Raw genomic sequence first — 57,671 nt, 5'->3', positions numbered from 1 at the left:
GTTGCTGGGTATTGATAAACAAGGCCAGTGGCACGTCAATGACGCGTCCAACTATCTGTTAAATGCTGAGAACCCGGCATTGATCGCCCTGAATCGATCCGGGACCAATGTCGCCGTCGTGCCAGGTCAAACAGAAAACCAGCTGATTGAATCCTCTTCCGCGCAATTTTTAGCGCCTGTTGATGTTATTTTCCCGATCGTTCATGGCACGTTAGGAGAAGATGGCTCCCTGCAGGGGATGCTGCGCATGGCGAACTTACCGTTTGTCGGTTCTGGCGTGCTGGGTTCTGCGGTCAGTATGGATAAAGATGTCACTAAGCGCCTGCTGCGTGATGCCGGGCTGAATATCGCACCGTTTATTACTCTTACCCGCGCGAACCGTAACAAAATCAGCTTTGCTGAAGTCGAGGCAAAACTGGGCGTTCCGCTGTTTATCAAGCCTGCCAACCAGGGTTCATCCGTGGGCGTCAGCAAAGTGAACACCGCAGAACAGTATGAAACGGCTGTCGCGTTAGCCTTCGAGTTTGACCACAAAGTTGTGGTGGAAACCGGCATTAAAGGCCGTGAGATTGAATGTGCGGTATTGGGCAATGATGAACCACAAGCCAGTACCTGCGGTGAAGTCGTTGTCAGCAGTGATTTCTACTCGTACGACACCAAATACATTGATGATAAAGGCGCGCAAGTGGTGGTGCCTGCGGCAATCTCCGCTGATATCAACGATAAGATTCGTGATATTGCGGTACGTGCTTATCAGACGCTGGAATGCAGTGGCATGGCGCGAGTTGACGTGTTCCTGACCGCCGATAATGAAGTTATTATCAATGAGATCAACACGCTGCCTGGTTTCACCAATATCAGTATGTATCCAAAACTCTGGCAAGCCACCGGCCTGGATTATCAAACGCTGATTACGCGCTTGATCGAACTGGCTCTTGAGCGAAACCTGCAAGATTGCGCTCTGAAGAGTTCGATTACTGGCTAAGCGCTACTCTTTCGCTGTCTCCGGAGCTTCGGGTTCCGGGCGACGGCGAATAATAAACCCGGCAATCCAGAAACAAATAACCCAGGTCACCAGCCCAACGGCGTAGTTCTGCCAGCCTTCCGTTTTAAACCCCAGCAAACCAATCACACCATTCAGAATAAAGATCAGGCCAATTGCTACGGCGTAATAGTGCCAGTCACGGCGCATTTTCAAGGTCAATGTTTTCGCAGGCATGGTGTAATCCGTCAGGACAAAAAAGAGGACTTATTGTGGCACAGGCCGTGGCGATAAACCGCACGTTAATGCGTCTCTCACGGGATATTGTTACGAAAATTTCACCTAAGTTACAAATATGTGATCACAAACATATATTCGCAATCCAGGAGCATTCCGCACGTGAAATTACCAACAATCTGATATTGACAAACAATATGACCTGCCAAACTCAACCCAATTGAACGACCAGGCCGAAGCCTGATTTGTTTTACTGTTGCATGGGAGGTCGTGATGGCTGATATGAGTTTGTCGAAACAGGTTGTTCCTGTAATAACCACGGTTTCAACAACGAAAGCAGAGGGATCTACCCAGAGTAATCTGGCTTACGCCGCATTCATTTTGCTCTGCTTTTGGGCCGGGATGCAGATTCTGAGTTTAATGGCTCGCGCCCCTGGCGTGCTTGAACACCTTGCCCAGGGTAATGATGCCACGCGCCCACGCATTGAAATGGGGTTCGCGGTGAGCACCGTGTTTGGTCTGGTGCCGTTTCTCGCCGGTTGCGTGCTACTGGGCGTGGTGAGTCTGGTGATGAAATTCTACCACCGCCATCATTTCTAAATCTCTTCCGCCAGTCTCATTAACGCAGCGGCATCAGCTTCAATAATAAAAACTGATGTCGCTTACGCGATTCTTTCTTACCTAACCCATTTATAGTTTCATGCACGCCGCACGCCGCTCATCGACACGTTTAGCAAACCATGCAGTCGTCAGATTACGGGTAATTTTCGGGCTTTCCAGCGTAATTCCCGGCAACATTTCTCGCGGCAATTTTTTGCCAGCTTTCTTCTCCGCTATCGCATAAACCTGCTGATATAAATCCGTTTTTTCAAAGTCGATACTGTCACCTTTTTGCAGCGCACGGTGAATTTGGCTTTCGCTCATATCAAGCTTGCCCGCCAGTTTCCTGACCGCCAGTTCAGTGCTACCTGCTTTATCGGTGTCATACAGAATCAAGTCGCCATCTAACGCCAGTTTTACACCGGTAGCTTTGCTCACCGCACTCTGGAATGCCGCATTGCGGCTGGCATACCATCCGGCGTTGAAATCAGCGAAACGGTATAACGGTTGAGTATAATTCGCCGGGTAGTTCAGCAAATGGTAGGTGCCAAACCATAATCCACCACGCCGGGTGAAGACTTCCTGGCGAACAGTGCCTTCCATCTTCCACGGGTAGCCGCTGGTGTGCTGCTCAGCAAAAGCAATGCTGACTTGCATCGGCCCGCCAGTGTGTACCGGATTCAGGTTGCCAAAGAGTTTTTGCCCCATCGGCACCATGTCGATGAAGTCATCAAAAATCGCGCTCAACTGCCCTTCTGTTTTCACCGTATCCAGGCGCTCGCTGTAACTTTTGCCATTTGGCGATTTGATTAATAAAGCGGTGTGAACTAAAAACACAGGGATATGCATTTTTTCAGCACGACGGTCGATTTCTTTCCAGGCAATTTTATTCAAATTGGGCACTGCCGGGTCGGCAACCAGATTGGACTCCTGCTGTGCCACGGCCAGTACCGAGCAGATATTTTCTTCGTCTGGCGCAATATTCTGGCTTTTAAAGGTAGTCGCCAAATCTTTCGCCCAGCTGTTGCGATCTTTTACGCTGGCAGGAATTTTCTGCTTCACTACAGTTTCAACATCAACGGGTTTTTTAGTTTCTGAAACCGAAGGCGTCGTTGTTTTGGTGGTACAGCCTGCCAGTACCATCATAGCCAGAAAGCTCAGACAAATAGCTGAACGTGGAGGCCTGGAAATAGTGAGCGTCATAACATCCCTTTCTTCTTAAAAATCAGACGCTACAACCCTGCCATTTTTTCACTCAGCGCGATAGCGGAATATCCCTGATTGGCATTTAAATACCAGGGCAAAGCCTCTTGCTCGCTGACATAAAGTGCGATCTTCTTGACATAAACTTGACACTTGGTTGCCTGGTCAGTAATTTCAAATGTAATTACTGACCAGGCAAATATCATGAATAACCATCCGGGTATTATCGACAACAAATTCCATCTTGGTTTGCTTATCCACCTTGCGAACCAGTTCAAAGACCAGCTCATCAGCCAGTACTTTTCGGGTATGGATATCACCGCAGCGCAATTTAAAGTGCTGATTAATATTTATAAGGGCGTAACCAGCCCGGTTGAGATCAGCAAAACACTGGTGATGGATGCAGGCGCCATGAGCCGCATGGTTGACCGCATGGTTAAACGTGAACTGATTATCCGCAGCCCTAATCCACAAGATAAACGCCAGGTGATTCTGGCTCTGACCGGCAAAGGTCAGGTGATTTGCGACCATTTTCAAAATGAAGCGCTGGCATCAATCATCAGCGATCTCACCGCCCGGCTCACTCCAGACGAATCCCGGCAACTGGTCAATTTGATCACCAAAATGCTGCCGGATGAAATTACTGCACCACATCGCTAACACTGTTGCTATAAAGGCTAAAAAATGGAAACCACTCCAGAAGTACACGTTCAGCGAAGCAGTAAACGCAAACGTAACTTTATTATTTTATTACTGATTCTTGTGCTGGCTGCCGCGGGTTGCCTCGCCTGGTATTTCTTATATGGCCGTTATTACGAGTCGACCGATGATGCCTATGTGAATGGCAACCAGGTTGCGCTCACGCCGCAAATCAGTGGCACAGTCACTCAGGTGACGGCAGATGAAGGGGATTTCGTCGAGAAGGGCCAGCCGTTGGTGCTGCTTGACCCAAGCGACACCAGGATTGCGCTCCAGCAGGCTGAAGCCAGCCTTGCCAACACCGTGCGCCAGGTTCGCGGTTTATACAGTACCGCTGATAATTACCGTGCACAGGTCGCCGCAAAACAGGTCGCCTTGCAAACGGCGCAAAATGACTATGCACGACGCCAGAAAATTTTCTCCACGGGCGCCATCGCGGCAGAAGATCTTTCGCATTACCGCGATGCCGTAGCCAGCGCACAAAGTGATTTGGCTGCCGCTCAACAAGCGTTGCGCACCAATATTGCCATGGTCGACGACACCGTTATTGATAGCCATCCGGAAATCAAAACTGCCGTAGCGACACTTCGCCAGCGTTATCTTGATAATTCACGCACCACTATTGTCGCGCCAGTGAGTGGTTATGTCGCTAAACGCGCCGTGCAGTTAGGGATGCGTGTGACTTCCGGCACGACATTGCTTGCCATCGTGCCGCTGAATGAAGTTTGGGTGGATGCCAACTTCAAAGAAAGCCAGATGAATACGATGCGTCTTGGGCAAAAAGTCACGCTGAATGCCGATCTCTACGGTGATGATGTTGAATACCACGGAACCATCGAGAGCCTGGGTATCGGTACCGGCAGTGCATTCTCTTTACTGCCGGCGCAGAACGCCAGCGGCAACTGGATCAAAATCGTTCAGCGTTTGCCTGTGCGTATCACTCTCGATCCCCATGACATGCAGAAACACCCGCTGCGCATTGGTTTGTCGATGAACGCACAAGTGGATATCCGCAATGTAGACGGACACTTACTGCCACAACAAACAGTTAGCACACCGCGCTTTACCACTGATGTCTACAAGGACTCGCTGGAAGCCGCTGATAAACTGGTGGCAAAAATCCTTCATGACAACAGCAATGCGGCAGCCGTGAACGCCCATTAAGAGAGACGTTATGCAAGATAAAGCCGCATTTACGCCTCCCAATATGTGGCTGGCGGTGCTCGCGCTATCGCTGGCGACCTTCATGCAGGTGCTGGACTCCACCATCGCCAACGTAGCGCTGCCGACTATCGCTGGTAACCTGGGCGTCAGTGCGGATCAGGGAACGTGGGTTATCACTTCGTTTGCGGTGTGTAATGCCATTGCCCTGCCGCTCACCGGCTGGTTTACCCGGCGTTTCGGGCAGTTAAAACTGTTTATCGGCTCGGTTGTGATGTTCACCCTGACCTCGTTCCTGTGCGGCTTTGCCCACAGCATGACAGAGCTGATTATCTTCCGCGCGTTGCAGGGTTTTTTCGCCGGGCCAATGTTCCCGATGTGTCAGACACTGCTGCTGGTTATCTTCCCTTCCAGCAAACGCAGTATGGCGCTGGCGCTGCTGTCGATGGTGACGGTAGTTGCGCCAATCGTGGGGCCGATTACCGGTGGCTGGATAACGGATAACTACTCGTGGCCGTGGATCTTCTATATCAACGTGCCGATCGGGATTTTTGCTTCGATAGTCGTCTGGACGCAATTACGTGCCCGCGAAGAAACCACCACCCACGCGCCAATTGACTATATCGGTATTGCGCTGCTGGTGATGGGCGTTGGGCTGCTGCAGGTGGTGCTGGATAAGGGCAACGATCTCGACTGGTTTGCCTCGTCGCACATTATTATTATGTCGACGATCTCGGTGATTTCGCTGGTGTCGTTTGTTATCTGGGAGCTGGGTGAACGCCATCCGATTGTTAACCTGCGTCTGTTCAAGGACCGCAACTTTGCCATCGGTACGATTTCGCTGACGCTGGGCTACGCAGCATTCTTCGCCATCAACATTATTTTGCCGCAGTGGCTGCAAACACAGATGGGCTACACGGCGATTTGGGCCGGGCTTGCCGCCGCACCAATGGGCGTGCTGCCGCTGATGATGACGCCGATTATCGGGCGCTACGCCAGCAAGTTCGACTTGCGTATTCTGGCTTCGCTGTCGTTCCTGACCATGGGTGCCTCGTGCCTTATCCGTGCGCAGTTCAACACCGATGTCGATTTCCGCACCATCGCTGAAGTGCAGCTGTTTATGGGGATTGGCGTAGCCTTCTTCTTTATGCCGATTACTACGATTGTGTTGTCGAACCTGAATGGCGCACAAGTGGCAGAAGGTTCCGGTCTGGCAACCTTCTTCCGCGTGCTGGGCGGCTCGTTTGCTTCATCGCTGACAACCTGGATTTGGTCACGCCGTGAGGTCTTCCACCATGCAAACCTGACCGAAAGCGTGTCGATTTATAACCCGTCTGCGGTGGATTATCTGGATAAGATGGGTGGTGCGACGCAGCAGCATCTGGCGTTTGTCGATAAAACTATTGAGCAGCAGGCTTACATGATGTCGACCATCGACTACTTCTGGATTTTAGGCTGGGGATTTATGGCGCTGATTTTAGTTATCTGGTTCGCACGGCCACCGTTTGTTCGCTCGGGTGCGCCGAGCGCGCCATCTGCGGGGCATTAAATCAAACGGGCGGAATATATCCGCCCGCTTTTCTTTTTAGACCGATTCACCTGCCGCTTCTACCGGAATATCCTGCAACGTACGCTCAAAGCTGCGCAGACGCTTATAGATAGACATCAGCTCAACAAGCGTGGTCCACGAGCTAATCAAATACTGGAATGAACCACGAACCTGGCCAAACACGTTGGTGATTTGCGTCATCAGGCCAAGCGTAATAGTCCCAGCCACAATCGATGGGAATAGCAGGAACAAGCCGAACACATTATCAACCTGCAAGTAGAGAATACGGGCAATGTTGAAGTACATGTAGTGGAAATAGAGTCGGAAATAGTTTCTGCGCACGCCATCAAACAACTCTTTTACTGTTGGTGGAGAAGCGCGACTTGGGTCATCCTCGCCATACACCAGCTCTTTACGATAAGCCGCTTCAACACGCTGATTTTTGAACTCAAGCCCTGGCAGTTTTATCCCTACCACAGCCAGCAACCCTGTTCCCAGAAGTGACCAGATAATGGCAGCAATCACCAGGCCGTAAGGAATATGCCCCACAATCGGCAAATCAGGAACGTGAGCTGACAGAGTGACTAACACAGGCAGGAAGGCAATTAACGTCATAATCGCGTTAATAAAGCTGACGCCCATATCTTCGAGAGTGGAGGCAAAGCGCATGGTATCTTCCTGCACACGCTGTGCGGCACCTTCGATATGGCGCAGCATCTGCCAGTTCTCCATGTAGTATTCGTTCATCGCGGTACGCCAGCGGAAGACATAGTGGCTGACGAAAAAGTTATTCATCACGCCAACAATCACCGCAATCAGTGCAATACCGAGAAATACGCCAACTTCGTGATAGAACTGCTCAATGGTCACTTTATGTGGAGAGCTGAGCGCAGTCTGGATTAAATCGTAGAATGGGGCATACCATGCATTCACCGCCACCCCCACTTCCACCAGGAACCAGGTAACGAAAATAATCAGCGAGGAGCCGAGGATAGACCAATACTGCCAGCGGTGCGGGCTGTAGATAAACCAGAATAGTGCAAACATACCCACGCAAAGAGCGTAATAGGCGTAAAACACCAGATAGCCCATCGACCAGAAACGAGCAGCACTGATTGGCACTTCGCCCCTCGCGCCGGTTATATGCTCAAGCCAATTGCCTCCGCCAGCCTGCCAGAAAACAACGGCGATCATCGCCCAAATAAAAGCCGACAGAAAAAAGGCTGTCGGACGAGGGAAAAACGATTTAAACATCTACAACACTCCTGAAAACAAACTCTTATTGTTATGACCATCCGGACGCATTATGGCTCGCTTAATGTTGTATCAAGAGATGTCAGGCTAAAGGGCTTTACCACTCGATGAGGATATCTGCGGTCGTTTTTACTCGCAGAGTGTTTCCCGGAATCGTAAAGTTGCGCCAGACATCGTTGTAATGCTCGATCAACACCTCGGCAAGAGCCGCCGGACGATTTGCTGTGGTATGTGCATCAAGGGCAACAGTCATGGCATATCCGCGACTGGCACCGTTTTTAATAGTAGCGTCCACGCAATAATCCGTGGCACAACCACACACCACAAATTCGTTTATCTTGTGGTGGTTAAGTACATCATCAAGTTCCGTGCGATAAAAAGCGTCACAAGCTGTTTTGGTCACATACAGCGCATCAGCGGGTTGGATTAACTCCGGCAACAGATCAAACGCCGCACTCCCCTGCTCAAGCCCTGGTTCGGTGTGCTGGATGAAAATGACTTTATCGGCAGCATTGATCAATTGGTTAATTCGAGCAGTGCAGGTTTCGCGGTTAACACGAGGGGCTTCAAATACCCCATTCTGCATATCAATAACCATCAGTACACGTTGGGCAGGCATGATTACGCTCTCGACAAATAAAGAAGAAAAGAGCGTAGCACATACCTGTTTTTGTATTAAACCGTATAGAGTTTAGGCTCCCCATCGGGCCTGGTTTTGAAGCGGCGATGCAACCAAAGGTATTGTTCTGGTGCACGCATAATTTCGTGTTCAATCTTCCGATTCATATACTCTGCTGCAGCTTGTTCATCATCGAGCGGGTAATCGTCCATTTCTGGCCCAATAACCAGCTGATAGCCTGAGCCATCAGATTTGCGGTACAGAACAATCGTCAGAAGTGCGGGCTTTGCCAGACGGGCAATGGTGTAAGTCCCGTTGGTGGTTGCAGCCTGCGGTACAGCGAAGAAGGGGGCAAATGAACTGCCTTTCGGGCCGTAATCCTGATCGGGGGCAAACCACACCGCTTCACCGGACTTAAGCGCCTTCACCATGCCTTTTAAGTTGCGTCTGTCGATCATGGCTTTATTGGAACGGGAGCGACCGCGCGTTTGCACAAACTCCATCGCTTTATTGTTATGCGGGCGATACATCGCCATCATTGGTCGGCAAAGGCCCATCACGCGGCCACCTAATTCCAGCGACATGAAATGCACGCCGATGGCCAGAACGCCTTTCCCTTTGTCGCAAGCTGCGGTGATGTGCTCAAGTCCGCTGACATCAAACCATTTGCGAACCCGCGCATCAGACCAGAACCAGGCCATGCCCGTTTCAATCAACCCCATCCCCAGCGAGGAGAAATTCTGCTTTACGAGTTTATCAATTTGCTCGTCGCTATAATGTGGGAAGCAAAGTTTGAGGTTCTGGCGGGCAATAGAAACCCGGCGTTTAAGGAAACGCATTGATGCCCGGCCAATTATGTCGCCCATTTTCAGTAATACGGGGTATGGCAGTTGCACCCAAAGCCACAAAATGGCCAGACCAAACCAGGTCAGCCAATAGCGGGGGTGAAGGAGATCTTTTCGGAAAAACGGTTTGCTAGACATTTTCTGCTTCTTTATGCGTAATGGGTGTGTATCGCATAAGGAGTTAAATCATTAGCGCTACAGCGAGGTGCCATCACTAAGACGCCATCGGGCGTTAATAGTTGCAGCACAGTAATCAATGTTCCCGTGATGATACTCATTTTCTGATCAAGCTATGTATAGGAGTTGTCAGTTTTTTTGCGTATTTCCTGCAATTGCATCAGCACCAGGCGTTATACCCACTTTTTAGCTGAAAAAAAAGACCATTCAAATCTGATTTCGTTTTTTGGCGGCCATCCATTTCCCTGTCACTCAGCCATTTTTAACGGATAAATTTTAATCACCTCACCTTTCGTAAACGGATATTTGTACCAATACTTAGTGGGATTTCCCTACATATATAAGGTAGCTTTCCCTATGAAAAAACTCACATTAACCCTACTTTCTGGCACTCTTTTATTCGCATCCGCAGGAGCATTTGCCGAAAATCCGGCGACCAGCACATCGACCATGCAGGCAGAAAAAGAACAACTCAATAATCCGGGCCATATCATTGATGATTGCCGCGCACCTGGTACTGAAGTCAACAAAGAGGGCTGCAAAGCCGGGCATGAAATGCGCAAAGAGCATAAAGGCAACGTAAAAATGCTGGAGAAAGGCGGCACAACTGACGATGTAATGCAAAAAGACGTGCAAAAAACTAACTAGAATCAGATGCACCACAGTGTCAAACAGTGGTGCATTACTGAGCGAAAAAGCCATTGAAATGCCGCGTTACGCTTTTTCTCATCACATTCCTCATTTTCCGCGTTTGCGCAGCGCCGTAGAGTAGTATAAATACGATCAATATCGCTTCACTTCGTTTAATGGGTTACCTGCGTTGAAAATTCGTCTCCCGCGCCTTGCCGCGCTTGTTATCGCTGCGCTGCCAATTTTGAGCTTTGCACAAACATCTCCCGATCCCGTTTTTGCTTCCGAGATAGCTGACCGTTATGCCAACCATATTTATTACGGCAGTGGTGCAACCGGTATGGCAATCGTGGTGATTGATGGCAATCAGCGTGTTTTCAGAAGTTTTGGTGAAACCAGGCCTGGGAACAACGTACGCCCGCAACTTGACTCAGTTATCCGCATTGCCTCCCTGACCAAACTGATGACCAGTGAAATGCTGGTAAAAATGTTGGACCAGGGAAAAGTTCAGATCAACGATCCCTTGAGCAAGTATGCCCCAGCCGGTGCACGAGTACCGACTTACAACGGCAAACCCATCACGCTTGTGAACCTGGCGACGCACACCAGTGCATTACCACGCGAACAACCCGGTGGTGCGGCTCATCGCACGGTATTTACCTGGCCGACACGTGACCAACGCTGGAATTGGCTCGCCACTGCGAGTTTGAAGAGCGCACCTGGCACTATCGCCTCTTATTCGAATTTGGCTTTTGACCTGTTAGCTGACGCGCTGGCGCGTGCTGCAGGCAAACCTTACCCCGACTTGTTCGAAGAACAAATCACCCGACCATTAGGTATGAAGGACACAACATTCACGCCTTCTCCGGATCAATGTAAACGGTTGATGGTGGCAGAAAAAGGAGCCAGCCCTTGCGATAACACACTTGCGGCGATTGGCAGCGGTGGCGTTTATTCCACTCCTGATGACATGATGCGCTGGATGCAGCAGTTCCTGAGCTCGGATTTCCATCGTCGCAATACGCAAGCCGACAGAATGCAAACACTTATCTACCAGCGTACTCAACTGACCAAAGTGATCGGCATGGATGTGCCTGGAAAGGCAGATGCTTTAGGGCTTGGCTGGGTATATATGGCGCCTAAAAATGGCCGACCGGGTATTGTGCAGAAAACAGGCGGCGGCGGTGGCTTTATCACTTATATGGCCATGGTTCCGCAAAGTAATGTTGGTGTGTTTGTCGTCATCACCCGCTCCCCATTAACTCGTTTTGTGAATATGAGTGATGGCGTAAATGATTTAGTCTCAGAGTTAAGTGGGTTTGCGCCTGATGCCAGTCCGGCATCTTAAATGAAAAATGCAGGTCGGTGCACCGGCCTGCTTTCTTTATTAATAGTTATTCGGCAAGCGATTCACCGTTTTCAGCTTACCTTTGTCCATCTCAATATAATTACCTTTACGTAATGCTGATAAAACTTCCGCAATAACTGAACGTGATATTTTAGTTCTTTTTTGGACAAAATTTATAACACCGGTACGCTCACGGAGTTCAGAACTCCAGGAATCCATAATGAGTAAGGTTGTACGAATTTGTGAGTAGGTTGTGGCGCCAATGAAACGAGCATCACGGTTTTCAAGGCTATGCATGAGGAAAGCTGTCCAATAACAGACAGATTGCCAGATTTTATTTTTTTCTATTATTTCCAAAGCAAGGCTGGCAGGGAGTGTAAACCCCTGGCAATCGGTTTGAGTAATGAGCCGGTATTTGAATTGAGAAGATTGAAATATACTTGCCAAACCAATTAATGTCGGTGCTGATACAAGTTCCATCAAAAGATCATCCATTTCTCTATATAGTACAAAACTCCCTTCTTTGAAGAAAAAAATAAGCTGCTCATTATTTTCATTGAACATGCTTATTTCACTATCTGCTGGCAGACTGAATTTCTTGCCAGCCTCCACCAACCTGCTACGAATAACTTCGAGCTGGGTTAATGGTTTTGCATACATAATAAATATTCCTTTACCTTAAGAGAAACCAGAAAATGCCTATCTCTATTTGAGATAGGCATTTATTACATTCAATGGATCCAGGTTAAATATTGATCATATTATCTGTTGAACCATATCGTGCATTATATAATTACCAGTTGTATTTAACACCAACGTTTGCTGACCAGTCTTGATCAACATCGCCACCACCGAGGTAGTTGGTATCCGCATAAGCTGCAAAGTTCTTGGTGAAACTAAACTGAGTACCCAATCCTACACGTACGGCAGAACCTTCCACGCCATTGTCAATATCATCACCATTCACATCGGCACTATTGCCGTTTGAATCGTCATAGACGTAAGCCAGTTTAAAGTAAGGCGTCAGAGCCTGGTCACCATAATCAAAGGTATATCCCGCATCCATACCAACTTCATAACGCATGCTGTCATAAGATTGGCTGCCCACTTTCATGTCATTGCTAAGTTGATAGTTGTCGCCATCCTGGAATAGACCGGAGATAGCAGCATAAGGTGTCAGATAACCTTCTTTGCTGAGCTGCATGTCGTAACCTAACTTCATGCCAAAGCCCCATGCATCAGAAGAAATATCGCCATTTACCGCTTCACCGTTACTCATGCTTGCAGTCAGATCATTGCTGTAATGGCTATAGCTCAACGTTGAATCCAGGAAGATATTGTTCTGGAAACGAGCTGAAGAGTAAATGCGGGCAGACTGGCTATCCTGATCTACGCTACCGCTGTTGTCACTAATATCACCTTTAGCAAAGCCTGCCGCAGCACCGATAGTCCAATTAGCGCTATTGCCTTCAATCTGTTTATCCAGACCCACCATGATGCCACTAACATCCTGGTCATAGTTCAGGACACCGTTATCACCGGAGAAACCGCCGCCGATGTAAGTGACCCATGCACCACCGGTATCTCCATTTGGATTATGACGACCATTCGCCAGGCGAGTCGCCAGAGCGTCTTGCTCCAGATTCCAGATATTGGTGTTAGCCGAAGGAATGCTTAATGCCATATTGGCGTAATCAGTCAATCGGTCTTGCTTCAGTACAACACTGTCACCTTGCTGCTGTGCTTCATAAGTGTATGCACCCAAATCGGCACGGTTTGCAGCGGTAAATGTTGCGGTGGTATTTGCGTTGTTATCATAAACACGAATCAGCTCGCTGTTTTTATAGTCTGCAACAGAGCCTTTACCCGTTGCGTCATCAATACGCACTTTGTAGTTGCCAGCAACATCACCATTAACGGCCAGATGACCGTCTGAGTTCAGAGCAACGACGCCGTAGTCATAATCTGCAAGGTTGGTGTCGTTGGTAATATAACGAGCATTGTTGAGATCTGAATTCAGTATGTAATCACGGCTTGCAACATTCAGAACACCGCCATCCGTCAGCACCATATTATCTGTGTCAACCTGACCCAAACCCAGAGCCAATTCTGCATGGTTATCAACAGTAATTGTGTTAGCGTACAAATCAGCAAGTTCTTCAGTTAATGCCACTTTACTGTAGCTATCAATGTAGAGGCTATCAGTCGCAACTTCACCTTCATCACCAATATTCATTGAGGAACTATTAGTCAGAGTGATGCTGTCAGCCAGTAAACTTGAGCTTTCAACGTTAACCTGAGATCCGTTGTTAACAGTCAACGCATCAATATTGGAAGCTTTACGAGTATCCCATTCAGAACCATTATCCAGCGCGACATTGAAAATACCGCTTTGATAAACAGCGTTACCAACAACATGACCACTTTCGTCATAAGCGCTGTTGGTATTATCGATACCGTATGTTGAATCAGGCCAGATACTATTTGCGGTGAAATCGTACAATTCAGAAGTCGCTTCAACATCAGATACCGCTGCACCAACCCATTTGCTGCCATTGGTCAACGTTAAATCCAGGCGGTCAGTATTATCCCAACCGTTAGAATCTAATGTTCCGTCGCCATTCACGTCATAGGCATTAACGTGAGTGATTGTGCCGTCAGCATTCGTGTAACTATAGCCACCAAAGTTTTCATCGAATGAGCTGGAGAACATCACGTCGCCCGTGATCGTTGAATGATCAAAAGTCGCCGTGGTCTGCATTGAGTTATCTGCAGATGGATTAGCAATAACAGCCAGTGCGATATCATCAGCGGTGTAACTATTATCGTAATCGCTCGCATTCCCGGTGTGACCGTAGAAACCATCCGTTCCTTCATCACTCCAGGATCCTGAAGTCAGTACAGAATCCTTGACGGTAATGGTGTTATTGAAGATTTCTGAGCTGTTTGAGCCATCAACAGATGTTACATCATTATAATCTTCCCACTCATAGCCTTGGGTAAGAGTAATACCCGCGACATGGGAGTTATTCTGAATAACAATATCAGACTCCTGGTCCAGGGTAATTGCAGTACCCCAGTTATATGTGTCTACATTTGCGGTGTTATAAGTGCCATCGGCATTTTGAGTGTAATAATTGTAGTGTTCATAATTATCATCGATTGTTGAATTATCAACAGTCAAAGCCAGTCGATCATAAACATAGCCATCACCAGAGCGATTCGTACAATCTGTAGTTACGCATTCTGATGTAATCATGCCATGAATGTTGCTATCTTTGATGGTCAAAGAATTGCTATTGGTATTTGTGCCATCTCCATTATCAAGATAGTAAGTAGAGATAACTCCGTTAACCTGGGCATTACTAATGACTGGATAGATGTCCCCGTTATAATAACTGTCCGTACTGTAATTATTCCACCCTGCATACCCCTGATACATCACACCATCAGTGCTGGTGTAATAAAATGTATCATACTGAGTACCTGATATATCAGTTGCAGATGCCTGAGAAGCGATTGCCATTGAGCAGGCAAGTGCCAGTTGAGATATTACGAGTTTGCTTTTCCAAGAATGCATTTGTCATCCCTCCTACGGGATTTAATCTTATGTTGGTCCGTCAATAATCAATGCAGTAAGCGGTGACCACTAATACATGCAATTGTATTAGCGCGAAGATTATTGTGTTCCGAAAGCAAATCGTTCAATTAATTTCTTTAATATGTTCGAAAACAGACTTATAACTAAAAAAACAATGCCGGGTAAAAAAGATACAAATCTAATAGAATGAAAATTCAATTTCTTAAAAGCTGGAGTAAATAAAGTGATTATTGAGAAAGAGATATTTAATTAAATATTATGATTTCACAAGGGAGAGACTGCGTAGCACAAGATGAATAAGAATGAGTCAGGAACTATGGGAAATAACAGGCAATACATACAATCCAATAATTTCTAGATTTTTATGTATTGCCCTTATTTCAATCAGGAACGGATCGTGTCGTCACCGAAGCCAATCCATTTATAAGTTGTCAGTGCTTCAAGCCCCATTGGACCTCGGGCGTGGAGTTTCTGCGTACTGACAGCCACTTCGGCCCCCAGACCAAACTGGCCACCGTCGGTGAAACGGGTTGAAGCGTTAACGTATACCGCTGAAGAGTCGACTTCGTTCACAAACCGGTTTGCGTGGCTTAAGGTACGCGTCAAAATTGCGTCTGAGTGCTGTGTGCCGTGCTCACGAATATGGTCAATTGCATCATCAATATCCGCGACAACTTTCACATTCAGATGCAGTGATAACCACTCATCGTCGTAATCCTCGGCTTTTACCGGCACAACTTGCGCAGGGCCTTTTTGCAGCAGTGGCAGGGAGCTGCCATCCGCATGCAATGTCACGCCAGACTCAGCCATTTGCTGGCTCAATACCGGCAGGAAAGACTCTGCAATTGCCTGGTGTACCAGGAGCGTTTCAACGGTGTTACAAGTGCTTGGACGCTGCGTTTTTGCGTTCACAATAATGTTGAGGGCTGGTGTAAATTCAGCACTTTCATCAACAAAAATATGGCAAACACCGATCCCACCCGTTATGACGGGAATGGTCGATTGTTCACGGCAAAGTTTATGCAGACCCGCGCCACCACGTGGGATCAGCATGTCTATATAGCGATCCATCCGCAGTAATTCATTAACCAGTGCGCGATCCGGGCTCTCAATCGCCTGAACTGCTGCCGCTGGCAAACCGCATTCGATTAGAGCCTGCTGAATAACTTTCACCGTCGCGGCGTTGGTGCGCCATGTTTCTTTCCCACCGCGCAGAATCGCTGCGTTGCCTGTTTTCAGGCACAGTGAGGCGACATCGACCGTGACGTTTGGCCGCGCTTCGTAGATCACACCAACCACGCCTAACGGGACGCGGCGGCGCTCAAGACGCAGGCCGCTGTCCAGCAAACCGCCATCAATCACCTGGCCAACAGGGTCAGCCAGATTACAGACCTGGCGAACATCATCGGCGATACTTTTCAGGCGCGAAGGGGTCAGTTGTAAGCGATCCAGCATGGCTTCGCTCAAACCATTGGCTTTTGCTTCAGCCAAATCTTGTTCATTGGCCGTCAAAATACCTTCGGCCTGCTGTTCCAGATAATCTGCGATTCGTTCCAGCGCACGATTTTTTTCGCGGCTTGAGAGCAAGGCCATCTGATAAGAGGCAGCTTTGGCTGCTTTGCCCATTTGTTCCAGCATTGCCCGCTCCTTAATTAACAATCATGTCATCACGATGAACAGCTACCGGGCCATATTCATAGCCGAGGATTTCATCGATCTGTTGAGAGTGATGGCCCGCAATACGGCGCAATGCATCGCTGTTATAACGGCATACGCCATGGGCAATGTCACGGCCTTCAAGACTGCGAATACGGATAACTTCGCCGCGTGAAAAATTACCTTTCACACTTTTAATGCCCTTTGGCAACAATGAACTGCCTCGCTCAAGAATCGCGGCAAGTGCACCATCATCAACAGTAATTTCACCCGCCGGAGGTGCACCAAAGATCCAACGTTTACGATTCTCTAATGGCGATTGTTGTGCGTGGAAAAGTGTCCCAACAGGCGTGCCGGCCATGACATCACCAATGACGCCTGGTTTGCTTCCCGCGGCAATAACGACATCAATACCCGCACGGCAGGCAACGTCAGCGGCTTGCAGTTTGGTACCCATACCGCCCGTTCCAAGGCCAGAAACGCTGTCTCCGGCGATGGCACGCAGTGCATCGTCGATACCGTGGACTTCTTTAATCAATTCTGCGGCCGGATTGTTACGCGGGTCCGCAGTAAACAGCCCTTGCTGGTCCGTCAGCAGGAGTAGTTTGTCAGCCCCCGCCAAAATAGCGGCCAGCGCAGAAAGGTTATCGTTATCACCCACTTTTATTTCAGCGGTGGCGACAGCATCGTTTTCATTGATTATAGGTACGATGTTGTTGTCCAGCAGCGCTCGCAAGGTGTCACGCGCATTCAGAAAACGTTCACGATCTTCCATATCAGCACGCGTCAGCAACATCTGCCCGACGTGAATACCGTAGATAGAAAACAGTTGTTCCCAAAGCTGGATAAGCCTGCTCTGCCCTACCGCCGCCAATAATTGTTTGGAAGCGATGGTTGCGGGGAGTTCGGGGTAACCTAAATGCTCACGCCCCGCAGCAATCGCTCCGGAGGTCACAATAACAATACGATGCCCGCAGGCATGAAGTTGTGCGCACTGGCGCACCAGCTCAACAATGTGAGCTCTGTTCAGGCGGCGCGAGCCACCGGTTAATACGCTAGTGCCTAGTTTTACCACCAGCGTCTGGCTGTCACTCATGATTCTCTGCCGTGTTAGCGAAATTGAAATTTAAAATGCCAAATGACGTTGTAACAGGTGTCACGCGGCTTGCCAACAGGCGGGCATGGAAAACAGAGATCTGAGTGTAAAACGATCGGTAAACGTAGCGGCTAAATTTGACATATTTATGACAATTAAACTTTTTTACTTTTATTTAAACTTTATCTTACTCTGTCATAAATCTTTCATCTCAAAACGATAAAACTCTCTGCGTTTTTTAACGGGATATTTCCCGATTAAATTTAGCGCGTACAACACTATTTGGGATGAGAAAATGAAAAAGTCCACACTGGCATTAATGGTATTGGGTTTCCTTGCGTCATCAACTTCTTCGCAGGCAGCGGAAATTTATAATAAAGATGGCAACAAACTCGACCTGTATGGAAAAGTAAAAGCTGAACATTATTTAAGTGACAATAATGCAGTTGATGGTGACCAATCTTATGTTCGCCTGGGTTTTAAAGGCCAGACACAAATTAATGATCAACTGACCGGTTTTGGTCAGTGGGAATATCAAGTCGCCGCTAACAAAGTGGAAGGCGATCCTAATACCGCTAAAACGCGTCTGGCATTTGCCGGGTTAAAAGCGGGCGACATCGGTTCCTTCGATTACGGCCGTAACTATGGCGTGCTGTACAACATCGCTTCTTATACCGATATGATGCCGGAATTTGGTGATGACTCTTACACCAAAACCGATAACTTCATGACGGGCCGCGCCAACGGCGTTGCCACTTACCGTAACAACACCTTCTTCGGTCTGGTTGATGGCCTGAAACTGTCCCTGCAATACCAGGGTAAAAACGAGAACGATGGCCGTACAACCAGCAAGCAGAACGGTGATGGCTTTGGTACTTCTTTGACTTATGACATTGGTGATACTGGCCTGACAGTCGGTGCAGGGTACGCGAATTCCAACCGTACTGTGGCGCAGAAAAACCTGGCAGTGGGTACCGGTGATAAAGCCGAAGCATGGACTACAGGCCTGAAATATGATGATAACAACGTTTATCTGGCAGCGATGTATGCCGAAACGCGTAATATGACGCCGATTTCCGGGACTGCTTCAATTAATGGCGTAAATACCAGCGTCAGCGGTTTTGCAAATAAAAACCAGGCATTCGAAGTTATCGCTCAATATCAGTTCGATTTTGGTCTTCGCCCATCACTCGGTTATGTCCAGTCAAAAGGTAAAAATATCGAGGGTGTAGGTAGTGCGGATCTGGTTAAATATATTGATGTCGCCGCTACGTACTACTTCAATAAAAACATGTCTACTTACGTTGATTACAAAATTAACCAACTGAGTGATGATAACGCCCTGAATCTGAACAATGATGATGTTATCGCATTAGGCCTTGTTTACCAGTTCTAATATTTAGATAAAAAAAACCCCACTTCTCAGTGGGGATTTTTATTTTTAGGCGGATAACTTAACCTGTTTTTCAGCAAAATCTTGTGCTGGTACTAAATCAAGACCCAGAGTGCTTAATAACTCTCGCAAACGCTCGTGGAAACCACGCAATGTGAGCTCAAGTCTTTCATCCACTTCTTTGTCCTTCGCCGCTGTCGCAGTCCATTTACCGTCTTTGTCGAACAGACCAAACTGCCAGGTATAGGTGAACTGCTTTTCCTGTGCTTCCAGTACCATCCACCATCCCCAGAACTCACGCTTTTCTGGTGCAGGCTTCACATTGACGCACACAGCCAGGCAATCGAAGAAAAAGCGGTTATCTTCACATTGCTCTTCCCGGATATAAGGGCCAAGCGAGGCAAATTTTTTAATCAATCTACTTTTCGGGTGTCCACTCGGTAACGTCATTGCGATCTCCTGTTGTGAAGCAACTGTTTTACCAAACCAATGAAATTTAGCAAATCATTAACGTAATCTCTGCTTGATCCATTCGGTAATTTCTTTCAACGCTTTGTCAAAGTTGCGATACACCGGGTTAAACGGGATCGCTAATAACTTACCATCCGCAGATGACGAAGCGATTAAACGAGAGTCGTCTTCCGGGCTGAACGGATCATTTGCCCAATAACCAGAAAGCATTGGTGTTGGACAATGGCGCCCTAATAGCCCCTGCGTTTTTAGCGAGTAGCGGTTTAGCTCCACGCGCAATGCGCTATCTGACGCATCGTTCATACCCAGGCGGCTTGCCAGTACATCAATATACATCTCCGGGACCTGCCCCTGGCGTGATGCATCACTCAATAAGCTATGAACAACCGGCCCAAGACAGGCTACAGCTTTCAAACGAGGTGCTTCGATATACCCCAACCGCACCGCAACATTGGCGCCAAAGCGAAAACCAAATGCCGCCACACGGGTGTGGTCTATCCAGGGAACATTCGGTAGTGCCTTCAAAACATGTTGGTGTAGCAGACTGGAATCCTGGGTCAGTTTCCATTTTGAAGAAAAACCCACTGAAGGCATGTCGATGGTTAACATTGCGATGCCCTGAGGCGCAAAGTACTTATCAAACAAGGTGTAGTAATCGCTTTGTAACGCATCCAGACCGCCGCAAATCAGCACCGTCGGAAAAGGGCCTTGCCCTTCTTTTGGAACGTGGAGAAAACCCGTTATCGCCCCGCCACCAGGAATCGTGAACTCCAGCTCTCGCAGGCCACCCGAAAGGCGCGGAGCCGCTTCTTCATAAGCGCGATTAGCCAGGACTTGAGCCTGTTCCGCGAGTTGGTCACCTTTCAGATGCGGGTAAGCGGCGATGCTATAAAGATTCGCCGCCTGTAACCAATATTTGCCACTCAGTACTTTGTCCGTTTCCTGATTAGCACGTTGCTGCCAAAGCATTGCCTGCTTTGACCATTCAAAAATCCAGTTACCGCTGCGGTAACCAATCACCGTATCAAACAAATCATCATTGGTTCGTTCAGCTGAGCACGCCGCAATTCTGGACTGCACTTCGAGTATTTCACGCGGATCGACACCACGCCATACCCAAAGCAGGCGGTTTATCATGCGATACCAATGAGGGACTGTTTTACCATCCAGTGCAGACTGGATAACGGGGGCAGTATGATGTTGAACACGACGAATTAAAGTCGATGTCTCGGGATGCTTAAATCGCGGTTTAAAAAGCGTCTCGCTAAGATTGGCCTGTACCATCGCCTTCTGCCTCCATACAAACGTCAGGAATGGGGCTATTGTACTCTGTCGGCAACCAAATAACACAAACGCCCGGCTATGCCGGGCGTAAATCAGTGCAAATTCTCAGGCTATTAATTAATAACTAAATCATTCGAGTCACAACAAGGCGACAAGTGAGCAAATCCCCAGGAGCTTACTTGAGTAAGTGACTGGGGTAAGCGAGCGTAGCCAACACAGGTGTGACTCGAAGGATGACGGCTATTAACGACCAGCTAAAGGTGGAATAAAGGCCACGCCCATATCCCACGGCTGTTCAATCCAGGTATCTTGCGGGATATCGATAACGTAATCATCAACCAAAGGCTGGCCAGCAGGCTTGGCGAAGATAGTGACGAAATGTGCTTTTGGGTACATTTCACGGATAGCAACAGCGGTGCCGCCGGTGTCTACCAGGTCATCGATAACGATAAAGCCTTCACCATCACCTTCAGCGCGCTTAAGCACGGTCAGCTCACGCTGGTTGTCGTGGTCATAGCTGGAGATGCATACGGTATCAACATGACGAATCCCCAGTTCACGTGCCAGCAGTGCGCCAGGAACCAAGCCACCGCGGCTAACGGCAATAATGCCTTTCCACTGTTCAGCAGGAAGCAGACGGCTTGCAAGCTTACGCGCGTGAATCTGCAACATGTCCCAGGTGACGATGTATTTTTCGCTCATGTGAAATTATCCCAGCCAGTTATTAGCGGCTTAAAAATGTTCAAAGGGGTTTTGGTTGCGCGAGATTATAGAGATCTGGCGCACTAAAAACCAGTGCTGTGGGCGCCTCCTCCTCGTTTTTACGTGCTTTAGGTCGTCACAGCCTTAGTTATAGTGATATTCTCAAGCCAGCGCACAAACCTTACTTGTGTTGTATTTCATTAACATCAATCCTGCTCTCTGCGCACAAAAATTGTCAGCAGAGTCGATGTCAAGGAGACTTATCGTGTCTGAATTGTCTCAATTATCTCCGCAGCCACTGTGGGATATTTTTGCCAAAATCTGTTCCATTCCGCACCCTTCTTATCATGAAGAACAACTTGCGGAACATATTCTGACCTGGGCAAAAGAAAAAGGCCTGCATGTTGAGCGTGACCAGGTCGGGAATATCCTGATCCGCAAACCTGCAACTGCCGGGATGGAAAACCGTAAAGCGGTCGTTCTGCAAGCTCACCTGGATATGGTGCCGCAGAAAAATAACGACACGGTCCATGATTTCGCCAAAGATCCGATTCAACCGTATATCGACGGTGAGTGGGTTAAAGCTCGTGGTACTACGCTGGGTGCAGATAACGGCATCGGTATGGCATCTGCGCTGGCAGTGCTGGCTGATGAGTCTGTGTCGCATGGCCCGTTAGAAGTGCTGCTGACCATGACCGAAGAAGCCGGTATGGATGGTGCATTTGGCCTGCAAGCTGGCTGGCTGAAAGCGGATATCCTGATCAACACCGACTCTGAAGAAGAGGGTGAGATCTATATGGGTTGTGCTGGCGGGATTGATTTTATCTCCACGCTGCCACTGCAACGTGAAGCGATTCCAGCGGGTTACGAAACCTACAAACTGACCATCAAAGGTCTGAAAGGTGGTCACTCTGGCGCTGAGATCCATTTAGGTCTGGGCAATGCAAACAAATTGCTGGCGCGTTTCCTGTTTGCTCACGCAGCAGAACTGGATGCTCGTCTGATTGATCTGAACGGCGGTACGCTGCGTAACGCAATCCCTCGTGAAGGTTCAGCTATCCTTGCTGTACCTGCCGATAAAGCAGCACAACTCAAGCAATTGGCAGCGCAGTTCTTGTCAATTCTGCAAAATGAGCTGGGTGCCGTTGAGAAAAACACCACCGTACTGGTTGAAGCCACCAGCACAGATAAATCTGCGCTGACCGCAAAAAGCCGTGAGGCTTTCATCAACCTGCTCAATGCGATGCCAAATGGCGTTATCCGCAATTCCGACGCTGTAAAAGGCGTAGTGGAAACCTCACTGAACGTGGGTGTGGTAACAATGACTGATGAAAGCGCAGAAATCATCTGCCTGATTCGTTCACTGATTGATAGCGGCAAAGATTATGTGGTTGGCATGCTTCACGCACTGGGTCAGCTTGCTGGCGCAGAAAGTGTTGCAAAAGGCAGCTACCCAGGCTGGCAGCCGGATGCTAAATCCCCGGTAATGGCACTGGTTCGTGAAACTTACGAAAAGCTGTTCAACAAGACGCCAAACATCATGGTTATCCATGCCGGTCTGGAATGTGGTCTGTTCAAGAAGCCTTACCCTGAGATGGATATGGTGTCTATTGGGCCGACCATTACAGGTCCACACTCGCCTGATGAACAAGTTCATATTGCAAGCGTTGGCCAATACTGGATCCTGCTGACTGAGTTGCTAAAAGCCATTCCAGTTAAGTAAGCCAAATACATGTAGATCAAAACCCTCTCATTGAGAGGGTTTTTTATAATCCCAGAACCAGCTGCCGCTCCATTTGCGGGTCCAGCAACGTTACATGTAAACCCACCAGCCTTACCCCTCGCCCACCCCGGCGCTCTTCCCATGTTTTCTTCGCCGTCATGATTAAATCGGCTTTATTTAACTGGGGCCAGACATGCTCCTGAGTCGTTTGCTGGAAATCATTAAACTTGAGTTTGATCCCCTGACGAGCAATCAATAAGTCAGGTTTCACCTTCTTCAAACGCCGCTCAAGCTCGGTGTAAAGCTGCTCAATGATCAGTTCACATTCAGGCCACGTATGAATATCTTCGGCCAGTGTTTTCTCAACGCCAACGGATTTTCGCTGCCGCTCATTATTTATCTCACGCTCATCGATTCCCTGGCTGCGCTCCCAGAGCACACGCCCAAACTTTCCAAAACGTTTGAGCAACGAGGCTAAATCAGTTTTCTGCACATCCGCACAGGTGCGTAACCCCAGACTTTCCAGCTTGCCGGCTGTCACTTTACCGACACCTGGAATTTTGCCGAGCGGCAATGTTTGCAAGAAAGCAGGGATCTCTTCCGGTGTTATCACGTACTGCCCGTCGGGTTTGTTTAAGTCGGATGCAATTTTGGCGAGGAATTTGACCGGCGCGATACCCGCGGAAGCAGTCAGATTTAACTCGTCTGAAATTATCTTGCGGATTTCCTTCGCCATTAACGTTGCAGAACCATGGCAGTTCAGACTTTCGGTGACATCCAGATAGGCCTCATCCAGCGACAGCGGTTCAATAAGCGTGGTGTAGCGGCTAAATATCTCACGGATATGATTCGACGCTTCTTTGTATGCGTCAAAACGCCCCGGCAAAAGCGTCAGGTGCGGGCAGAGTTTGAGCGCCATTGCTGTCGACATCGCACTATGTACGCCAAATTTCCGTGCCGGATAATTTGCTGTACTGATCACACCGCGGCGCTGGGCGCTGCCGCCAATGGCCAGAGGGATATCTCGCAAAGCGGGGTTATCACGCATCTCTACGGCTGCAAAAAAGCAGTCCATATCAACATGAATGATTTTACGCATACTTTTCACACCAGTTAAGATACTGGATAAGTATACAGTTAAATAATAAGAAGGGGAAAGTCTGTATCACAGAAAACCTCCCGGCAAAGCGGGAGGTTTCAGGAGGCTTATATAATACGGTTTTGCTGAAGTTTTGCCTGCCGTTCGGCCTTAGCCATGCGCTTTTTACGGGCATCGCAAGGTTCAGGGCAGTTGCAAACCTTCTCCATACCGAGTGCTGCAATGCCGCCACAGCTACCCTGAAGCGCTTTGCGCTTCACGATAACGCCCAGTGACATACCAAATATCACCAGCAAAAATATAACGAAGGTGGCTAAAAATACCGTCAGCATAATAGCTCCCGTCAACCGCCGAAGTCGTCGAGCATGATGTTGTCATCCTCTACACCCAGGTCTTTGAGCATTTTAATCACCGCGGCATTCATCATCGGCGGCCCACACATATAGAATTCACAGTCTTCTGGGGCTGGGTGGCTGCGAAGATAGTTTTCCAGCAATACGTTATGGATGAAACCGGTGTAACCCGTCCAGTTATCTTCAGGCTGTGGATCAGAAAGCGCCACATTGAAGTTAAAGTTCGGATTTTCTTGCGCCAGTTTTTCAAACTCTTCTTCGTAGAACATTTCACGTAACGAACGTGCACCGTACCAGAAGCTGATTTTGCGCGTGCTATGCAGGCGTTTAAGCTGATCAAAAATGTGCGAACGCATTGGCGCCATACCGGCACCACCGCCGATAAACACCATTTCTGCATCCGTATCTTTGGCAAAGAACTCACCAAACGGCCCAGAAATTGTCACTTTATCACCGGCTTTCAATGACCAGATATAGGAGGACATAATCCCAGGAGGTGCATCTGGCACATTTGGCGGCGGCGTAGCGATACGCACGTTCAACATAATAATGCCTTTCTCATCCGGGTAGTTAGCCATGGAATAGGCGCGAACACAGGGCTCTTTCACCACAGACTTGAAACGGAACAGGTTAAATTTATCCCAGTCACCACGGTATTCCTGCGGAACATCGAAGTCCTGGTAATTAACTTCGTAAGGCGGGCTTTCAATTTGGATGTAACCACCCGCACGGAATGGCACCACGTCGCCATCAGGAATACGTAGCTTAAGCTCTTTAATAAATGTCGCTTTGTTATCGTTAGAGATAACTTCGCATTCCCATTTCTTAACGCCGAAGATCTCTTCTGGCAGCTCAATTTTCATGTCCTGCTTAACGGCAACCTGACAGGCAAGACGGCAACCCTCTTTCGCTTCACGCTTGGTGATATGCGAAAGTTCGGTAGGCAGAATATCACCCCCACCTTCTTTAACGGTTACACGGCACTGCCCGCAAGAACCACCACCACCGCAAGCTGAGGAGATAAAAATCCCCTGGCTTGAGAGTGTGTTGAGCAGTTTGTCACCCGCCGGAGCATGGAACTGTTTGTCTGCTTCGTTGTTAATTTCAATCAGCACATCGCCGGAATTAACAAGCTTTGACTTGGCAAACAGAATCATCAGCGCCAGAGCCAAAACAATAAGCGTGAACATCACCACGCCAAGAATAATTTCCATACCTTCCCGCCCTTATAGCTGCACACCGGAGAATGACATGAAACCCAGTGCCATCAATCCAGTGGTGATAAAGGTGATTCCTAAGCCACGCAATCCTGCGGGCACATTGGCATATTTCATCTTCTCGCGAATACCGGCCATCGCAACGATAGCCAGCATCCAGCCAACACCGGAACCCACGCCATAAACGATGGATTCGCCGAAGCTGTAATCACGCTGCACCATAAACGATACGCCACCGAAAATGGCACAGTTAACAGTGATAAGCGGCAGGAAGATACCCAGCGCGTTATAGAGTGCCGGGAAGAAACGATCGAGGATCATTTCAAGAATTTGCACCAGTGCGGCAATCACACCAATGAAGGTGATGAAGTTCAGGAAGCTGAGGTCTACACCTTCAACCAGCGCACCGTCACGAAGCACCAGGTTATAAACCAGGTTATTCGCCGGAACGGCAATCCCTAGAACAACGGTAACCGCCACACCTAAACCAAACGCCGTGGAAACCTTCTTAGAAACCGCCAGGAAGGTACACATGCCAAGGAAGAACGCGAGCGCCATGTTTTCAATAAACACGGCACGCACAAACAGACTAATCATATGTTCCATAGTCAGTTAGTCCTTTTCCTGCTGCGCAGGCTTCAGCGTACGCAGTGCCCAAATAAGTAGGCCGATAATGAAGAACGCACTTGGCGCCAGCAGGAACATCCCGTTTGGCTGATACCAGCCGCCGTTCTGAACCGTTTGAAGCACCGTGATACCAAACAGTTTGCCGCTGCCAATTAACTCACGCAGGAAGCCCACCAACAACAGAATCACGCCATAGCCCAGGCCGTTACCGATGCCATCCATGAAACTTGCCAGTGGCGGAGATTTCATGGCGTAGGCTTCAGCGCGCCCCATCACAATACAGTTGGTAATGATCAGGCCGACGAAGACGGATAATTGCTTGGAAATCTCGTAGGCATAGGCACGCAGGATCTGATCCACAACGATAACTAACGACGCAATGATCGCCATCTGCACGATGATGCGCACACTGTTTGGGATCAGGTTACGGATCATCGAGATGAACATGCTGGAGAACGCTGTCACCACCGTTACCGCGATAGTCATTACGAATGCCGTTTCCAGCTTCGTTGTGACAGCCAGCGCCGAACAGACACCGAGTATTTGCAAGGCAATTGGGTTGTTATCCACCAAAGGACTAACCAGTACCCGTTTGACCTCTTTCATGTCTGAAATATCAGCCATTATTGAGCACTCCTTCACGAACGTGTTTCAGGAAGGGACCAAAACCGAGTTCACCCATCCAGAAATCAAAAGTGTGTTGTACACCGTTTGCTGTGAGCGTGGCACCGGATAAACCATCTACCCCATACTCATCCCCCTGACGCGCACCGCCTTTCACAACACGAATTGCAGGCTTGCCATTATCATCAAGCAGCTTCTTGCCAATCCACTGCGCACGCCAGTTCGGGTTTTCAACTTCGCCGCCCAGACCCGGGGTCTCACCCTGGTCATAGTAAGTGATGCCTTTCACCGTACGGCCATCGGTTTGCAGAGAAACGAAGGCATACATCATCGACCACAAGCCTTTGCCATACACCGGCAAGACAACTTCCTGGATTTTGTTTTGCTCATCTCGCACCAGGTAAATCTCAACAGTATTGCTGCGATTTTTTATCCCGGCACGATCGTCTTCAGGCGCGAGTGTCGTGCTCAGGTTCGGGTCGCGCAGTGCTGCTGCCTGGTCGAATTTAGACGAGTCTTTATCCAGCAACTCGCCACTTTTCAAATCCAGCAAACGCGGTGTAATACGCGATTCAAAGACGGCTTTAACATCTTCACCTGTCATTTTTGGTGTGGCTAAGCCCGCAACATCAAGAATGTTACGTTGCTTATCGAGCGCTTTTTGCTCCTGCTGGCGAGCTTTCAGCCCAACAGCAGAACCCGCTACCACCACGGAGCACACCAGGCAAAGCACCAGCACCACCAGCAGTGTTCTGCCAATGCTATCGTTACTTTTTACTTCAGCCACGCGACTTCCTCCGCTTGATATTGGCTTGCACCACCAGGTAATCGAACAACGGTGCAAAGAGGTTGGCGAACAAAATCGCCAGCATCATCCCTTCTGGATAGGCCGGGTTTACAACACGAATCAACACACACATCACGCCGATGAGCGCCCCGTACCACCATTTACCTTTGTTGGTAAACGAGGCAGAAACCGGGTCGGTCGCCATAAACATCATGCCGAACGCAAAACCACCCAGCACCAGATGCCAGTACCACGGCATGGCGAAAAGTGGGTTGGTTGCAGAACCGATGAAATTAAACAGCGTTGCTGTGACAATCATACCGAGCATAACGCCCGCCACGATGCGCCAGGAAGCGACACGGCCAAACAGGATAATCGCCCCACCGATAAGGATCATCAGCGTTGAGACTTCACCAATCGAACCGGGAATGTTGCCAAGGAAGGCATCCATCCATGTCACAGGTTGGCCCGAAACAACATTGACTAATGCTTCACCACCGCCATGTGACCACTGAGAAAGCGGAGTTGCCCCAGAGAAACCGTCAGCCGCTGTCCACACCAAGTCACCCGAGATTTGCGCTGGATAAGCGAAGAACAGGAATGCGCGGCCAGCCAGCGCGGGGTTCAGGAAGTTACGGCCTGTTCCACCAAAAATCTCTTTAGCGATGACCACACCGAAACTGATACCGAGCGCGGCTTGCCACAAAGGCATAGTGGGTGGCACCACCAGCGCGAACAGAATTGAAGTAACAAAGAAGCCTTCGTTAATTTCATGTTTGCGGATGATAGAGAACAGCACTTCCCAGAAACCACCCACCAAAAATACGGTGATGTAAATTGGCAGGAAGAAAACGGCCCCGAGGGTCATCATGCTGAGCCAGCCAGCATCAGGCGTAAAGTTCACCCCCAACCACTGCGCCACAACATAATGCCAGTCAGATGAAATCACCTGCTGGAGTTGTTCAGCACCGTACATTTTGTTCAGAGCTGGGATACTTTGCAGCCCGACGTTGTACATGCCCCAGAACATCGCCGGGAACACCGCGAACCACACCAGGATCATCATGCGTTTCAGGTCGATAGCATCACGAACGTGGGAGGCGCCAGGCGTAACGATACCTGGCGTATAGAACAGTGTCGCCGTCGCTTCAAAGAGCGGATAGTACTTTTCTAGCTTTCCGCCTTCCGTAAAATGCGGTTCTAGCTTTTCAAATAAATGCTTCAAGCCCATGACTTATCCTTCCTGCTCGATGCGGGTTAATACCTCGCGTAGCACCGGGCCATACTCATATTTCCCCGGGCAAACATAGGTACAAAGCGCCAAATCTTCTTCATCCAGCTCCAGACACCCCAGCAATTGAGCGCTGTCAGTATCTCCTGCCAGTAAGTCGCGCAATAACATCGTTGGCAGAATATCCAGCGGCATAACACGCTCATAGTTGCCAATTGGCACCATGGAACGTTCGCCGCCATTGGTATCTGTGGAGAAATTAAATAATTTACGCTTCAGGAAGTGGCCAACTGTAGTACGCGTGATGGAATACTTATCGGAACCCGGCATTACCCAGCCAAACAGCTCTTTTTCACGCCCTTCTTTCAGAACGGTGACCTGCAGGTGGAAACGACCCAGCCAGGCACGAGGGCCAGCAGACATCGTTCCGCTTAATACAGAACCGGAGACAATGCGGTTTTCGCCTTCTTCGAGCTCACCGGCGGTGAGTACTTCCAAAGAAGCCCCCAGGCGAGTACGAATCAGACGTGGTTTTTTAACCTGCGGCCCGGCTAACGCGATTACGCGCTCGGTCCACAAATTACCTTCAACAAACAATTTGCCGATGGCAATCACGTCCTGGTAGTTCAGATGCCAGACCGTTTTTTGCATGCTGACCGGCTCCAGGAAGTGAATGTGTGTGCCCACTAACCCAGCAGGGTGAGGACCGGAAAATTCATTAAACGTCACGTGTCCGGATGTATGTCCGCCCAATTTACCGCCGCCCGCCTGGCAGACATGAACTTTCCCATCAGTCAGCCGTGACAGCAGCGTTAAGCCGGCATCAAACATTTCGCGGTGTGCGCGGATAATAGGTTGCGGGTCTGCCGCCAGCGGGTTGGTATCTATGGCTGTAACAAAAATGGCAGCAGGAACGCTGGCGGGCTGTGGCGTTTTGCTGAATGGACGCGTACGCAGCGCAATCCACAGGCCAGAGGCTAACAGCTGTGCCTGAACGGTTTCACGCGGCAGTTTGGCGAGGCTTTCTGGCGCAAAACGCTCGAAAACGACCTGTTCGTCACCCTGGACTTCAATAACCAGAGATTGCAGTACGCGCCGTTCGCCACGGTTAATTGCTTTTACCGTTCCACTCGCAGGAGCAGTAAAGAAGACGCCGGGGTTCTTTTTATCTTCAAAGAGAGGCTGCCCTTTCAATACCTTGTCGCCTTCCTGCACTAACATGGAAGGTCGCATGCCGACATACTCTTCACCGAGTAGCGCCACGAAAGGCATCGCTGGGCCGTCATGAATCTGCTGTTCCGGTAAACCGGCAATAGGCAAATCCAGACCTTTTTTGATTTTTATCATAAGGTTATCACGTTTAAAATTGGCTTAAACATCGCGACAAAAAAGTGTAGCCGACAACGGATGGGTCGAAATGCTATTCAACCGATGCGACACATAAGGCAGATAAAACAGGAAACGCATCCATTCACTATTGCGAGAGGGAGGTATAAGTCGCCCAAATATCCGGGACAACTGACTTATGGATAGTTTCCGTTCATATCCGCAGGTCAACATTCGGAAAGATTTTAGCATCATTAGCGTTCAGAAGGGGCACAAATCAATGCAGAGATATGCAGCAATGCGAGGTATTACGCAAAAAGGTAACTCTTATGGTTTATCTATTATTAGATAAACGCTATTTATATGTATAAACGCCCTCCCACAGGCTTGCGAAAATTCAGAACGATGCTAATGTGAGCGCTCCTGACACAGAGTAATCTGATTTTGGGTCTCTTTTGCCGTCCTGGCATTTGGTATAAGTTTTATCAAGGAATCAAGCAGTATGCGTAAGATCGCACTCGTTATTGCGATGCTTCTGATACCGTGCATGTCGTTTGCCAGCTTACTAAGCGGTAATTCTTCAAACACGCCTGTCAGCAAAGAATTCAAGCAACAACTTATGGGCTCTCCTGTTTATATTCAGATATTTAAGGAAGAGCGCACATTAGAGCTATATGTGAAGATGGGCGAACAGTATCAACTGCTCGACAGCTATAGCATCTGTAATTATTCCGGTGGGTTAGGTCCTAAGCAGCGTCAGGGAGATTTTAAGAGCCCTGAAGGTTTCTATAACGTGACCCGTAGCCAGCTGAAACCTGATAGCCGTTTCTATAAAGCGATTAACATTGGTTTCCCGAATGAGTTTGATCGCCAACACGGTTATCAAGGCCAGTATCTGATGATCCACGGTGCATGCGTGTCTATCGGCTGTTATGCCATGACGGACACCAACATTGATGAGATTTTCCAGTTTGTGACCGGAGCACTGGTGTTCGGCCAACCAAGCGTGCAGGTGAGCATTTATCCGTTCCGCATGACGGATGCCAATATGGAACGCCACAAGTACTCTTATTACATCAACTTCTGGAAACAGCTGAAGCCGGGATATGACTACTTTACTGCGAATCACCAGCCGCCAGGCGTTTCGGTAATTAGCGGTAATTATGTGATAAGCAAACCGATTGCGCCTACGACACAACCGCAGTTGGCATCAAACTACGCGCTCCCCGAGACAAAATAGTTCCGACTCACCTGGTGCAATCTTGTGCCAGGTTTCGTTACCTGTCAGAGGTTGAGTCGCAATCACCGTGACCACATCATTGAGTGTGGTCTCTTCCTGAAAATCGATTTCCACATCCTGATCCAACAGTTTTGCCACGCCAAAGGGTGCCCGTCGGGTTATCCAGTATAAATTGGTGGAGCAGAACGCCATCACGTAGCGCCCATCCGACAGCAACATATTAAACACGCCCTTCTCACGCAATTGCACCGCAAGCTCTGTGATGTAGCGAAACACAGCTTGCATATTGCCTGGCGTACGTGGATAACGCTGCGTCAGCTTATGTAGCAGCCAGCAAAATGCTTGCTCGCTATCGGTTTCGCCAATCGGGCGGAACGGGCCAGTATCGAGTGAACGATGCCCTTTGAGCTGGCCATTGTGGGCATAGGTCCAGTTGCGGCCCCATAACTCGCGCGTAAAAGGGTGGGTATTTTCAAGCGCCACTTTGCCACGGTTAGCCTGACGAATGTGCGCGACCACTGAACAAGATTTGATAGGGTAATCCTGCACAAGCTTTGCGATAGGTGAGTTAAAACTCGGTTGCGGATCTTTGAACGTACGACATCCCTTACCTTCATAGAAAGTAATGCCCCAGCCATCTTTATGTGGCCCTGTTCCTCCGCCACGCTGCACCAAACCGGTAAAGCTAAAGCAAATATCCGTTGGTACATTGGCGCTCATCCCGAGCAGTTCGCACATATTGACCTCCCACCACTTAATACAACCCTCTCCCCAGGGGAGAGGGAACTGGCTGAATTAAGCCTTAACCATCTCTTTTTCGATAAGCTGGATCAGGATATGAATCACTTTGATATGAATTTCCTGAATGCGGTCAGCGTAACCAAAGTGTGGAACACGAATTTCGACATCCGCTGTTCCATCCATTTTCCCGCCGTCTTTACCGGTCAGAGTAATGACTTTCATGCCTTTCGCACGCGCAGCTTCAATGGCTTTAATCACGTTACCGGAATTACCTGAAGTAGATATCCCCAGCAGCACATCGCCTTCACGCCCTACCGCTTCAATGTAGCGAGAGAAGATGTACTCGTAGCCAAAATCGTTGCTGACGCAAGAAATGTGGCTGACATCAGAAATCGCGATTGCCGGATAGCCCGGACGGTTTTCACGGTAGCGACCGGTCAGTTCTTCCGCAAAGTGCATTGCATCGCAATGTGAGCCACCATTGCCGCATGACAGCACTTTTCCGCCCGCTTTAAAGCTATCAGCAAGTAACACTGCCGCGCGCTGGATGGCATGAATGTTAGCGTCATCTTTCAGGAAGTTAGCCAGCGTTTCAGCCGCTTCATTTAATTCATTACGAATAAGATCCTGGTACATGAGGATGTCCTTCAGTATTTTTCGATTGATTAACCCCAGCAGTTTACCGGATAGCGCGAGAAGCGCCATATCCTCCTGCTTTTGCTGTTCCGTGCGGTAACAATGTGAGCTGAGTTGTAATTATTTTGTGAAGATATTGCTAAAAAAAACCACATGAACTAAAACCAATACATCCAAGTGGTCAGACCTCCTACAAGCAAGGGAGTTTCCTATATGTTGATTTTGAGTATTGTTGCAACGGTTGTTCTCCTCGGTGTGCTTTTCTATCACCAGGTTAATTTACTGCTCAGTAGCGCGATTTTGCTGGTGTGGACGGCAGCGCTTGGTTTCGCCGGTATCTGGTCAATGTGGGTACTGGTTCCGCTGGCGATTATTCTGGTACCGTTTGTCTTTACGCCAATGCGTAAATCTCTGATTTCCGCTCCGGTTTTCCGCAGCTTCCGCAAAGTTATGCCGCCGATGTCGCGTACTGAAAAAGAAGCCATCGACGCCGGTACAACCTGGTGGGAAGGTGATCTTTTCCGCGGTAAACCAGACTGGGAAAAACTGCACAACTATCCGCAGCCTAAACTGACTGAAGAAGAACAAGCCTTTATCGACGGCCCGGTTGAGGAAGCGTGTCGCCTAGCAAATGACTTCCAAATCACACACGAAATGGCAGATTTACCGCCAGAGCTGTGGGCTTATTTAAAAGAACATCGTTTCTTCGCGATGATCATCAAGAAAGAGTACGGCGGTCTTGAGTTTTCGGCTTACGCACAATCTCGCGTACTGCAAAAACTGTCTGGGGTTTCCGGGATACTAGCGATTACAGTCGGCGTGCCTAACTCATTAGGCCCAGGCGAATTGCTGCAACATTACGGTACAGATGCACAGAAAGATCACTACCTGCCGCGCCTGGCTCGTGGGCAAGAGATCCCATGCTTTGCTCTGACCAGCCCGGAAGCAGGTTCCGATGCAGGTGCAATCCCGGATACCGGCGTTGTCTGCATGGGCGAATGGCAAGGCCAGCAAGTTCTCGGTATGCGTCTGACCTGGAACAAGCGCTACATTACGCTCGCACCAATTGCTACCGTTTTGGGCCTGGCATTTAAACTGTCTGACCCGGATCATTTGCTGGGTGAAGAAGAAGATCTCGGTATTACCTGTGCGCTCATCCCGACTCGCACGCCGGGTGTCGAAATCGGTAAACGCCACTTCCCGCTTAACGTGCCGTTCCAGAATGGTCCGACACGCGGTAAAGATATTTTCGTCCCGATTGATTACATCATCGGCGGCCCGAAAATGGCCGGTCAGGGCTGGCGCATGCTGGTGGAATGTCTGTCTGTTGGCCGTGGCATTACTCTGCCATCCAACTCCACAGGCGGTTTAAAATCTGTGGCGATGGCAACAGGTGCTTATGCCCATATCCGTCGTCAGTTCAGAATCTCTATCGGTAAAATGGAAGGCATTGAAGAACCACTGGCACGTATCGCGGGTAACGCATATGTGATGGATGCTGCCGCATCACTGGTGACCTACGGCATTATGCTCGGCGAGAAACCAGCAGTGCTTTCAGCCATCGTGAAGTACCACTGCACCCACCGTGGCCAGCGCGCCATTCTGGATGCAATGGATATTCTCGGCGGCAAAGGCATCATGTTGGGCAATTCCAACTTTGTGGCACGTGCCTATCAGGGTGCACCTATCGCGATTACCGTGGAAGGCGCAAACATCCTGACGCGTAGCATGATTATCTTCGGCCAGGGTGCGATTCGTTGCCATCCGTATGTGCTGGAAGAGATGACGGCGGCGCAAAACAATGATGTTAACGCGTTCGATAAGCTGCTGTTTAAGCATATCGGCCACGTGGGCAGCAACAAAATGCGTAGCCTGTGGCTCGGTCTGACCAACGGCCTGACCAGCGCCACCCCGACCAAAGATTCCACCAAACGTTCCTACCAGTATATGAACCGACTGAGCGCCAACCTGGCGTTGCTGTCAGATGTGTCCATGGCAGTATTGGGCGGCAGCCTTAAGCGTCGCGAGCGTATCTCTGCTCGTCTGGGCGACATTCTGAGCCAGTTGTACCTCGCTTCATCGGTGCTGAAACGCTATGACGACGAAGGTCGTAACGAAGCGGATTTACCACTGGTTCACTGGGGCGTACAGGATGCGTTGTATCAGGCAGAACAAGCGATTGACGATTTGCTGCGTAACTTCCCGAATGCGTTTGTGGCTGGCATGTTGCGTGTCGTTATCTTCCCGCTGGGCCGCCGTTACGATGCCCCATCTGACAAGCTGGATCATAAACTGGCGAAGATCATGCAGATCCCATCGGCTACCCGCTCACGCATTGGTCGTGGTCAGTATTTGACGCCAAGTGAGTTCAACCCGGCAGGTCTGCTGGAAGAAGCACTGATGGATGTCATGGCTGCTGAACCAATCCACCTGCGCATCTGCAAGGAAACCGGGCGTAACCTGTCATTTACTCGCCTTGATGAACAAGCGAAACAGTGGCTGGCCGAAGGGAAAATCAATGCAGACGAAGCGGCAATCCTCACTAAAGCTGAAGCAAGCCGCCTGCGCAGTATCAACGTCGATGAGTTTGAGCCGGAGGAGCTGGCAACTATGCCGGTAAAGGTGCCGGAAAAGCATCGTAAAGTTGAAGCGGCATAAGCCCTCCACCTCTCTACACTAAACCCGCTTCGGCGGGTTTTTTATTCTTAACTCATGCTAAAGTGAATGAAACACTGCTTATCATGAGGCTTCCGATTGTGTCTGGTTTGAAAATTACCGTTCTGCAACAACCGCTGGTCTGGATGGACGGCGGGGCAAACTTGCGCCATTTCGATGTGCAGTTAGATACTATTCATGGCCGAGATCTGATTGTCTTGCCGGAAATGTTTACTACCGGTTTCGCGATGGAAGCAGCCATTCAGTCGCTTGCTGAAGAGGAAGTGATTGACTGGATGCAGTTCAAAGCCCAGCAAACTCAGGCCATGATAGCCGGCAGTGCCGCGCTGCAAACCGATCGCGGGCCAGTGAACCGTTTCTTGCTCGTACAGCCTGACGGCAAAGTCCATTTCTATGATAAACGCCATCTCTTCCGCATGGCTGATGAGCATCATCATTATCAGGCAGGAAATGAGCGGGTCATCGTTGAATGGCGCGGCTGGCGCATTCTGCCGCAGGTGTGTTACGACCTGCGCTTCCCGGTGTTTTCTCGCAATCGTAACGATTATGACCTGGCGTTATATGTCGCGAACTGGCCTGCCCCGCGCTCCCTGCACTGGCAAAGTTTGCTTGTGGCCCGCGCCATTGAAAACCAGGCCTATGTCGCGGGTTGCAACCGCGTGGGCACCGACGGTAACGGCCATCATTACCGTGGTGACAGCAAGATCATTAACCCGCAGGGTGAAATTTTGGCAAATGGCGAAGCCCATCAAGCGATGCGCCTCGATGCCGATTTGTCGTTGATTACGCTACAGGAATATCGCGAGAAGTTCCCCGCCTGGCAGGATGCCGATCCTTTTACACTCTAACTAAGAACCTCTGTACGTCGACCACGACCACGGGGAAATCAAAAACGGCAGGTGATAATGCCCGCCGTTTTGCGGTATCACGAAGTCAATTTGCGCGGTAGGGTAAAGAGTTTCCCGCTGTGTCACGGCAAAGTACAAACCAATTTCCGCCGTCAGCCGATACTGCCCGCAAGCCAAATCCTCGCAGAACGCTTTTAGACGCCCATCCGCATCTGTAGCGCCCTGGGCTAACGCCTCCCAGCGGCCATCAATCAGCTGCTCAAGGCGAATCACCACATCAGCCGCCGGTTTCCCTAACGCGGTATCCAGAACATGCGTACTTAACTGGCTCATTGGGCAAAGACTCCTTCGAGACGTAGTAACGTGATTTGGCGTAATTGCTCCAGCGCTTCAGCTTCTTCCTGCGCGGGGGAATTGTTCAGGCGGCGATGGAGTTCAGCGAGAATATCTTCACCGCTGCGCCCTTTCGCACGAATAAGAAACACGCGCCCAAATCGCTCTTCATAATGAGCATTACCCTGCGCCAGGGCGAGCGTTAACGCGCTGTTTTGGGTGTCTACAGCCGATTGCTCACCTTTAGACAAAGCCGCTTCTTTGCAACTGCCCTGTGCTTTTTCACCAATCCTTGGATGTGCACAAAGTGCCTGTTCCAGTTCAGCACTTCCCCATTCATGAGTGAGCTGTGAAGCATAATGCTGCAATACATCGACGGTCGAATACGGACGAGCGGCAACGACATTTTCAGCCCATGCGGGTATCGCAACGCAAGGGGCAACAAGGCTCAGAGCGTCCTGCACAGGCGCATCGTTAAATTCAGCTAAAACACTTTTCGACGCCAGCGCAACGACAGCCTGCGCATAGGCTTGCACGGCCTGCATCACATCGGCCTCAAGAACCGACTCCGCCGGATGGTGGCTAATGCCACGATCGCAACGCACAAACAGCATGCCTACCGGCCACTGTTCGGCAATGGCAATTGCATCATGCCCCGCGCCACTTGGCAGTGACAAACTCAACCCCTGCACCGCAGTAATGGCGGATGTTAACTGGTGTTGCAAACGGGCGTCACAAGGTGTGGCAGGAATCGAATAATAGGTTTCAGCACTGAAAGCCATGCCACGCTCGGCTGAAATCTCATGCGCCTTGCTTAATAAGTTTTCCAGCAATGCTTCAAGACTTGAATCCACGGGGCTGCGAATATCCAGCGTGAGCTGAATTTCACCAGGAATGACATTCGCGGCACCCGGTAAACAGTGCAAGGTTCCCACGGTCGCCACGATATCCGGGGAATAAGCGCGGGTTGCGCCTTCGACATACACCATCCAGGCGGCAGCGGCGGCGAGTGCATCCTTACGAATGTTCATTGGCACCGTCCCCGCATGCCCCGCCTCACCCACAAAGCGGCATTTCAAACGACGCGCGCCGTTGATGGCCGTCACCACACCCAGAGCAAGATCCTGCTGCTCCAGCACCGGGCCTTGTTCAATGTGCAGCTCAAGATAAGCACTGAAATCTTCCGGGTTGCGCCTGGCCGCATGAATACGCGCAGGGTCAAAGCCCGCATTCGCCAGGGCCTGAGCAACGCTAATTCCCGCAGCATCAACACATGCCAGCCAGTTGTCAGGCCAGGTTCCGGTTAGCCCCCGACTGCCTAATAATGTGATACCAAAGCGAGTGCCTTCTTCGTCACCAAAACCGACGATTTCAATCGCTTGCTCCAGCTGGATATCGTGTTGATGCAACAGGGCGACAACTTCTAGTGCGGTTAATACGCCTAACATGCCATCGTAACGCCCGGCATTGCGCACCGTATCCAGATGTGACCCCAGCAAAATGGCCGGAGCGCCTTCCCTTGCCCCTTCATAGCGCCCACAGATATTGCCCACCGCATCCTGCCAGGTGGTCATGCCAATTTGTTCCATCCAGCGCGCCACCAGATGGTTAGCACGCAGATGCTCATGCGAAAGGTAGACCCGGGTAAGTTGACCTGGCGTTTCGCTGATTTGCGCCAGTTCATCCGCTCGCTGCATCACTCGCTTAGCGGCAATGCTGGCTTCGGCGGCATTCATCACAAGTTTTACCATCAGCTTTTTCCTTGTGAATAAACATCCCACGCCGCCTGCATTGCTGCACCTTGCGTCGTTTTGAAACCCAGGCGGTTCAATACAGCTTCAAGTGCTGTCAGCGTTTGCAGCACGCAATCTTTACGCGCGTTATAGCCCATAGTGCCGATGCGCCAGATTTTGCCTTGTAGCGGGCCAAATGAGGTGCCGATTTCGATATGGAAATCTTCCAGCAGCATTTTGCGCACTTCTTCACCATGGACAACGGACGGGATCACCACGCCGAGAACGTTATTCATTTTGTGTTGCAGGTTGCCGAACGTTTCCAGCCCCATGCCCTGAATGCCGGCCACCAGCGCACGGCCATGCAATTCGTGGCGAGCGATCCCTACATCCAGCCCTTCTTCCAGAATAATGCGTGCGCACTCACGGGCGGCAAACAACATGCTGGTGGCTTCGGTATGGTGGTTAAGGCGCTCTGGCCCCCAATAATCCATCACCATGCCGAGATCGAAATAATTCGAGTAGATCATTTCGTCGTCGCCATCCTGGTGCGCGGAAGTTCGGATCCCCTCCTCCACACATTTACGGCGGCGAATGACTTCTTCCATTTGCGCGCTGAGGGTTATCGGTGAGCTGCCAGACGGGCCGCCGAGGCATTTTTGCAGGCCTGCCGAAACGGCATCCAGCCCCCACGCATCCGTTTCCAGCGAGTTGCCACCAAACGAGGCGGTCGCATCGGTATAAAACAGCACACCGTGGCGGCGGCAAATGTCACCCAACTCAGCCAGTGGTTGTAGCATCGTGGTTGAAGTGTCGCCCTGAACGGTTAGCAGCAAGCGGGGCTTAACGCTTTTGATGGCATCTTCGATCTGGTCAGGGGTAAACACTTCCCCCCACGGGACTTCAATGGTGTGGACTTCCGCACGGCAACGGCGCGCGATTTCACACAATAAATGACCGAAGCGCCCAAACACCGGCACCAGAACTTTGTCACCCGGGCGAATGGCAGATAACAAAATAGCTTCAATGCCGGAACGAGAAGTCCCGTCCACCAGCATCGTCCAGCGGTTTTGTGTACGGAAAAGCTCGCGATACAGCACCATCACTTCATTCATGTAACCGGTCATAACCGGGTCATATTGCCCAATTAACTGGCTCGCCATTGCCCGCAATACCCGTGGATCCGCGTTAATTGGCCCAGGCCCCATCAATAAACGGTGTGGCGGATTAATTTGCGTGAAGTGCTGAATATCGAACATGGCATTTCCTTTTATTCATTCATGAAACAAAAGATTCTTTAATAAACATGCTGCAACTAATGTGCCACTCATTTACCCCAATGGCAAAGCAAGGGATATGAATAATCTTCGGCTTCATTCTTCATTGGCAATCAGATAAAACTGGCGCAGCCCCGATCCCGGCAATGAACCACAATGGTTCCCACGACCTGTGCAGCCGCACCTTTTCAGTGCGCTAGCGCTGTTCCAGCTCATCAAATTCGGCGTACAACTCCGCAATATGATGGATACGCTGGCGACCGGTGCTTAATGCTTCGTGCAGTACCGCGTTAGATAACAGATTGACCAGGCTCATTGCACTGCTGTAGCTGTCGAAGGCAGAAACACTGTCGAGTGGCGCGGCAAAATGCCAGCGGCAATACGGGGTCAGGCCAGAACCCTGCGCTTCGCTCATCACCAGCAGCGGCACCTGGCGCTTATGCAGATTTGCCAGCAAAGGTTTGATGATGCGCGGCCGCCTGCGAAAAGCGATGGCGATAACACAATCGTGCTCGCTAATGTCCACCACCTCTTCAGCCAGCGTCTGGCCGGGCTGTGGCAGTAACCAGACATCGCTACGAATCTGTAACAGCTGTTGGCGCAAGTGCATCGCAACGGGCCATGAGTTTCTTAACCCGATGATAAAGACCCGTTTTGATGTATTAAGCGCCGTGACAACCTCGGCAAATTGTTGCGTATCAAGCAGACTTATCCATTGCGTTAGATTGGCCATTTCCTGCTTGTAATGCCGCGCCAGTAGCGTGTTACCTTGTACCGCATCACGGTTTTCCGTCAGCGGCATTCCGCTCTGGCGTAGCGTGCGCAGCTCTTCACGCATATCTTTATAACGATCATAGCCAAGGCGCTTAAACAGGCGGCTGACCGTGGCTTTTGATACACCCGAAAGGCGGGCAAGTTCTGCACTGTTGTAGCTAATCAGATCATCAAAATGATCGACAATAAACGCAGCAACACGCTGTTCCTGAGGAGAAAGCTGCTCGTATGTCGCTCTTAGGCGTTCATCTAGTTGTTTCATCATGACCTCTGTAACTTTTGTTTCACTCGAGCCTGGCACAGTGAAACTAACCGAGTCAACCTGGAACATCTCTTGCTTAGCTCTCTACCCAGGCTTCCATTCTGAGAGATAAAACGATGATGCAAAGCAATATGGCACCTTCCGGCATGGCGGTCACTCCGCACCATTTAGCCAGTGAAACCGCATTATCCGTGTTGCGCCATGGTGGCGATGCCATCGAGGCGATGGTGGCAGCGGCGGCAACGATCGCCGTGGTTTATCCCCACATGAATGGCATTGGCGGTGATGGTTTCTGGTTGATTGTACCGCCAGAAGGCGAACCAATTGCGATTGATGCCAGTGGAGCTGCGGGCTCGCTCGCCTGTCTGGAGTTCTACGCAGGTGAAAGCGCTATCCCGCATCGTGGACCTAAATCCGCGTTAACGGTGCCAGGAACCCTCAGCGGTTGGGATGAAGCGTTAAAAATCGCAGCACAGCTTGGTGGCGGGCAACTCCCGCTCTCACGTTTACTGGCCGATGCGATTCGCTACGCGGCAGACGGTATTCCGGTCACGCAATCTCAGGCGCTGGCGACTCACAGTAAATATGATGAGCTGGTCAATATTGCCGGGTTTGCCGAGACCTTTTTAGAACGCGGTGAAATTCCCCGAGCGGGTAGCCGCTTCACCCAGCCACGTCTTGCACAAACGCTGACACGCCTGACCGTGGAAGGGCTTGATAGTTTTTATCGTGGGCCGTTAGCCGCGCTAATCGCCGAAGAGTTAGCGGATTTAGGCATGCCGATAAATTTGCAGGATCTCGCGGCACAGCGTGCTAAACGCCGTATTCCTCTGCATCTTAGCCACCAGCAGGGTGATATTTATAATATGACCCCGCCGACGCAGGGCCTGGTTTCGCTGGCGATTCTGGGGATAACCGACCATTTAGATATGGCGCAGGCCAACGAAACTCAAACCGTTCATCGCATCGTTGAGGCCACCAAAAAAGCATTCGCGCTGCGCGATAAATACATCACCGACCCACGCCATATCACCACATCAATTCAAAGCTTGCTGGAGCATGCACCACTCACCGCTCTTGCCGCACAAATTGATGACACCAAAGCGGCCAACTGGGGAACAGGCAAAGGCCCAGGCGACACCGTCTGGATGGGGGTAATTGATAGCACCGGGCTGGCGGTATCGTTTATTCAAAGTATTTACCACGAGTTTGGCAGCGGCGTGGTGCTGCCTAAAAGCGGTGTACTGTGGCAAAACCGTGGGGCTGCGTTCAGCCTCAAGCCAGATAGCCTGTTAAGCCTGGCACCCGGTAAACAACCGTTCCATACCCTGAACCCGGCAGCCGCACGGCTTGCCGATGGCAGAACCATGGTTTACGGCTCAATGGGTGGCGACGGGCAACCGCAAACGCAGGCGGCGATTTTTACGCGCCATGTGATTCAGGGCATACCGTTACAAGAAGCGGTGACCGCCCCGCGCTGGTTACTGGGCAGAACATGGGGGCAAGCCTCTGACAGCCTGAAATTAGAAGGCCGATTCAGCCCAGAAACTTTCGCCGCACTGCGTGAGCTGGGACATGAAGTCGAAGCGCTACCAGATTTCAGCGAGGCCGTGGGTCACGCAGGTGCCATTGTGCGCCACACCAACGGCATGCTTGAAGGCGCATACGACCCACGCAGCAATGGCAGCGCCGCAGGATTCTAAGGAGAAAGATATGACATCACAAACCATCGCCTGGCCCGCATACATTCAGATAATGGAGCAATTGCTTAACGTCCCGCTGGATGAAACTCGCCGTAAAGAACTGGAAGTACAACTGACGCGCATGGCCGGGCTGGCTGAACCGCTGATGGATTTCCCGTTACCACAACGCCTGGAAGTCGCCGGGGTTTACAAACTATGAATCCACTTTCTATTCGCGACATTAAGCAAGGGTTAGCCGGTGGCGAATTTTCAGCTCAGGAACTGGCGCACCTGACGCTGGCTAAAATAGCGCAATCTAATCCTGAAATTAATGCTTTTACCGAAGTCACCTCACAGCGTTTGTTGCAGGAAGCCGCAGCCATTGACCAAAAGCGCTCACGTGGGGAAACGCTACCGCCATTAGCAGGCGTGCCCTATGCCGCAAAAAATCTCTTTGATATTAAAGAGGTCACAACGCTTGCGGGTGCCGAGCTTTTTAGTACCCAGCCCGCGGCGCACGATGACGCCTTCGCCATCAAACAACTCAGTGCCGCCGGTGCGATGCTTTCCGGTGCACTGAATATGGATGCCTACGCATACGGGTTTACCACCGAAAACAGTCACTACGGGGCAACCCGAAACCCCCATGACCTGACGCGAATTGCAGGCGGTTCATCCGGTGGTTCAGCCGCAGCCGTCGCCGCTGGAATGGTCAACTTTAGCCTCGGCACTGATACCAATGGTTCGATTCGGGTTCCGGCTTCGCTATGTGGAGTCTTTGGCCTGAAACCTACTTTTGGCCGCCTTTCGCGTAGTGGCAGCCAGCCTTTTGTTGCCAGTCTCGATCATATCGGCCCTCTTGCACGCAGCGTGGATGATCTGGCGCGGGTTTATGATGCGCTCCAGGGAGTTGATCCTGCCGATCATTTCCAGGCAGCCCGCAACATTGAACCGGTCGCCGATAAGCTCGGGCAGACGGTGAATTTACGCTGTGCGGTGTTGGGGGGATTTTTTGATAGCTGGTGTGATGATGACGCGAAAACGGCGGTCGCAACCGTCGCCCATCGGCTTGAAGCACTGGAATGTATTACCTTGCCAGAAGCGGAACTCGCCCGTTCGGCGGCATTTTTGCTTTCTGCTGCGGAAGGGGGAAACCATTATTTACCTGCTTTGCGCGAACATGCTGAACGCTTCGAACTCAATTCCCGCGAGCGCCTTTTAGCAGGCGCAATGACGCCATCAGCCTGGTACACTCAGGCACAGCGCTTCCGGACATGGTTCCGCGATAATACCCTGCCGCTCTTCGAAAAGTATGATCTGCTTATCGCCCCGGCAACACCGCGTTGTGCCACACTGATTGGCCAGCAAACCATGCGTATCAACGGCGCTGATCTTCCTGTCAAAGCCAGTATGGGCATGCTGACGCAGCCTATTTCTTTCCTCGGTGTACCGGTAGTTACGGCGCCGTTAATGACTGCAAGCGGGCATCCCATTGGCGTGCAGCTGATTGCGCCGCCATGGCGGGAAGATATCTGCTTGCAAGCCGCCCATCTACTTGAAATACAGGGTATGCTGGTAGGGAAAACTCACCAGGTAAGGTAAATACTATGATGCGTGACAATATCGATCGCCCGGCAATCGTCAATGAGGTGAGTGCCGCATTTTACCGCTACGAACAGGCGTTGATCAGCAACGATGTTGCGGTCTTAGATGAATTGTTTTGGGCCGATCCCCGCACCGTTCGCTTTGGTGCGAGTGAAAACCTCTACGGTATTGATGAGATAAGAGCGTTCAGAAATGCCCGTTCGTCACAAGGGTTAGACCGGCTTTTGCAAAACACGACTATCACCACTTACGGCGATGACATGGCCGTTGCCAGCACTGAATTCACCCGTGAAGGAAGCGACAAAATTGGCCGTCAGATGCAAACTTGGGTCAAATTTCCGTATGGCTGGCGCATTGTCGCAGCACATGTCAGCGTGATGAGCTAAAGACTCTGGGCGGGAAACGAAACGTCACCCGCCGCCATATCATCTATTCACTATCTATTCACTAAACGGATGCGTCTTCGCCCAGTGCTCGGCAATTTCCTGACGACGGCAAATCCACACATCATCATGCTGCTGCACGTAATCGAGAAAACGCTGCAACGCTCTGAAACGACCCGGCCGCCCAAGTAAACGGCAGTGCATACCGATAGACATCATTTTCGGCGCCGTTTCCCCCTCTTCGTACAACACATCAAAACTGTCTTTCAGATAGGTGTAAAACTGCTCGGCGGTATTGAAACCTTGCGCAGTCGCAAAGCGCATATCGTTAGCATCCAGCGTGTAAGGCACCACCAGATGCGGTTTTATCGAGCCATCGCTACAGGTGACTTTGCTCCAGAATGGCAAGTCATCGCCGTAATAATCGCTGTCATAAAGGAAGCTGCCATTTTCTGCCACCAGCCTGCGCGTGTTCGGACTATCGCGGCCGGTGTACCAACCGAGCGGTTTGCTGCCGAACAAATCTTCAAGGATTTCGATGGCTTGGTGCATATGCTGGCGCTCAGTTGCCTCATCCAGATTTTGATAGTGGATCCAGCGCCAGCCGTGGCTTACCACGTCGTAATCTGCCGCTTTTATCGCGTCAACAATTTCAGGGTTACGCGCCAGTGCCATTGCTACGCCAAATACCGTCATGGTCAGGCCGCGTTTTTGGAACTCATTATGGATGCGCCAGAACCCGGCACGAGAACCGTATTCATAGAGCGAATCCATCGACATATGGCGATCGGGGAAACTTGCAGCACCGATAATATCGGAAAGGAATTGTTCCGAGCCACTGTCACCGTGCAGAACGTGGTTTTCACCGCCCTCTTCAAAATTGAGAACGAACTGCACAGCAACGCGGGCATTATTCGGCCACTGCGCATGGGGTGGCTTACCCGCATAACCTTTCATGTCACGCGGGTAATTTTCAGTGAAGTGATAGTTTTTAGTTTTCGGTACTTCATTCATGGTTCGGTTCCTTATGAGCCGAGCCAGAACATCAACTCAGCATGTCAAAACAGCCGGATAACGGCTTTTTATTCGGATACGCAAGGTCGCCGTGTTTACTGGTTCCAAGCCCAAGCGCGATGAGGGACTCCACCATTTTCACCGCAGCAGTGACGCCATCAATCACGGGAATGCCGAGTTCAGCGGTCAGTTCCTGGGCAAGATTTGCCATCCCGCCACAACCGAGCACAATCGCTCCGCTGTTATCTTCTTTCATGGCTTGTATACAACGCTCGCGTACCTTCATCTGAGCAAGACCCGTGCCATCTTCCAGGGCCAGCACCGGTAAATCGATCGCATGCAGTGCGGCGCAGTGGTGCTCGAACCCATACTGGCGTAATAAATGACGCGCGATGATTACGGTGCGCGGTAACGTGGTGACGATAGAAAAGCGTGTCGCCACCAGAGTCGCGACGTGCATAGCGGCCTCTGCAATGCCAACCACCGGGCCGCTGGCGAGTTCACGCGCGGCCAGTAAACCGGGATCACCAAAACACGCGATGACATGGCCACTCACGCCCTGCTCTTTACCCAGTTTGATTTGCTCAAGCACACCGATAGCCGCGACCGCTTCATCAAAATGCCCTTCTATAGATTCCACACCCTGTGTTGGGCAGACCGCGATGATTTCGCTGGAAGGTGCAGCGACACTGCGTGCCGCTTGCGCGATGGTGTGCGTCATCGCCACGTTAGTATTTGGGTTGATCACCTGAATCAAATGTTTCGTCATGCTCATTCCTTTTGGTTTACTCCCCGATGGTCAGCACCATTTCCGGGCATAAAAATGTTTTTCTGCACTATCAGTGCACAACTCATACACGATGCAATAGCGCATAGAGCCTCAATATACGCCGATAGCGCTCTTAAATGCCTCTGCATTCTGCCTGCTTGCTGAAAAATAAAACCTGGCCCGGTTCATGCAACAAAGGTTTCATACAATCCGTCAGCATCTGTTTTTATTAGGGAGCAGATATCATGCCAAGCACTGAACACAACACGACTACGATGACAGATAGTGCCAACTCAGGGTACAGCCCACGCCTGTGTAATGAGGATCTGGCACCCACGCGTAACCAGACATGGTCCTGGTACAATATTTTTTCATTCTGGATGTCCGATGTGCACAGCATGGGCGGCTATGTGGTCGCTGCCAGCTTCTTCACACTGGGGTTGGCAAGCTGGCAGGTTTTACTTTGCTTGCTGGTAGGGATTTGTATTGTGCAACTGTGTGCGAACCTGGTCGCGAAACCGAGCCAGATGGCAGGCGTACCTTATGCGGTGATTTGCCGCCAGGCATTTGGTGTATTTGGTGCCAATATTCCGGCCGTGATTCGTGGGTTAATCGCCTTCGCCTGGTACGGTATCCAGACTTATCTGGCGGCAAATGCTTTGATGCTGGTTATGTTGAAATTCTGGCCGTCGCTTGCACCAATGACCACCGGGCATTTCCTCGGGCTATCGCATCTCGGTTGGGTTTGCTTTGGCATTATGTGGGTGCTCCAGGCGATGGTGTTCTGGCACGGCATGAATGCTATCAAACGATTTATTGATATCGCAGGGCCGGCGGTGTACATCGTGATGATGGCGTTGGCGGGCTGGATTTTGTATCAAACCGGTTTTGATGGAATTTCGTTTACGCTGGCCAGCAAACAACTCTCTTCTGGTGAGCAGGCCTGGCAGATGCTGACCGCAACCGCGCTGGTGGTTTCATACTTCTCCGGTCCATTGCTGAACTTCGGTGACTTCTCACGCTACGGCAAAAGTATGCAAGAGATCCGTCGTGGTAACCGCTGGGGTCTGCCGTTTAACTTCCTGCTGTTCTCCATCGTGACCGTGGTGATTGTCTCCGGCACACAATCACTGTTTGGCCGCATGATCACCGACCCTATCGAAACGGTCAGCCATGTGGGCAACAGCCTCGCGATGGCAATCGGTTTACTGACCATGATTACCGCCACTATCGGTATTAATATCGTGGCGAACTTCGTATCACCTGCTTTCGACTTCTCAAACTGCTCACCGCAAAAAATCAGCTTCCGTACCGGGGGGATGATTGCAGCCGTGGGTTCTGTTCTGCTGACACCGTGGAACCTGTTCCAGTCACCCGAGCTTATCCACTACACGCTGGATGTGCTGGGGGCGTTCATTGGGCCGCTGTTCGGTATCCTGCTGACTGATTTCTACATCATTAAACGCAGCAAAATTTATGTCGATGACCTGTTCGATGACACGCCAAAAGGCCGTTACTGGTACAAAAGTGGTTTTAACCCAAAAGCGATTCTCGCGCTGCTGCCTTCGGTTGCGGTTGGTTTAATCATCAGCTTTATCCCCTCGTTACACGAAGTGGCGAACTTTAGCTGGTTTATCGGCGCATTCATGAGTGCAGGCTGTTACCGCTGGCTGGCACGGGCAGACAAAGTGAGTGACGCTGTGGGATACAATGGGCAAGTGGTTGTTTCGAAGGAATAAAACGACGAAAGCCTGAATCATTTCTGATTCAGGCTTTCTGATTGTGGCGGAACGGACGGGACTCGAACCCGCGACCCCCTGCGTGACAGGCAGGTATTCTAACCGACTGAACTACCGCTCCGCGTTTGTTCCCCGTCGGGAACGAGGCAGATAATACGTATAGGGCTCATAAGCGTCAACGGTTTTTGTTATAAATTTAACTGTTTGCCGTTAATTTCACCCAAGCGGTGTTTTTTAATACATTACTGCTGTTTTTATATACGCCAAAGGCAACTGCCGCCCTTCTTTTCCACCAGGTCGAGTCGCGATTCATGCGCTTCCCGTTCTGCATCACTGGCACGAATGACACGTATACCGGAGCTACGGCGCACAACTCGCTGAATCCCATTGTCTCCGTTACGCTGCTGGACATCACCTTCCATCGCAAACTTCAGAGAAGTTTGCCCGCCCGTCATCATTAAATAGACGTCGGCAAGAATTTGGGCATCGAGCAATGCGCCGTGCAACGTTCGTTTGCTGTTATCTATTTCATAGCGAGAGCAAAGCGCATCAAGGCTGTTACGCTTGCCCGGGAACATTTTACGCGCGAGTGCGAGGCTGTCGGTAACTTTGCAGAAGGTATTGGTTTTGGGGATATCGCGTTTAAGTTTGCTGAACTCATAGTCCATAAACCCGATATCAAACGACGCGTTGTGGATGACAAGTTCTGCGCCGCGAATGTAATCCATAAACGAATCAGCAACCTGGTCGAAGGTTGGTTTATCTGCCAGAAACTCATCAGCAATTCCATGCACGCCAAACGCTTCCGGGTCCACCAGCCGGTCAGGCTTTAAATAAACATGGAAGTTATTACCCGTCAGGCGGCGGTTGATGACTTCAACCGCACCGATTTCGATAATACGGTGCCCTTCATAGTGCGCACCGATTTGGTTCATACCGGTGGTTTCTGTATCGAGGACGATCTGTCGTGTAATTGCTGTGCTCATAGCGCTCGTTTATGTCAGACTTGGTTTTTTAATCACAGGAAGTCTACCAGAGATGCGCAAACAGGTAGAAATTTTCACCGATGGCTCTTGCCTTGGTAACCCGGGGCCGGGTGGATACGGTGCTATTTTACGCTATAAACAGCACGAAAAAATTTTTAGTGTTGGCTTTCGTTTAACCACAAATAATCGCATGGAAATGATGGCGGCAATCGTTGCACTTGAGGCGTTGGTCGAGCCTTGCGACGTGGTACTTAGCACCGACAGCCAGTATGTTCGCCAGGGTATTACCCAATGGATCCATAACTGGAAAAAGCGTGGCTGGAAAACTGCCGATAAAAAACCCGTCAAGAATGTCGATTTATGGAAGCGACTGGATGCCGCATTGAGCGAGCACAAAATCAGTTGGGAGTGGGTGAAAGGCCATGCCGGTCACCCTGAGAACGAACGCTGTGACGAACTTGCGCGTATTGCCGCTTCTAATCCAACTCTTGAGGACGTTGGGTATCAGCCAGATGTGACGAAACCTTAGGCGTTTCCCGAAACTGCCTTGTCGCACCAACCGCGGATCGAATCTGCGTTTGCGCTTTTCGGCTTTTCATTGGGTTGAGCGTAAGGGGCAATGTCCGCTTACGCGCCACAATGACATGCATACATCCCAACGCAGGAAGATGGGTACTGAGCATTTTCCCACCTTGCTTGCTCCAGGGTAAAACCTGGAAACTGCGTTGGTGCATCACTTCAAAATTCAGCAATGCCAGCCAATCGAACATCCTCATCGGCGTAAACATTCGGCAACGATATGGCGCACGTTTGCGGATAAATGGTACGACTTTGCCTAAACCTAATAAACTCATCGGGTTGAAACTGCTGATAATTAGCCAGCCATCGTCAATGAGTACCCGATCAACTTCACGCAATAACCCATGCGGATCCTGGCACCAAGGTAAAGTATGAGCCAACATACATGCATCAACTGACTTCCCAGCAAAGGGTAAATGAAGCGGATCTGCATTAACCTGCAGGCCATCACCTTGTATCGCAACATTAACCTGGTGTGAAATAGCACAAGCTTCAGTATTAATTTCAGTGCTTAAGTTCCCTATCTTCAGCAGATGGAAACCAAACATTTTGGCGAGCCATGGCTGGAGTTGGCTTTCCAGAGCCTCACGGTAGTACTCGCCCCAGGGCAGTTCTCCCCAATGATGAGGCGAAATGAAATTTTCAGGTATCCTTGCCGGTTTCATCACTACCTACTTAGCGCAATTCAGAGAGGTGAATTATGAATCTTAACAGTATTTCCGCATTCCAGGATAACTACATCTGGGTTCTGAATAATGACCAAGGTAAATGCATCATCGTCGACCCAGGTGAAGCGCAGCCCGTACTAAAAGCGCTGGAAGAGAACCAATGGCAGCCTGAGGCCATTTTACTGACTCACCATCACAACGACCATGTTGGCGGCGTAAAAGAACTTCTCAAAAAGTATCCAGGCCTTGTGGTATACGGTCCCGAGGAGACACAAGATAAGGGAACGAACCGGGTAGTTAAAGACGGCGATCTGGTCAATATTTTGGAGTATGAATTTACTGTAATTGCCACACCGGGTCACACTTTAGGACATATCTGTTTCTACAGCCCCCCTTATCTTTTTTGCGGAGATACGATGTTTTCCGGTGGCTGCGGCAGGCTTTTTGAAGGCACTTCAAATGATATGTTTGATTCTTTTCAAATACTTAACATGCTACCCAATGATACGTTAATTTGTTGTGCACATGAGTACACTCTTTCAAACATGAAGTTTTCCTTATCTATCCTTCCGGACGATAAAGAAATAAACCGATACTGTCGAAAAGTTAATGAGTTACGTGCAAAAAACCAATCAACATTGCCGAGTTCTTTGGCAAATGAGCGCAAAATAAATTTATTCCTTAGAACGGATGATGTTGATTTAATAGATAAAATTAACAAAGAAACAAACTTGCAACAACCACGGCAAATTTTCGCCTGGTTACGGACAAAGAAGGATAGTTTCTAAATTTTTGGTTGTGTTGTTTTAAAGTGAAAGGTATTCTTGCTCGTCTTTTAAGCAACCATTTGACACACACATGAAGGCAAAAGCGATATTACTCGCCTCTGTCCTGCTTGTGGGGTGCCAGGCGTCAAGACATGACGGCAACATCCAACAGCACGCACAGAGTCTGTCTGCAGCTGGTCAAGGTGAAGCAGGAAAGTACACAGGTACGCGATGGATGGACGATGGGACATACCTCGCACAGAACCAAAACTTGTGGAACTTCATTGGCGACGAGCTAAAGATGGGGATACCGGAGAATACCCGGATCCGCGAACAGAAACAGAAGTACCTGAAGAATAAGAGCTATCTCCACGATGTAACATTACGGGCAGAGCCGTATATGTACTGGATTGCCGGGCAAGTTAAGAAACGCAACATGCCGATGGAACTAGTACTGCTACCCATAGTGGAGAGCGCTTTTGACCCCCACGCTACCTCTTCTGCGAATGCCGCTGGCATCTGGCAGATTGTACCGAGTACGGGTCGAAATTATGGTTTAAAACAGACCAAAGCATACGATGCACGTCGTGATGTAGTGGCTTCCACCACTGCCGCACTCGATATGATGCAGCGTCTGAACAAGATGTTTGACGGCGACTGGTTATTAACCGTGGCGGCGTACAACAGCGGCGAAGGTCGTGTACTGAAGGCAATGAAAGCGAATAAAGCTCGTGGCTTACCTACGGATTTTTGGTCGCTTTCACTGCCACGGGAAACCAAGATTTACGTACCAAAAATGCTGGCTTTGAGCGATATACTCAAGAACAGCCAAAAGTACGGTGTACGCTTGCCGACAACTGACGAAAGCCGTGCATTAGCGCGTGTAGAAGTTAGTGATCCGGTTGAGCTGACGCAAGTCGCCGAAATGGCGGGGATATCATTAAGTACGCTGAAAACGTTTAACGCGGGAGTGAAAACTTCAACGGTTGGCAAAAATCAGCAATATGTAATGGTACCTAAAAAACATGCGGCTAAGCTGAAAGCCTCTTTGGCTTCCGGTGAAATTGCAGCAGTGCAGCCAACGCTTGTCGCGGATAACCGTAGCAGCGCAGGTGGCAGTAAATCTTATCGTGTTCGCTCGGGTGATACCCTGTCGAGCATCGCTTCACGCTTAGGCGTTAGCTCTAAAGATTTGCAAAGCTGGAATGACATTCGCGGCGCACACATAAAAGTGGGTCAGACACTTAACGTCAAGAATGGCGATAAACGTTTGGCTAAAAACGATAGCATCACATACAAGGTGCGCAAAGGTGACTCTTTGTCGAGTATCGCGAAACGTCACGGTGTAAACATCAAAGATGTTCTGCGCTGGAACGACGATACAGACAACCTGAAACCAGGCGATCAGCTGACGTTATTTGTCAGCAACAACTCTACACCTGATGCATGATGGTTAATCGAAGAAAAAGGCACCTTTTAGGTGCCTTTTTTATGTCTGATGCCAGCACTGAACTACACTCGCTTTGCTTCCAGCATAATAATGTCACTGGTGAATGAACCATCGGCCTGCAATTCAAAGTAATGCTGCACTTCATCCGATGCGCTCTTTTGATAGATGCGAATAGCTTCAGCCAGCGCGGCTGGTGTTCTCATTCGGGCAATCCAGGTCGAGAACTCCAGATTCAACCGATCACATAACAGATTTTGCGAGATCAAACCTGCATCATTGAACAGGCTCAACCACTCACCGCTTGAATAATTGCGAACGTGCGAGGTATCACGCAGGGCTTCGACGGTTTGCAGCCAAATGTCCAGGACAGGATGCCCTGGGGACATCACATCCATAAAGATAACCACACCACCCGGTTTCAATACGCGTTTGACTTCACGCAGCGCCTTGCCAACGTCATGCCAGTGGTGCGCTGAATAGCGGCTAATCACAATATCAAATGAGCAGTCATCAAAGGGTAATGCCTCAGCATAACCACACTGAGTCGTGACATTGTTAATCCCGCGCGTTTGAGCCGCATCATTCACCACGGCCAGCATCTGTTCAGAGAGATCATAAGCCACAACCTCCTTCACTTGCGCAGAAGCAACAAAGCTTGCATGCCCTGCCCCGCATCCCATATCAAGCAGGCGGGCATGAGGGAATGCTGCCAGACGCTTGCTCAGGCGCTCTAAATCACGCCCTGCTGCATGCACAGCACTGGTCAGATAAGCGCTGGCTTGTGAGCCAAATTGTTGATCGACTTTGTCATGGTGAGATTGTGTTGTCATTGTATTGTCCTTGCAGATGATGATAAGTAAGGGCAGCACGTAGTCTGCCCAGTGGCAGACCTGACTAACCTTACAGCTCAGGTTTGCCGGGACGGAATTCGACTAGTAGGGGGTTATGATCGGACGCACGAGTCACTAAAACAGAGGCTTCTGTAACGTTTAAACCGCGGTAAAACACGAAATCGAGTGGGCGACCAAAAGCACGACGCCGATGATCATCGGTAAAACGGACTTCGCGCAGAGTCATCTCGCGAGCGAAGCGGTAAAGCGCGTTCATTCGTGAGCGGCTCCAGGCATTAAAATCCCCGGCCATGATAACTGGCCCGTTATGGTGACCAATTTGATCGCCTATCGGCCCAAGCTGCTTGCTGTAGACATCCACTCCCAGGCTGAAATTCACCGCATGAATATTAACGACCATTAACAGGCGGCCATCAGGCAGCGGGTAAACAGTCACTAATGCAGATTTCGACAGGCGTAAAATCGGCTCCCGCTCGCGTAATGGGCAGCAATATACGGGATGTGCAGCAGATAAGGTCATCACACCTGAGGGGTGCTGAGGCAGGACAAATGCAGGTACCTGATCAGCTGCCAGATAGTTACTGGTGGCAAACCTGACTAATTCTGGCGTGGTTTGCGCTTCCTGCAATAAGACCAAGTGGGCATCTTTACCAAAGTTTTGCAGCACTGAAAGCCATTCGGCCCGCTGTTGCTTGAAGATGTTCCAGACCAATACTTTTAAGGAGTTCTCACTCGGTAAGGGCTCTCCTGGCGGCAATGCCTGACCGATAGTTGCAAAGGATCCAGGAGGCAGAATGCGTTCTGCTGGCTGACCGGCAACATATCTCATGGCATAAGTATTTTTGCGCACTTTTTTACTAATGACCTCTGTAACCAAAGAAGCCTCCAAATCGAAGGCTGTCTTTCAGTTATAGGGACTTTAGTGCAGAGTTTCAACGACCAATTCAAACCATCGGTGAACAAGACCGTAAGTAATTGCTAACAGCCTTGCTGAACCGGGTTAGCCGATGACGACTTCACGGCGCGTATCAAGGCGTCCGCTTAAGCTAATCAGAAGCAGTGCGCCTGCCACAATAACGGCACCAATCCACGGAGTTTGTTCCAGGCCAAAGCTTTGTACCGTTTGACCACCAATGACCGAACCTAATGCGATTCCGACGTTAAATGCAGCGATATTCAGACCTGAGGCAACATCTACAGCATTTGGTGTGTATTCCTCAGCTTTCTGCACAACATAGACCTGTAAGCCCGGTACGTTGCCAAATGCGAAGATGCCCATAATTAATACTGTCACCAGGGCACCAATATGCGAACTCGCGGTGAACTGGAAGACCAGCAATAATGCGGCAAGTGCTGCAAAAATGAATTTTAACGCGGGTACTGCCCCATGACGGTCGGCAAGTTTCCCGCCCCAGATATTACCGATAGCCACAGAGACACCGTAGCCCAGCAAAATCCAGCTCACTGCCGCCGGTGAATAACCCGCAAGGTTTTGCATCATCGGAGCCAGGAAGGTAAATGCGGTAAACACACCGCCGTAGCCCAACGCTGTTATCGCATAAATGATCAATAAGCGTGGGTGAGTCATCACTTTAAGTTGATCTTTTAAACTGGCGACAGCACGGGTTGGAATATTCTTTGGTATCAGAATCGTGCTGCTTATTAAGGCAATAACACCGATAGCTGAAACGGCCAGGAACGTTTCACGCCATCCGAAATGCTGGCCAATGAACGTTCCTAGCGGAACTCCCGTCACCAGCGCCACAGTCAAACCACCAAACATAATGGCGATTGCAGAGGCCGCTTTCTCTTTTGGTACAAGGCTGGTTGCAATAGTCGAACCAATCGAGAAGAAAACACCGTGCGCAAGGCCGGTTAACAGCCGAGCCACAACCAGCGTTTCGTAGTTTGGCGAAAGCCACGCTAACAAATTCCCCGCGGTGAATAGCGCCATCAAGCCAATCAGCAACTGTTTACGAGGAAGTTTCCCTGTCAGAGCAGTCAACACAGGGGCGCCAACAGCCACGCCCAATGCATAAATTGAAACCAGCAGCCCAGCAGAAGGCAGTGAAATTGAAAGTTGATCAGCAATTGTTGGCACTAATCCAACAATGACAAACTCTGTAGTACCGATTGCGAATGCACTGATAGTCAGTGCCCATAGCGCCAGTGGCATGATTTACTCCGTAGCAGGTGTCTTTTGATGACACGGAGTATGGCAAGATGGTTAAATAACAAAAATATGCAAAATCTCAATACAATTTTGCTTCAGGAGCAATAATGAAAGCCACATCTGAAGAACTGGCAATTTTTGTCGCCGTTGTGGAAAGCGGAAGTTTTAGCCGTGCAGCAGATCAACTCGAGTTAGCGAATTCAGCAGTGAGCCGCTCGGTAAAGAAATTAGAGATGAAATTAGGTGTAACCCTGCTTAATCGTACAACACGGCAGCTGAGCCTGACGGAGGAAGGTGAACGTTATTTTCGCCGTGTGCAGCAGATTTTACAGGAGATGGCAGCTGCAGAAAATGAACTGATGGAAACGCGGCAGAGCCCGCGCGGTTTGCTGCGCATAGATGCTGCAACGCCCGTTATGCTTCATCTCTTAATGCCGCTGATTAAACCATTCCGTGAACGCTATCCAGAGGTGACGCTTTCACTCATCTCCTCAGAAACATTTATCAACCTGATTGAACGCAAAGTCGATGTGGCAATCCGCGTAGGTACTCTGACTGATTCAACACTCCGGGCCAGACCACTTTTTACCAGTCGCCGTAAGATCATCGCATCCCCTGAATATTTAGCGCTGCACGGTACACCGCAAAATGCTGAGGATCTTCAGGATCATATTTGTCTTGGTTTCTCTGAAACGGAGAGCCTGAATAAGTGGCCAGTTGCACAGGCCGACGGGCTGCGTTATGACATCATACCGGGAATAACATCGAACAGTGGAGAAACACTCAAGCAGCTTTGCCTCACCGGGAATGGCATCGCCTGTCTTTCTGACTATATGATTAATAAAGAAATTGCTGAAGGGACATTCGTCGAGTTGCTGGCAGACAAATTGTTGCCTGTAGAAATGCCATTTAGTGCAGTGTATTACAGCGATCGCGCCGTTAGCAGCCGCATTCGGGCGTTTATCGATTTTCTAAGTGAGCATGTTCAACAGCCCCCGCAGGGGCTGTGATGGAAAATTAATCCCAGTCTGGAGCCAAACCTTCAGGACTGACCAAACGATCATTGCAATCCAGAGCAGCAATAGCAGCCATATCTTCTTTATCAAGGGTGAGAGTCTGTGCGTGTAGGTTACTTTGCAGATTCTCACGTTTTGTAGAAGATGGAATAACCGCATAACCCAACTTGATGGCCCAGGCTAAAATGACCTGAGCCGGGGTTGCATTGTGTTTCTGGGCAATTCCACCAATAACCTCATCTTTCAGTGCCTTACCATAGGCAAGCGTCATATAAGAGGTCACGTGGATATCATGTTCACGGGCCCAATTAACCACTTTGCCGTTCTGCAGATAAGGTGAAAGCTCAATCTGGTTGGTCGCAATATGCTCGACACCGATAGCATCAACGGCCTGCTGCATAAGATCGATAGTGAAGTTAGAGACACCAATTTGGCGCGTCAGCCCTTCTTTTTTTGCTTCCAGTAAAGCCTGCATAAATTCAGCTACCGGCACCGCATCATTGGGTGATGGCCAGTGAATTAAGGTCAAATCAACATAATCTGTGCGTAATTTGCTCAAGCTTTCTTTCAGACTTGGGATTAATTTATCTTTGCTGAGGTTCTCAATCCAGATTTTTGTGGTGATAAACAGCTCATTACGAGCAACTCCGCTTTCTTCAATCGCCTGCCCTACAGCGGCTTCATTGTCATAAATCTGTGCGGTATCGACGGCCCGGTAGCCTAATTCAAGAGCTGTTTTTACAGATGCGATAACGATGTCGTCTTTTAAACGAAATGTGCCTAAACCAAATGCAGGAATTGTCATTTTTTATCTCACTAGAGGGTGTGTGCTTGTAATACGAGGATTATGAAGGGAATTATTTTGCTGAAAAAGGCAGGTAAATGCAGAAGATATTTGCGAAATACGCAACAATAGAGAAATATTTGGTAAATTTCAGACAGAAAAAAGCCCTGAGTCTAAAAGACTCAGGGCTT

The 57,671-nt window shown here is 49.9% G+C and carries 55 protein-coding genes, 1 tRNA gene and 1 pseudogene (1 of these 57 running past the window's edge); 21 read left to right on the top strand and 36 right to left on the bottom strand.

Translation table 11 applies throughout. The annotated features are described in order from the left end of the window. Positions 1–985 carry the 3' portion of a D-alanine--D-alanine ligase gene (ddlA, locus tag M975_RS01505; protein ID WP_064556943.1) on the top strand. The gene continues 116 nt to the left of window position 1, outside the view, so 985 of the gene's 1,101 nt are visible here — the last part of the coding sequence; its start codon lies off the left edge, out of view; it ends in the stop codon at positions 983–985. A 3-nt stretch (positions 986–988) separates the two neighbouring features. Here the strand turns inward: ddlA and M975_RS01500 are convergent, their stop codons facing one another. Then, positions 989–1,219 carry a DUF2754 family protein gene (locus M975_RS01500; protein ID WP_064556941.1) on the bottom strand — a complete coding sequence of 77 codons (231 nt, stop codon included), beginning with the start codon at positions 1,217–1,219 and terminating at the stop codon, positions 989–991. Between the two features lie 273 nt (positions 1,220–1,492). Between M975_RS01500 and M975_RS01495 the strand changes: the two genes are divergently transcribed. Next, a complete protein-coding gene (locus tag M975_RS01495; protein ID WP_064556939.1) occupies positions 1,493–1,819 on the top strand; it encodes a DUF2755 family protein in 327 nt (108 codons plus the stop codon). A 90-nt stretch (positions 1,820–1,909) separates the two neighbouring features. On the opposite strand, the gene M975_RS01490 is transcribed toward M975_RS01495, so the two are convergent. Further along, positions 1,910–3,022 (bottom strand): DUF1615 domain-containing protein, encoded by a 1,113-nt coding sequence (locus M975_RS01490; RefSeq protein WP_064556937.1) that lies wholly within the window; start codon positions 3,020–3,022, stop codon positions 1,910–1,912. A gap of 29 nt (positions 3,023–3,051) precedes the next feature. Next, positions 3,052–3,228: a hypothetical protein gene (locus tag M975_RS22845; RefSeq protein WP_157093314.1), complete on the bottom strand. Its 177-nt coding sequence runs from the start codon at positions 3,226–3,228 to the stop codon at positions 3,052–3,054. On the opposite strand from M975_RS22845, the gene M975_RS01485 reads away from it, so the two are divergent. From M975_RS01485 to M975_RS01475, 3 genes are read left to right on the top strand one after another with little or no spacing between them, the layout of a single operon-like run. Continuing rightward, a complete protein-coding gene (locus M975_RS01485) occupies positions 3,227–3,682 on the top strand; it encodes a MarR family transcriptional regulator (RefSeq protein WP_064556935.1) in 456 nt (151 codons plus the stop codon). The two genes, M975_RS22845 and M975_RS01485, sit on opposite strands and share 2 nt — an antisense overlap. 24 nt (positions 3,683–3,706) lie before the next feature. Next, the gene (locus M975_RS01480) at positions 3,707–4,885 is read left to right on the top strand and encodes an HlyD/EmrA/EmrK family protein (protein WP_064556933.1); all 1,179 of its coding nucleotides are present in this window, start codon (positions 3,707–3,709) and stop codon (positions 4,883–4,885) included. Positions 4,886–4,895: 10 nt separating this feature from the next. Further along, complete coding sequence (locus M975_RS01475; protein ID WP_064556931.1) at positions 4,896–6,431, top strand: DHA2 family efflux MFS transporter permease subunit; 1,536 nt, start codon at positions 4,896–4,898, stop codon at positions 6,429–6,431. A 36-nt stretch (positions 6,432–6,467) separates the two neighbouring features. Here M975_RS01475 and sbmA read toward each other — a convergent pair whose 3' ends face one another. From sbmA to lpxP, 3 genes are all read right to left on the bottom strand, one after another. After that, positions 6,468–7,685 (bottom strand): peptide antibiotic transporter SbmA, encoded by a 1,218-nt coding sequence (gene sbmA / locus M975_RS01470; RefSeq protein WP_064556928.1) that lies wholly within the window; start codon positions 7,683–7,685, stop codon positions 6,468–6,470. A gap of 97 nt (positions 7,686–7,782) precedes the next feature. Beyond that, positions 7,783–8,304: an isochorismatase family protein gene (locus tag M975_RS01465; RefSeq protein WP_064556926.1), complete on the bottom strand. Its 522-nt coding sequence runs from the start codon at positions 8,302–8,304 to the stop codon at positions 7,783–7,785. Positions 8,305–8,360: 56 nt separating this feature from the next. Then, positions 8,361–9,287: a kdo(2)-lipid IV(A) palmitoleoyltransferase gene (gene lpxP, locus M975_RS01460; protein ID WP_064556924.1), complete on the bottom strand. Its 927-nt coding sequence runs from the start codon at positions 9,285–9,287 to the stop codon at positions 8,361–8,363. A gap of 396 nt (positions 9,288–9,683) precedes the next feature. Here lpxP and M975_RS01455 point away from each other — a divergent pair, with 396 nt between their 5' ends. Together M975_RS01455 and ampH are read left to right on the top strand one after the other, a co-directional pair. Further along, entirely contained in the window at positions 9,684–9,974 is a 291-nt protein-coding gene (locus M975_RS01455) for a hypothetical protein (protein WP_064556922.1), read from the top strand. 178 nt (positions 9,975–10,152) lie between these two features. Further along, on the top strand, positions 10,153–11,304 hold the full coding sequence (gene ampH, locus M975_RS01450; protein ID WP_064557639.1) for a D-alanyl-D-alanine-carboxypeptidase/endopeptidase AmpH: 1,152 nt from the start codon (positions 10,153–10,155) through the stop codon (positions 11,302–11,304). A gap of 39 nt (positions 11,305–11,343) precedes the next feature. Here ampH and M975_RS01445 read toward each other — a convergent pair whose 3' ends face one another. The 4 genes from M975_RS01445 to proB all read right to left on the bottom strand — a co-directional run bounded on the left by M975_RS01445 (position 11,344) and on the right by proB (position 17,657). After that, complete coding sequence (locus tag M975_RS01445; protein ID WP_064556920.1) at positions 11,344–11,964, bottom strand: helix-turn-helix domain-containing protein; 621 nt, start codon at positions 11,962–11,964, stop codon at positions 11,344–11,346. A 133-nt stretch (positions 11,965–12,097) separates the two neighbouring features. After that, positions 12,098–14,884, bottom strand: a complete 2,787-nt coding sequence (locus M975_RS01440) for an autotransporter outer membrane beta-barrel domain-containing protein (RefSeq protein WP_064556918.1) — start codon at positions 14,882–14,884, stop codon at positions 12,098–12,100. A gap of 405 nt (positions 14,885–15,289) precedes the next feature. Next, positions 15,290–16,543, bottom strand: a complete 1,254-nt coding sequence (gene proA, locus M975_RS01435; RefSeq protein ID WP_064556916.1) for a glutamate-5-semialdehyde dehydrogenase — start codon at positions 16,541–16,543, stop codon at positions 15,290–15,292. Between the two features lie 10 nt (positions 16,544–16,553). After that, positions 16,554–17,657 carry a glutamate 5-kinase gene (proB, locus tag M975_RS01430; protein ID WP_064556914.1) on the bottom strand — a complete coding sequence of 368 codons (1,104 nt, stop codon included), beginning with the start codon at positions 17,655–17,657 and terminating at the stop codon, positions 16,554–16,556. A 295-nt stretch (positions 17,658–17,952) separates the two neighbouring features. Between proB and ompC the strand changes: the two genes are divergently transcribed. After that, positions 17,953–19,053, top strand: a complete 1,101-nt coding sequence (ompC, locus tag M975_RS01425; protein ID WP_064556912.1) for a porin OmpC — start codon at positions 17,953–17,955, stop codon at positions 19,051–19,053. Positions 19,054–19,098: 45 nt separating this feature from the next. On the opposite strand, the gene crl is transcribed toward ompC, so the two are convergent. The 3 genes from crl to gpt form a co-directional block, all read right to left on the bottom strand. Beyond that, a complete protein-coding gene (crl, locus tag M975_RS01420; RefSeq protein ID WP_064556910.1) occupies positions 19,099–19,500 on the bottom strand; it encodes a sigma factor-binding protein Crl in 402 nt (133 codons plus the stop codon). A 57-nt stretch (positions 19,501–19,557) separates the two neighbouring features. Beyond that, a complete protein-coding gene (frsA, locus tag M975_RS01415) occupies positions 19,558–20,805 on the bottom strand; it encodes an esterase FrsA (RefSeq protein WP_064556908.1) in 1,248 nt (415 codons plus the stop codon). Positions 20,806–21,048: 243 nt separating this feature from the next. Further along, a complete protein-coding gene (gpt, locus tag M975_RS01410; RefSeq protein WP_034493602.1) occupies positions 21,049–21,507 on the bottom strand; it encodes a xanthine phosphoribosyltransferase in 459 nt (152 codons plus the stop codon). A 265-nt stretch (positions 21,508–21,772) separates the two neighbouring features. Here gpt and pepD point away from each other — a divergent pair, with 265 nt between their 5' ends. Continuing rightward, positions 21,773–23,230: a beta-Ala-His dipeptidase gene (gene pepD / locus M975_RS01405; RefSeq protein WP_064556906.1), complete on the top strand. Its 1,458-nt coding sequence runs from the start codon at positions 21,773–21,775 to the stop codon at positions 23,228–23,230. Positions 23,231–23,273: 43 nt separating this feature from the next. Here the strand turns inward: pepD and dinB are convergent, their stop codons facing one another. From dinB to M975_RS01365, 8 genes are all read right to left on the bottom strand, one after another. Continuing rightward, positions 23,274–24,329, bottom strand: a complete 1,056-nt coding sequence (dinB, locus tag M975_RS01400; RefSeq protein ID WP_064556904.1) for a DNA polymerase IV — start codon at positions 24,327–24,329, stop codon at positions 23,274–23,276. 107 nt (positions 24,330–24,436) lie between these two features. Continuing rightward, positions 24,437–24,661 carry a (Na+)-NQR maturation NqrM gene (gene nqrM / locus M975_RS01395; RefSeq protein WP_064556903.1) on the bottom strand — a complete coding sequence of 75 codons (225 nt, stop codon included), beginning with the start codon at positions 24,659–24,661 and terminating at the stop codon, positions 24,437–24,439. A gap of 11 nt (positions 24,662–24,672) precedes the next feature. Then, positions 24,673–25,896 (bottom strand): NADH:ubiquinone reductase (Na(+)-transporting) subunit F, encoded by a 1,224-nt coding sequence (nqrF, locus tag M975_RS01390; RefSeq protein ID WP_064556902.1) that lies wholly within the window; start codon positions 25,894–25,896, stop codon positions 24,673–24,675. A 12-nt stretch (positions 25,897–25,908) separates the two neighbouring features. Next, on the bottom strand, positions 25,909–26,505 hold the full coding sequence (nqrE, locus tag M975_RS01385; protein ID WP_034461600.1) for an NADH:ubiquinone reductase (Na(+)-transporting) subunit E: 597 nt from the start codon (positions 26,503–26,505) through the stop codon (positions 25,909–25,911). Positions 26,506–26,511: 6 nt separating this feature from the next. Then, positions 26,512–27,150: an NADH:ubiquinone reductase (Na(+)-transporting) subunit D gene (locus tag M975_RS01380; protein WP_083967824.1), complete on the bottom strand. Its 639-nt coding sequence runs from the start codon at positions 27,148–27,150 to the stop codon at positions 26,512–26,514. Then, positions 27,143–27,937: a Na(+)-translocating NADH-quinone reductase subunit C gene (locus M975_RS01375; RefSeq protein ID WP_064556900.1), complete on the bottom strand. Its 795-nt coding sequence runs from the start codon at positions 27,935–27,937 to the stop codon at positions 27,143–27,145. Before M975_RS01375 ends, M975_RS01380 begins: the two co-directional genes overlap by 8 nt. Continuing rightward, positions 27,930–29,168, bottom strand: coding sequence for an NADH:ubiquinone reductase (Na(+)-transporting) subunit B (locus M975_RS01370; protein ID WP_064556898.1), 1,239 nt, complete (start codon positions 29,166–29,168; stop codon positions 27,930–27,932). Before M975_RS01370 ends, M975_RS01375 begins: the two co-directional genes overlap by 8 nt. 3 nt (positions 29,169–29,171) lie before the next feature. Beyond that, the gene (locus M975_RS01365; RefSeq protein WP_064556897.1) at positions 29,172–30,515 is read right to left on the bottom strand and encodes a Na(+)-translocating NADH-quinone reductase subunit A; all 1,344 of its coding nucleotides are present in this window, start codon (positions 30,513–30,515) and stop codon (positions 29,172–29,174) included. A 481-nt stretch (positions 30,516–30,996) separates the two neighbouring features. Here M975_RS01365 and dpaA point away from each other — a divergent pair, with 481 nt between their 5' ends. Further along, the gene (dpaA, locus tag M975_RS01360; protein WP_064556896.1) at positions 30,997–31,734 is read left to right on the top strand and encodes a peptidoglycan meso-diaminopimelic acid protein amidase; all 738 of its coding nucleotides are present in this window, start codon (positions 30,997–30,999) and stop codon (positions 31,732–31,734) included. Here dpaA and M975_RS01355 read toward each other — a convergent pair. Then, positions 31,705–32,472, bottom strand: coding sequence for a class II glutamine amidotransferase (locus M975_RS01355; protein WP_034493585.1), 768 nt, complete (start codon positions 32,470–32,472; stop codon positions 31,705–31,707). The genes dpaA and M975_RS01355 overlap by 30 nt on opposite strands. A 57-nt stretch (positions 32,473–32,529) precedes the next feature. Continuing rightward, entirely contained in the window at positions 32,530–33,111 is a 582-nt protein-coding gene (lpcA, locus tag M975_RS01350; RefSeq protein ID WP_064516752.1) for a D-sedoheptulose 7-phosphate isomerase, read from the bottom strand. Positions 33,112–33,324: 213 nt separating this feature from the next. Between lpcA and fadE the strand changes: the two genes are divergently transcribed. Together fadE and M975_RS01340 are read left to right on the top strand one after the other, a co-directional pair. Then, positions 33,325–35,769 carry an acyl-CoA dehydrogenase FadE gene (fadE, locus tag M975_RS01345; protein ID WP_064556895.1) on the top strand — a complete coding sequence of 815 codons (2,445 nt, stop codon included), beginning with the start codon at positions 33,325–33,327 and terminating at the stop codon, positions 35,767–35,769. 98 nt (positions 35,770–35,867) lie between these two features. Further along, positions 35,868–36,635, top strand: coding sequence for an amidohydrolase (locus M975_RS01340; protein ID WP_064557637.1), 768 nt, complete (start codon positions 35,868–35,870; stop codon positions 36,633–36,635). Here the strand turns inward: M975_RS01340 and uraH are convergent, their stop codons facing one another. From uraH to M975_RS01320, 4 genes are all read right to left on the bottom strand, one after another. Beyond that, positions 36,636–36,968 carry a hydroxyisourate hydrolase gene (uraH, locus tag M975_RS01335; protein WP_064516473.1) on the bottom strand — a complete coding sequence of 111 codons (333 nt, stop codon included), beginning with the start codon at positions 36,966–36,968 and terminating at the stop codon, positions 36,636–36,638. Further along, complete coding sequence (hpxK, locus tag M975_RS01330; RefSeq protein WP_074388302.1) at positions 36,965–38,719, bottom strand: allantoate amidohydrolase; 1,755 nt, start codon at positions 38,717–38,719, stop codon at positions 36,965–36,967. Before hpxK ends, uraH begins: the two co-directional genes overlap by 4 nt. Further along, positions 38,719–39,960, bottom strand: coding sequence for a pyridoxal-phosphate-dependent aminotransferase family protein (locus M975_RS01325; RefSeq protein WP_064556894.1), 1,242 nt, complete (start codon positions 39,958–39,960; stop codon positions 38,719–38,721). The genes hpxK and M975_RS01325 overlap by 1 nt, the downstream gene beginning before the upstream one ends. 214 nt (positions 39,961–40,174) lie before the next feature. Further along, positions 40,175–41,014, bottom strand: a complete 840-nt coding sequence (locus M975_RS01320) for a MurR/RpiR family transcriptional regulator (RefSeq protein ID WP_064557636.1) — start codon at positions 41,012–41,014, stop codon at positions 40,175–40,177. Positions 41,015–41,130: 116 nt separating this feature from the next. Here M975_RS01320 and M975_RS01315 point away from each other — a divergent pair, with 116 nt between their 5' ends. The 4 genes from M975_RS01315 to hpxZ are packed head-to-tail and all read left to right on the top strand — an operon-like array spanning position 41,131 to position 44,687. Then, positions 41,131–42,717 carry a gamma-glutamyltransferase family protein gene (locus M975_RS01315; protein ID WP_064556892.1) on the top strand — a complete coding sequence of 529 codons (1,587 nt, stop codon included), beginning with the start codon at positions 41,131–41,133 and terminating at the stop codon, positions 42,715–42,717. A 10-nt stretch (positions 42,718–42,727) separates the two neighbouring features. Continuing rightward, positions 42,728–42,916 carry an oxalurate catabolism protein HpxX gene (gene hpxX / locus M975_RS01310; protein WP_064556891.1) on the top strand — a complete coding sequence of 63 codons (189 nt, stop codon included), beginning with the start codon at positions 42,728–42,730 and terminating at the stop codon, positions 42,914–42,916. Next, a complete protein-coding gene (locus M975_RS01305) occupies positions 42,913–44,298 on the top strand; it encodes an AtzE family amidohydrolase (RefSeq protein ID WP_064556889.1) in 1,386 nt (461 codons plus the stop codon). Before hpxX ends, M975_RS01305 begins: the two co-directional genes overlap by 4 nt. A gap of 5 nt (positions 44,299–44,303) precedes the next feature. Next, entirely contained in the window at positions 44,304–44,687 is a 384-nt protein-coding gene (gene hpxZ / locus M975_RS01300) for an oxalurate catabolism protein HpxZ (protein ID WP_034461580.1), read from the top strand. A 54-nt stretch (positions 44,688–44,741) separates the two neighbouring features. On the opposite strand, the gene puuE is transcribed toward hpxZ, so the two are convergent. Further along, positions 44,742–45,698 (bottom strand): allantoinase PuuE, encoded by a 957-nt coding sequence (gene puuE, locus M975_RS01295; RefSeq protein WP_064516464.1) that lies wholly within the window; start codon positions 45,696–45,698, stop codon positions 44,742–44,744. 31 nt (positions 45,699–45,729) lie between these two features. Continuing rightward, positions 45,730–46,467: an allantoin racemase gene (hpxA, locus tag M975_RS01290; protein ID WP_064556887.1), complete on the bottom strand. Its 738-nt coding sequence runs from the start codon at positions 46,465–46,467 to the stop codon at positions 45,730–45,732. 245 nt (positions 46,468–46,712) lie between these two features. Between hpxA and M975_RS01285 the strand changes: the two genes are divergently transcribed. After that, positions 46,713–48,206, top strand: a complete 1,494-nt coding sequence (locus tag M975_RS01285) for an NCS1 family nucleobase:cation symporter-1 (protein ID WP_064556885.1) — start codon at positions 46,713–46,715, stop codon at positions 48,204–48,206. Positions 48,207–48,250: 44 nt separating this feature from the next. Here M975_RS01285 and M975_RS01280 read toward each other — a convergent pair. After that, positions 48,251–48,327: transfer RNA gene (locus M975_RS01280), tRNA-Asp, on the bottom strand. Positions 48,328–48,460: 133 nt separating this feature from the next. Continuing rightward, entirely contained in the window at positions 48,461–49,192 is a 732-nt protein-coding gene (dnaQ, locus tag M975_RS01275; RefSeq protein ID WP_064556884.1) for a DNA polymerase III subunit epsilon, read from the bottom strand. On the opposite strand from dnaQ, the gene rnhA reads away from it, so the two are divergent. Then, positions 49,146–49,721: a ribonuclease HI gene (gene rnhA, locus M975_RS01270; RefSeq protein WP_167350515.1), complete on the top strand. Its 576-nt coding sequence runs from the start codon at positions 49,146–49,148 to the stop codon at positions 49,719–49,721. The genes dnaQ and rnhA overlap by 47 nt on opposite strands. Here the strand turns inward: rnhA and M975_RS01265 are convergent. Continuing rightward, positions 49,669–50,436 carry a class I SAM-dependent methyltransferase gene (locus M975_RS01265; RefSeq protein WP_074388300.1) on the bottom strand — a complete coding sequence of 256 codons (768 nt, stop codon included), beginning with the start codon at positions 50,434–50,436 and terminating at the stop codon, positions 49,669–49,671. The genes rnhA and M975_RS01265 overlap by 53 nt on opposite strands. Before the next feature lie 35 nt (positions 50,437–50,471). Here M975_RS01265 and gloB point away from each other — a divergent pair, with 35 nt between their 5' ends. Next, the gene (gene gloB, locus M975_RS01260) at positions 50,472–51,227 is read left to right on the top strand and encodes a hydroxyacylglutathione hydrolase (RefSeq protein WP_064556879.1); all 756 of its coding nucleotides are present in this window, start codon (positions 50,472–50,474) and stop codon (positions 51,225–51,227) included. 70 nt (positions 51,228–51,297) lie between these two features. After that, the gene (mltD, locus tag M975_RS01255; RefSeq protein WP_064556877.1) at positions 51,298–52,656 is read left to right on the top strand and encodes a murein transglycosylase D; all 1,359 of its coding nucleotides are present in this window, start codon (positions 51,298–51,300) and stop codon (positions 52,654–52,656) included. 62 nt (positions 52,657–52,718) lie between these two features. On the opposite strand, the gene M975_RS01250 is transcribed toward mltD, so the two are convergent. The 3 genes from M975_RS01250 to M975_RS01240 all read right to left on the bottom strand — a co-directional run bounded on the left by M975_RS01250 (position 52,719) and on the right by M975_RS01240 (position 55,683). Further along, positions 52,719–53,486 carry a class I SAM-dependent methyltransferase gene (locus M975_RS01250; protein WP_064556876.1) on the bottom strand — a complete coding sequence of 256 codons (768 nt, stop codon included), beginning with the start codon at positions 53,484–53,486 and terminating at the stop codon, positions 52,719–52,721. A gap of 70 nt (positions 53,487–53,556) precedes the next feature. Beyond that, entirely contained in the window at positions 53,557–54,357 is an 801-nt protein-coding gene (locus M975_RS01245) for an endonuclease/exonuclease/phosphatase family protein (RefSeq protein WP_064557635.1), read from the bottom strand. Positions 54,358–54,507: 150 nt separating this feature from the next. Next, positions 54,508–55,683 carry an MFS transporter gene (locus tag M975_RS01240; protein WP_064556874.1) on the bottom strand — a complete coding sequence of 392 codons (1,176 nt, stop codon included), beginning with the start codon at positions 55,681–55,683 and terminating at the stop codon, positions 54,508–54,510. A 104-nt stretch (positions 55,684–55,787) separates the two neighbouring features. On the opposite strand from M975_RS01240, the pseudogene yafC reads away from it, so the two are divergent. Further along, positions 55,788–56,701 (top strand): annotated as a pseudogene (gene yafC, locus M975_RS01235) (DNA-binding transcriptional regulator YafC). Here yafC and dkgB read toward each other — a convergent pair. Beyond that, positions 56,698–57,501, bottom strand: a complete 804-nt coding sequence (dkgB, locus tag M975_RS01230; RefSeq protein ID WP_064556871.1) for a 2,5-didehydrogluconate reductase DkgB — start codon at positions 57,499–57,501, stop codon at positions 56,698–56,700. The pseudogene yafC and the gene dkgB sit on opposite strands and share 4 nt — an antisense overlap. Between the last annotated feature and the right edge of the window lie 170 nt (positions 57,502–57,671).

This window comes from Buttiauxella brennerae ATCC 51605, assembly GCF_001654925.1.
Lineage (GTDB): Bacteria > Pseudomonadota > Gammaproteobacteria > Enterobacterales > Enterobacteriaceae > Buttiauxella > Buttiauxella brennerae.
The sequence above is the reverse complement of the archived record's forward strand: the minus strand, read 5'-3'. Positions and strand labels throughout refer to the sequence as shown.

Coding starts and splice junctions, on each gene's coding strand:
- gpt (WP_034493602.1), bottom strand. CDS start 21,507: ATGAGCGAAAAATACATCGTCACCTGGGACATGTTGCAGATTCACGCG.
- nqrF (WP_064556902.1), bottom strand. CDS start 25,896: ATGGAAATTATTCTTGGCGTGGTGATGTTCACGCTTATTGTTTTGGCT.
- nqrM (WP_064556903.1), bottom strand. CDS start 24,661: ATGCTGACGGTATTTTTAGCCACCTTCGTTATATTTTTGCTGGTGATA.
- M975_RS01440 (WP_064556918.1), bottom strand. CDS start 14,884: ATGCATTCTTGGAAAAGCAAACTCGTAATATCTCAACTGGCACTTGCC.
- dkgB (WP_064556871.1), bottom strand. CDS start 57,501: ATGACAATTCCTGCATTTGGTTTAGGCACATTTCGTTTAAAAGACGAC.
- lpxP (WP_064556924.1), bottom strand. CDS start 9,287: ATGTCTAGCAAACCGTTTTTCCGAAAAGATCTCCTTCACCCCCGCTAT.
- M975_RS01475 (WP_064556931.1), top strand. CDS start 4,896: ATGCAAGATAAAGCCGCATTTACGCCTCCCAATATGTGGCTGGCGGTG.
- M975_RS01380 (WP_083967824.1), bottom strand. CDS start 27,150: ATGGCTGATATTTCAGACATGAAAGAGGTCAAACGGGTACTGGTTAGT.
- sbmA (WP_064556928.1), bottom strand. CDS start 7,685: ATGTTTAAATCGTTTTTCCCTCGTCCGACAGCCTTTTTTCTGTCGGCT.
- puuE (WP_064516464.1), bottom strand. CDS start 45,698: ATGAATGAAGTACCGAAAACTAAAAACTATCACTTCACTGAAAATTAC.
- fadE (WP_064556895.1), top strand. CDS start 33,325: ATGTTGATTTTGAGTATTGTTGCAACGGTTGTTCTCCTCGGTGTGCTT.
- M975_RS01250 (WP_064556876.1), bottom strand. CDS start 53,486: ATGACAACACAATCTCACCATGACAAAGTCGATCAACAATTTGGCTCA.
- hpxZ (WP_034461580.1), top strand. CDS start 44,304: ATGATGCGTGACAATATCGATCGCCCGGCAATCGTCAATGAGGTGAGT.
- hpxX (WP_064556891.1), top strand. CDS start 42,728: ATGACATCACAAACCATCGCCTGGCCCGCATACATTCAGATAATGGAG.
- M975_RS01480 (WP_064556933.1), top strand. CDS start 3,707: ATGGAAACCACTCCAGAAGTACACGTTCAGCGAAGCAGTAAACGCAAA.
- M975_RS01495 (WP_064556939.1), top strand. CDS start 1,493: ATGGCTGATATGAGTTTGTCGAAACAGGTTGTTCCTGTAATAACCACG.
- proA (WP_064556916.1), bottom strand. CDS start 16,543: ATGCTGGAACAAATGGGCAAAGCAGCCAAAGCTGCCTCTTATCAGATG.
- M975_RS01355 (WP_034493585.1), bottom strand. CDS start 32,472: ATGTGCGAACTGCTCGGGATGAGCGCCAATGTACCAACGGATATTTGC.
- gloB (WP_064556879.1), top strand. CDS start 50,472: ATGAATCTTAACAGTATTTCCGCATTCCAGGATAACTACATCTGGGTT.
- M975_RS01305 (WP_064556889.1), top strand. CDS start 42,913: ATGAATCCACTTTCTATTCGCGACATTAAGCAAGGGTTAGCCGGTGGC.
- M975_RS01490 (WP_064556937.1), bottom strand. CDS start 3,022: ATGACGCTCACTATTTCCAGGCCTCCACGTTCAGCTATTTGTCTGAGC.
- lpcA (WP_064516752.1), bottom strand. CDS start 33,111: ATGTACCAGGATCTTATTCGTAATGAATTAAATGAAGCGGCTGAAACG.
- dinB (WP_064556904.1), bottom strand. CDS start 24,329: ATGCGTAAAATCATTCATGTTGATATGGACTGCTTTTTTGCAGCCGTA.
- M975_RS01315 (WP_064556892.1), top strand. CDS start 41,131: ATGATGCAAAGCAATATGGCACCTTCCGGCATGGCGGTCACTCCGCAC.
- M975_RS01325 (WP_064556894.1), bottom strand. CDS start 39,960: ATGTTCGATATTCAGCACTTCACGCAAATTAATCCGCCACACCGTTTA.
- hpxA (WP_064556887.1), bottom strand. CDS start 46,467: ATGACGAAACATTTGATTCAGGTGATCAACCCAAATACTAACGTGGCG.
- M975_RS01455 (WP_064556922.1), top strand. CDS start 9,684: ATGAAAAAACTCACATTAACCCTACTTTCTGGCACTCTTTTATTCGCA.
- M975_RS01285 (WP_064556885.1), top strand. CDS start 46,713: ATGCCAAGCACTGAACACAACACGACTACGATGACAGATAGTGCCAAC.
- M975_RS01370 (WP_064556898.1), bottom strand. CDS start 29,168: ATGGGCTTGAAGCATTTATTTGAAAAGCTAGAACCGCATTTTACGGAA.
- M975_RS01365 (WP_064556897.1), bottom strand. CDS start 30,515: ATGATAAAAATCAAAAAAGGTCTGGATTTGCCTATTGCCGGTTTACCG.
- M975_RS01445 (WP_064556920.1), bottom strand. CDS start 11,964: ATGTATGCAAAACCATTAACCCAGCTCGAAGTTATTCGTAGCAGGTTG.
- crl (WP_064556910.1), bottom strand. CDS start 19,500: ATGACGTTACCGAGTGGACACCCGAAAAGTAGATTGATTAAAAAATTT.
- hpxK (WP_074388302.1), bottom strand. CDS start 38,719: ATGGTAAAACTTGTGATGAATGCCGCCGAAGCCAGCATTGCCGCTAAG.
- M975_RS01240 (WP_064556874.1), bottom strand. CDS start 55,683: ATGCCACTGGCGCTATGGGCACTGACTATCAGTGCATTCGCAATCGGT.
- M975_RS01500 (WP_064556941.1), bottom strand. CDS start 1,219: ATGCCTGCGAAAACATTGACCTTGAAAATGCGCCGTGACTGGCACTAT.
- M975_RS22845 (WP_157093314.1), bottom strand. CDS start 3,228: ATGATATTTGCCTGGTCAGTAATTACATTTGAAATTACTGACCAGGCA.
- ompC (WP_064556912.1), top strand. CDS start 17,953: ATGAAAAAGTCCACACTGGCATTAATGGTATTGGGTTTCCTTGCGTCA.
- mltD (WP_064556877.1), top strand. CDS start 51,298: ATGAAGGCAAAAGCGATATTACTCGCCTCTGTCCTGCTTGTGGGGTGC.
- M975_RS01320 (WP_064557636.1), bottom strand. CDS start 41,014: ATGAAACAACTAGATGAACGCCTAAGAGCGACATACGAGCAGCTTTCT.
- M975_RS01465 (WP_064556926.1), bottom strand. CDS start 8,304: ATGCCTGCCCAACGTGTACTGATGGTTATTGATATGCAGAATGGGGTA.
- proB (WP_064556914.1), bottom strand. CDS start 17,657: ATGAGTGACAGCCAGACGCTGGTGGTAAAACTAGGCACTAGCGTATTA.
- dpaA (WP_064556896.1), top strand. CDS start 30,997: ATGCGTAAGATCGCACTCGTTATTGCGATGCTTCTGATACCGTGCATG.
- frsA (WP_064556908.1), bottom strand. CDS start 20,805: ATGGTACAGGCCAATCTTAGCGAGACGCTTTTTAAACCGCGATTTAAG.
- uraH (WP_064516473.1), bottom strand. CDS start 36,968: ATGAGCCAGTTAAGTACGCATGTTCTGGATACCGCGTTAGGGAAACCG.
- M975_RS01265 (WP_074388300.1), bottom strand. CDS start 50,436: ATGAAACCGGCAAGGATACCTGAAAATTTCATTTCGCCTCATCATTGG.
- M975_RS01485 (WP_064556935.1), top strand. CDS start 3,227: ATGAATAACCATCCGGGTATTATCGACAACAAATTCCATCTTGGTTTG.
- dnaQ (WP_064556884.1), bottom strand. CDS start 49,192: ATGAGCACAGCAATTACACGACAGATCGTCCTCGATACAGAAACCACC.
- nqrE (WP_034461600.1), bottom strand. CDS start 26,505: ATGGAACATATGATTAGTCTGTTTGTGCGTGCCGTGTTTATTGAAAAC.